General features: G+C 64.8%; 45 protein-coding genes and 3 pseudogenes (2 of these 48 only partly in view). 15 read left to right on the top strand and 33 right to left on the bottom strand.

What is annotated here, in order from left to right; all coding sequences use genetic code 11:
• Nucleotides 1-6, bottom strand: the start of a protein-coding gene (locus ACSQ3Z_RS11030) for an MFS transporter (protein ID WP_436171298.1). It extends 1,134 nt beyond the left edge of the window; the window shows 6 of its 1,140 coding nt (coding positions 1-6); its start codon is at nt 4-6; its stop codon lies off the left edge, out of view.
• Between the two features lie 433 nt (nt 7-439).
• Here ACSQ3Z_RS11030 and ACSQ3Z_RS11035 point away from each other — a divergent pair, with 433 nt between their 5' ends.
• Genes ACSQ3Z_RS11035 through ACSQ3Z_RS11065 form a run of 7 tightly spaced genes read left to right on the top strand, consistent with a single transcriptional unit; the run spans nt 440 to nt 7,588 of the window.
• Nucleotides 440-790: a RidA family protein gene (locus tag ACSQ3Z_RS11035; protein ID WP_436171299.1), complete on the top strand. Its 351-nt coding sequence runs from the start codon at nt 440-442 to the stop codon at nt 788-790.
• Nucleotides 791-822: 32 nt separating this feature from the next.
• Complete coding sequence (gene hydA, locus ACSQ3Z_RS11040) at nt 823-2,253, top strand: dihydropyrimidinase (RefSeq protein ID WP_436171300.1); 1,431 nt, start codon at nt 823-825, stop codon at nt 2,251-2,253.
• Nucleotides 2,238-3,152: a nitrilase-related carbon-nitrogen hydrolase gene (locus tag ACSQ3Z_RS11045; protein WP_436171301.1), complete on the top strand. Its 915-nt coding sequence runs from the start codon at nt 2,238-2,240 to the stop codon at nt 3,150-3,152. Before hydA ends, ACSQ3Z_RS11045 begins: the two co-directional genes overlap by 16 nt.
• Before the next feature lie 38 nt (nt 3,153-3,190).
• A complete protein-coding gene (locus tag ACSQ3Z_RS11050) occupies nt 3,191-4,489 on the top strand; it encodes a Coenzyme F420 hydrogenase/dehydrogenase, beta subunit C-terminal domain (RefSeq protein ID WP_436171302.1) in 1,299 nt (432 codons plus the stop codon).
• On the top strand, nt 4,486-5,649 hold the full coding sequence (locus ACSQ3Z_RS11055; RefSeq protein WP_436171303.1) for an NAD(P)/FAD-dependent oxidoreductase: 1,164 nt from the start codon (nt 4,486-4,488) through the stop codon (nt 5,647-5,649). The genes ACSQ3Z_RS11050 and ACSQ3Z_RS11055 overlap by 4 nt, the downstream gene beginning before the upstream one ends.
• Entirely contained in the window at nt 5,646-6,926 is a 1,281-nt protein-coding gene (locus ACSQ3Z_RS11060) for a Zn-dependent hydrolase (RefSeq protein ID WP_436171304.1), read from the top strand. The genes ACSQ3Z_RS11055 and ACSQ3Z_RS11060 overlap by 4 nt, the downstream gene beginning before the upstream one ends.
• On the top strand, nt 6,923-7,588 hold the full coding sequence (locus ACSQ3Z_RS11065; RefSeq protein ID WP_436171305.1) for a cysteine hydrolase family protein: 666 nt from the start codon (nt 6,923-6,925) through the stop codon (nt 7,586-7,588). Before ACSQ3Z_RS11060 ends, ACSQ3Z_RS11065 begins: the two co-directional genes overlap by 4 nt.
• Here ACSQ3Z_RS11065 and ACSQ3Z_RS11070 read toward each other — a convergent pair.
• From ACSQ3Z_RS11070 to ACSQ3Z_RS11090, 5 genes are all read right to left on the bottom strand, one after another.
• Entirely contained in the window at nt 7,573-9,063 is a 1,491-nt protein-coding gene (locus tag ACSQ3Z_RS11070) for an N-acyl-D-amino-acid deacylase family protein (RefSeq protein ID WP_436171306.1), read from the bottom strand. The two genes, ACSQ3Z_RS11065 and ACSQ3Z_RS11070, sit on opposite strands and share 16 nt — an antisense overlap.
• 20 nt (nt 9,064-9,083) lie before the next feature.
• Nucleotides 9,084-10,625, bottom strand: a complete 1,542-nt coding sequence (locus ACSQ3Z_RS11075; RefSeq protein WP_436171307.1) for a trimethylamine methyltransferase family protein — start codon at nt 10,623-10,625, stop codon at nt 9,084-9,086.
• 20 nt (nt 10,626-10,645) lie between these two features.
• Nucleotides 10,646-11,617, bottom strand: a complete 972-nt coding sequence (locus tag ACSQ3Z_RS11080; protein WP_436171308.1) for a D-2-hydroxyacid dehydrogenase — start codon at nt 11,615-11,617, stop codon at nt 10,646-10,648.
• A gap of 11 nt (nt 11,618-11,628) precedes the next feature.
• A complete protein-coding gene (locus tag ACSQ3Z_RS11085; RefSeq protein ID WP_436171309.1) occupies nt 11,629-12,537 on the bottom strand; it encodes a dihydrodipicolinate synthase family protein in 909 nt (302 codons plus the stop codon).
• A 64-nt stretch (nt 12,538-12,601) separates the two neighbouring features.
• The gene (locus ACSQ3Z_RS11090) at nt 12,602-14,020 is read right to left on the bottom strand and encodes an MmgE/PrpD family protein (protein WP_436171310.1); all 1,419 of its coding nucleotides are present in this window, start codon (nt 14,018-14,020) and stop codon (nt 12,602-12,604) included.
• A 218-nt stretch (nt 14,021-14,238) separates the two neighbouring features.
• Here ACSQ3Z_RS11090 and ACSQ3Z_RS11095 point away from each other — a divergent pair, with 218 nt between their 5' ends.
• From ACSQ3Z_RS11095 to ACSQ3Z_RS11105, 3 genes are all read left to right on the top strand, one after another.
• On the top strand, nt 14,239-15,126 hold the full coding sequence (locus ACSQ3Z_RS11095; RefSeq protein WP_436171311.1) for a LysR substrate-binding domain-containing protein: 888 nt from the start codon (nt 14,239-14,241) through the stop codon (nt 15,124-15,126).
• A 193-nt stretch (nt 15,127-15,319) separates the two neighbouring features.
• Complete coding sequence (locus ACSQ3Z_RS11100; protein WP_436171312.1) at nt 15,320-16,975, top strand: ABC transporter substrate-binding protein; 1,656 nt, start codon at nt 15,320-15,322, stop codon at nt 16,973-16,975.
• 221 nt (nt 16,976-17,196) lie between these two features.
• Nucleotides 17,197-19,617: a GcvT family protein gene (locus tag ACSQ3Z_RS11105; protein ID WP_436171313.1), complete on the top strand. Its 2,421-nt coding sequence runs from the start codon at nt 17,197-17,199 to the stop codon at nt 19,615-19,617.
• Between the two features lie 45 nt (nt 19,618-19,662).
• On the opposite strand, the gene ACSQ3Z_RS11110 is transcribed toward ACSQ3Z_RS11105, so the two are convergent.
• The 3 genes and pseudogenes from ACSQ3Z_RS11110 to ACSQ3Z_RS11120 all read right to left on the bottom strand — a co-directional run.
• Nucleotides 19,663-20,568, bottom strand: coding sequence for an allantoinase PuuE (locus ACSQ3Z_RS11110; RefSeq protein ID WP_436171314.1), 906 nt, complete (start codon nt 20,566-20,568; stop codon nt 19,663-19,665).
• A gap of 32 nt (nt 20,569-20,600) precedes the next feature.
• Nucleotides 20,601-21,668, bottom strand: a complete 1,068-nt coding sequence (locus ACSQ3Z_RS11115; RefSeq protein WP_436171315.1) for a pyridoxal phosphate-dependent aminotransferase — start codon at nt 21,666-21,668, stop codon at nt 20,601-20,603.
• A gap of 198 nt (nt 21,669-21,866) precedes the next feature.
• Nucleotides 21,867-22,631 (bottom strand): annotated as a pseudogene (locus tag ACSQ3Z_RS11120) (aldo/keto reductase); the annotation flags it as partial.
• A gap of 120 nt (nt 22,632-22,751) precedes the next feature.
• Here ACSQ3Z_RS11120 and ACSQ3Z_RS11125 point away from each other — a divergent pair.
• Nucleotides 22,752-23,504 carry a hypothetical protein gene (locus ACSQ3Z_RS11125; protein WP_436171316.1) on the top strand — a complete coding sequence of 251 codons (753 nt, stop codon included), beginning with the start codon at nt 22,752-22,754 and terminating at the stop codon, nt 23,502-23,504.
• Here the strand turns inward: ACSQ3Z_RS11125 and ACSQ3Z_RS11130 are convergent.
• Both ACSQ3Z_RS11130 and ACSQ3Z_RS11135 read right to left on the bottom strand, forming a co-directional pair.
• A complete protein-coding gene (locus tag ACSQ3Z_RS11130; protein WP_436171317.1) occupies nt 23,476-23,715 on the bottom strand; it encodes an RNA-binding protein in 240 nt (79 codons plus the stop codon). The two genes, ACSQ3Z_RS11125 and ACSQ3Z_RS11130, sit on opposite strands and share 29 nt — an antisense overlap.
• Nucleotides 23,699-23,971: a hypothetical protein gene (locus tag ACSQ3Z_RS11135; RefSeq protein WP_436171318.1), complete on the bottom strand. Its 273-nt coding sequence runs from the start codon at nt 23,969-23,971 to the stop codon at nt 23,699-23,701. The genes ACSQ3Z_RS11130 and ACSQ3Z_RS11135 overlap by 17 nt, the downstream gene beginning before the upstream one ends.
• 169 nt (nt 23,972-24,140) lie before the next feature.
• Here ACSQ3Z_RS11135 and ACSQ3Z_RS11140 point away from each other — a divergent pair, with 169 nt between their 5' ends.
• Complete coding sequence (locus ACSQ3Z_RS11140) at nt 24,141-25,634, top strand: aldehyde dehydrogenase family protein (RefSeq protein ID WP_436171898.1); 1,494 nt, start codon at nt 24,141-24,143, stop codon at nt 25,632-25,634.
• Nucleotides 25,635-25,657: 23 nt separating this feature from the next.
• Here ACSQ3Z_RS11140 and ACSQ3Z_RS11145 read toward each other — a convergent pair whose 3' ends face one another.
• From ACSQ3Z_RS11145 to ACSQ3Z_RS11185, 9 genes are all read right to left on the bottom strand, one after another.
• Nucleotides 25,658-26,995, bottom strand: a complete 1,338-nt coding sequence (locus ACSQ3Z_RS11145) for a PAS domain S-box protein (protein ID WP_436171319.1) — start codon at nt 26,993-26,995, stop codon at nt 25,658-25,660.
• A gap of 319 nt (nt 26,996-27,314) precedes the next feature.
• A complete protein-coding gene (locus tag ACSQ3Z_RS11150) occupies nt 27,315-28,646 on the bottom strand; it encodes an HlyD family type I secretion periplasmic adaptor subunit (protein WP_436171320.1) in 1,332 nt (443 codons plus the stop codon).
• 14 nt (nt 28,647-28,660) lie between these two features.
• Entirely contained in the window at nt 28,661-30,391 is a 1,731-nt protein-coding gene (locus ACSQ3Z_RS11155) for a type I secretion system permease/ATPase (RefSeq protein ID WP_436171899.1), read from the bottom strand.
• Between the two features lie 74 nt (nt 30,392-30,465).
• Entirely contained in the window at nt 30,466-35,643 is a 5,178-nt protein-coding gene (locus ACSQ3Z_RS11160; protein WP_436171321.1) for a DUF5801 repeats-in-toxin domain-containing protein, read from the bottom strand.
• Between the two features lie 474 nt (nt 35,644-36,117).
• A complete protein-coding gene (locus ACSQ3Z_RS11165; RefSeq protein ID WP_436171322.1) occupies nt 36,118-39,840 on the bottom strand; it encodes a DUF5801 repeats-in-toxin domain-containing protein in 3,723 nt (1,240 codons plus the stop codon).
• 293 nt (nt 39,841-40,133) lie between these two features.
• The gene (locus tag ACSQ3Z_RS11170) at nt 40,134-40,673 is read right to left on the bottom strand and encodes a cation transporter (RefSeq protein ID WP_436171323.1); all 540 of its coding nucleotides are present in this window, start codon (nt 40,671-40,673) and stop codon (nt 40,134-40,136) included.
• Nucleotides 40,674-40,896: 223 nt separating this feature from the next.
• Complete coding sequence (locus ACSQ3Z_RS11175) at nt 40,897-41,400, bottom strand: LuxR C-terminal-related transcriptional regulator (RefSeq protein ID WP_436171324.1); 504 nt, start codon at nt 41,398-41,400, stop codon at nt 40,897-40,899.
• A gap of 380 nt (nt 41,401-41,780) precedes the next feature.
• Complete coding sequence (locus ACSQ3Z_RS11180) at nt 41,781-42,389, bottom strand: NAD(P)-dependent oxidoreductase (RefSeq protein WP_436171325.1); 609 nt, start codon at nt 42,387-42,389, stop codon at nt 41,781-41,783.
• Nucleotides 42,390-42,423: 34 nt separating this feature from the next.
• Complete coding sequence (locus tag ACSQ3Z_RS11185; RefSeq protein ID WP_436171326.1) at nt 42,424-43,062, bottom strand: DsbA family protein; 639 nt, start codon at nt 43,060-43,062, stop codon at nt 42,424-42,426.
• 109 nt (nt 43,063-43,171) lie between these two features.
• Between ACSQ3Z_RS11185 and ACSQ3Z_RS11190 the strand changes: the two genes are divergently transcribed.
• The gene (locus tag ACSQ3Z_RS11190) at nt 43,172-44,092 is read left to right on the top strand and encodes a LysR substrate-binding domain-containing protein (protein ID WP_436171327.1); all 921 of its coding nucleotides are present in this window, start codon (nt 43,172-43,174) and stop codon (nt 44,090-44,092) included.
• 67 nt (nt 44,093-44,159) lie between these two features.
• Nucleotides 44,160-44,429, top strand: a complete 270-nt coding sequence (locus ACSQ3Z_RS11195; protein ID WP_436171328.1) for a hypothetical protein — start codon at nt 44,160-44,162, stop codon at nt 44,427-44,429.
• A 51-nt stretch (nt 44,430-44,480) separates the two neighbouring features.
• Here the strand turns inward: ACSQ3Z_RS11195 and ACSQ3Z_RS11200 are convergent.
• A pseudogene (locus tag ACSQ3Z_RS11200) lies at nt 44,481-44,675 on the bottom strand (helix-turn-helix domain-containing protein); the annotation flags it as partial.
• Here ACSQ3Z_RS11200 and ACSQ3Z_RS11205 point away from each other — a divergent pair.
• Nucleotides 44,672-45,499: pseudogene (locus tag ACSQ3Z_RS11205) on the top strand (DJ-1/PfpI family protein); the annotation flags it as partial. The pseudogenes ACSQ3Z_RS11200 and ACSQ3Z_RS11205 overlap by 4 nt on opposite strands.
• Before the next feature lie 6 nt (nt 45,500-45,505).
• Here the strand turns inward: ACSQ3Z_RS11205 and ACSQ3Z_RS11210 are convergent.
• The 12 genes from ACSQ3Z_RS11210 to ACSQ3Z_RS11265 all read right to left on the bottom strand — a co-directional run.
• Nucleotides 45,506-46,594, bottom strand: coding sequence for a Gfo/Idh/MocA family protein (locus ACSQ3Z_RS11210; protein ID WP_436171329.1), 1,089 nt, complete (start codon nt 46,592-46,594; stop codon nt 45,506-45,508).
• Nucleotides 46,595-46,672: 78 nt separating this feature from the next.
• On the bottom strand, nt 46,673-47,437 hold the full coding sequence (locus tag ACSQ3Z_RS11215) for an ATP-binding cassette domain-containing protein (RefSeq protein ID WP_436171330.1): 765 nt from the start codon (nt 47,435-47,437) through the stop codon (nt 46,673-46,675).
• Nucleotides 47,434-48,438 (bottom strand): ABC transporter permease, encoded by a 1,005-nt coding sequence (locus ACSQ3Z_RS11220; RefSeq protein WP_436171331.1) that lies wholly within the window; start codon nt 48,436-48,438, stop codon nt 47,434-47,436. The genes ACSQ3Z_RS11215 and ACSQ3Z_RS11220 overlap by 4 nt, the downstream gene beginning before the upstream one ends.
• Nucleotides 48,435-49,424, bottom strand: coding sequence for a sugar ABC transporter substrate-binding protein (locus ACSQ3Z_RS11225; protein ID WP_436171332.1), 990 nt, complete (start codon nt 49,422-49,424; stop codon nt 48,435-48,437). Before ACSQ3Z_RS11225 ends, ACSQ3Z_RS11220 begins: the two co-directional genes overlap by 4 nt.
• A gap of 397 nt (nt 49,425-49,821) precedes the next feature.
• Nucleotides 49,822-50,907, bottom strand: a complete 1,086-nt coding sequence (locus ACSQ3Z_RS11230) for an ABC transporter ATP-binding protein (protein WP_436171333.1) — start codon at nt 50,905-50,907, stop codon at nt 49,822-49,824.
• Nucleotides 50,900-51,937, bottom strand: a complete 1,038-nt coding sequence (locus ACSQ3Z_RS11235) for an ROK family protein (protein ID WP_436171334.1) — start codon at nt 51,935-51,937, stop codon at nt 50,900-50,902. The genes ACSQ3Z_RS11230 and ACSQ3Z_RS11235 overlap by 8 nt, the downstream gene beginning before the upstream one ends.
• Nucleotides 51,937-52,659, bottom strand: a complete 723-nt coding sequence (locus ACSQ3Z_RS11240; RefSeq protein WP_436171335.1) for a ribulose-phosphate 3-epimerase — start codon at nt 52,657-52,659, stop codon at nt 51,937-51,939. The genes ACSQ3Z_RS11235 and ACSQ3Z_RS11240 overlap by 1 nt, the downstream gene beginning before the upstream one ends.
• Entirely contained in the window at nt 52,656-53,489 is an 834-nt protein-coding gene (locus tag ACSQ3Z_RS11245; RefSeq protein WP_436171336.1) for an alpha/beta fold hydrolase, read from the bottom strand. The genes ACSQ3Z_RS11240 and ACSQ3Z_RS11245 overlap by 4 nt, the downstream gene beginning before the upstream one ends.
• Entirely contained in the window at nt 53,489-54,307 is an 819-nt protein-coding gene (locus ACSQ3Z_RS11250) for a sugar phosphate isomerase/epimerase family protein (RefSeq protein WP_436171337.1), read from the bottom strand. The genes ACSQ3Z_RS11245 and ACSQ3Z_RS11250 overlap by 1 nt, the downstream gene beginning before the upstream one ends.
• Nucleotides 54,307-55,383 carry a Gfo/Idh/MocA family protein gene (locus ACSQ3Z_RS11255; protein WP_436171338.1) on the bottom strand — a complete coding sequence of 359 codons (1,077 nt, stop codon included), beginning with the start codon at nt 55,381-55,383 and terminating at the stop codon, nt 54,307-54,309. Before ACSQ3Z_RS11255 ends, ACSQ3Z_RS11250 begins: the two co-directional genes overlap by 1 nt.
• A 4-nt stretch (nt 55,384-55,387) precedes the next feature.
• Nucleotides 55,388-56,209: a sugar phosphate isomerase/epimerase family protein gene (locus tag ACSQ3Z_RS11260; RefSeq protein WP_436171339.1), complete on the bottom strand. Its 822-nt coding sequence runs from the start codon at nt 56,207-56,209 to the stop codon at nt 55,388-55,390.
• Nucleotides 56,210-56,213: 4 nt separating this feature from the next.
• Nucleotides 56,214-56,613: the final stretch of a carbohydrate ABC transporter permease gene (locus ACSQ3Z_RS11265; RefSeq protein WP_436171340.1), read on the bottom strand. 437 nt of this gene lie beyond the right edge of the window; 400 of the gene's 837 nt are visible here — the last part of the coding sequence; the start codon falls outside the window, past its right edge; it ends in the stop codon at nt 56,214-56,216.

Consider the following 56,613-nt stretch of genomic DNA (forward strand, 5'->3'; position numbering starts at 1 on the left):
CAGCATGGCGCTGCCTATGCAGGCGAGACACACGCTGGCCATGATCGGCAGCATGGCGCGGGAGCGCTCGGCGTTCCGCCACAAGCGCATCGCGGATTGAGCAATCGATCCCATGAATGCCGCTGTCGGTCGGTTACGATGCGCGCCGGCGACCGGAGACGGGCCGGACAATCGGCGCGGCCCAGATAATCGGCGCGGCATTGTCATGCATTGCGGCGGCTCCCCCCTTGGCGATGCCGCTGATCCGCGGCTGGTTGCAGAAGCTATACCCCGCCAAGCGCACCACAAACGAAGATTGACACGGCTATGACCATAATTTTTTTGGCCATCCTTGTCGCCGAAAGCCGCATCTTGCCGCTTCCCAGGCTTTACAGTCGTTTTGTCCACTCCGTACCATAGTCAACTGCCATGATCGAAAGCCGCCAAGGGAGGAAACTGCATGACCATCGAACGTCTTGAGAACGGCCAACGCTTCTGCCGGGTGCTGCGCCACAACGGCACCGTCTATGTCGCCGGCCTGACGGCGGACGACCTTTCCGGCGACACCACCGCGCAGACGACGCAAATCCTGGCCAAGATCGACGCCCTTCTGGCCAAGGCCGGCAGCGACAAGAGCAAGCTTCTCAGCGCCCAGATCTGGCTGCGCGACATCGCCGATTTCGAGATGATGAATTCGGCATGGGACGCCTGGATCGACAGGAGCGCCATGCCGGTGCGCGCGACGGTGGAGGCGCGCCTTGCCGGCGACCAGTATCGCGTTGAGATCATGGTCACGGCGGCCGTCGGCTGAGGGGCCTGTCCGCGAAGGGGGCGGCAAAACCAATGCATGAGCTGGTGATCAAAGACGGACGCGTTGCCCTCGACGACGATTGGGCCGAATGCGACATCGGCATCGACGACGGCCGCATCGCCGCTATCGGAGTTGGTCTGTCCGGCAAGTCGTTGCTGGACGCCAGCGGCCGCTGGGTCATGCCCGGCGGCATCGACGCCCACTGCCATCTCGACCAGCCGATCTGGGGCGGCGCGGGCAATGCCGACGACTTCGAGTCCGGCACCATCTCGGCGGCGTTCGGCGGCACGACCTGCATTGTCCCGTTCGGCATGCCGGGTCCGGACATGACCACGATTGGCGCCGTGGATCGCGCCCTCGACCGTGCCGCGGGACGCGCTGTAATCGACTACGGGCTGCACGCGGTCGTGACCATGGGCACGGGTTCCGATGTCGAGGAACAGCTTGCGCAGCTCGCCGGGCGCGGCATCGCCTCGGTCAAGCTGTTCATGACCTATCAGGGCTTCGCGGTCGACGACGATCTCTTCTTCAAGATACTGGACGCCGCCCGTGGCCTTGGCTGGATCGTTATGGTCCATGCCGAGAACGATGCGGCCATCCGGCGTACGCGCCAGCGCCTCATTGATCTTGACCGCACCGACATTCGTTACCACGTCGTTGCCCACAGCGAGACCATGGAGCGCGAAGCGACCCATCGCGCGCTGGCCTTCGCCGAAATGACCGGCGCGCGCATGACCATCGTCCATGTCTCCTCATGGCAGTCGGCCGAGGAGATCGCGCGGGCGCGGACGCGCGGCGTCGATGTAATCGCCGAGACCTGCCCGCAATATCTGTTCGTCGGCGCCGCCGACCTCGACCGTCCGGCGATCGACGCCGCGCGTTTCGTCTTTTCGCCGCCGCCGCGCTCGCCGCGCAGCCAGGAGCATCTGTGGCGGGAGTTGATCGATGGCGGTATCGATCTCTGGTCCTCCGACCATTCCCCCTATTTTTTCGCCGACAAGATCGGCAGGGCCGAGACGCCCGGCTTCACCACGACGCTGAGCGGCATTCCCGGCATCGAAACGCGCCTGCCGCTGCTGTTCTCGGAAGGGTTGCTCACCGGCCGACTGACGCTTGCCCGCTATCTCGATCTCACCTCGCGCAATGCCGCGTCGATCTATGGTCTTGCCGACCGCAAAGGCAGGATCGCTGTCGGCCTCGACGCGGATCTGGCGCTGTGGGACTCCACGGCGCGCTGGACGCTCGACCACGCGGCCCTGCATTCCCGCGTCGACTTCACGCCTTACGAGGGCAAAAGCGTGACCGGTAAGCCGACCACTGTCCTGGTGCGCGGCATGCCGGTTGTCGCCGACGGCTTGCTTCGGGCACAGCCGGGTTTTGGCCGCTTCGTGGCGAGGAAAGCCGCGGACCCGGCTCAATCTGGAAAACCTGTCGAGGAGACGACGCCATGGCTAGATGCCTGACGATAGCGGTCTGCCAGACCGGCCCCATCCAGCGCAGCGCCTCGCGCGCCGAGACGGTCGGCCGCCTCGTCCATCTGCTGGAGAAGGCGGCTGCCGCCGGCGCGGAGATCGCTGTCTTCCCGGAGATGGCGCTGACGACGTTCTTTCCGCGCTGGCGCATCGATGATACCGCCGAGATCGAGTCCTTTTTCGAACGGTCGATGCCCGGACCGGAAACGCAACGTCTCTACGATGCGGCTGCTCGCCTCAAGGTCGGTTTCGCACTCGGCTACTCAGAACTCGTGCAGGAGGACGGCCGCACGCGCCGTTTCAACACCATGGACCTAGTCGGTCCGGACGGCGCCTTCGTCGGCCGCTACCGCAAGATGCATGTGCCGGGCTCAGCCGAGCCGGAAGCGGGTACGACGACCCATCTGGAGCGGCGCTATTTCGAACCGGGCAATCTCGGCTTTCCGGTTTTCGACTATCGTGGCGTCCGCGTCGGCATGGCGATCTGCAACGACCGCCGCTGGCCCGAAACCTACCGGATGCTGTGCCTCAACGGCGCTGAAATGGTGCTGCTCGGCTACAACACGCCGCTGCTGCTCGACGAGGCGCCGGCGCTGGCGCATCTGCGCATGTTCCACAACCATCTGCCGATGCAGGCCGGCGCCTACCAGAACACGCTCTGGGTCGCGGCTGCCGCCAAGGCGGGGCTCGAGGACGGCCAGGCGCTGATCGGCGGCTCTTGCATCATCGCGCCGACAGGCGAGATCGCCGCACAGGCGCTTTCGCTCGACGACGAAGTCATCGTCCATCGCGCCGATCTCGACCTGATCACGACTTGTCGGAAGGTGAATTTCGACTTCGCGCTTTATCGTCGGCCTGACCAGTATCGCCGCATCGCGGAACAGGTCTGACATTGGTGGGCCTCAGTCAAGCCGGTCGAACACAAGGCATGGAGCCGCCTCCGGCCAATCCCTTGTCGTTGAGCGAGATCGTCGAGAACGGGCTGTGCATCGGCTGCGGACTTTGCCGATCGCTTGTCGGTCCCGGCGCGATCGAGATGGTCATGACACCGGAGGGGCGCGAGCGGCCAGTGGCTCGGCACGCGCTCGACATGTCGACGCTGACGCGGATCAACGCCGTCTGCCCGGGAACACGGATCGCGGGTCCGCTGGCGGCGCAGGCAAACAATGCCAAGTTGATGGACGCCGTCTGGGGTCCAGCCGAGCGACTTGTGCTCGGCCATGCCGACGATCCGGCGGTGCGGTTTCGCGGCTCGGGCGGCGGGGTGTTGACGGCGCTCGGCCAATTCCTGCTCAACTCCGGCCGCGTCAAATTCATCCTGCATGTCGCGGCATCGCGGTCGGCTCCGATGCGCAGCGAGCGGCGGTTGAGTTTCGACGCCGCCTCGGTGCTCGAAAGCGCCGGCTCGCGCTACGGGCCTGCGGCGCCCCTGGTGGATTTCAGCGAAATCCTCGACCGTGGCGAGGCCTTCGCGCTGATCGCCAAGCCTTGCGACGTCACCGCCGTGCGCAATCTGGCGCGGCTCGATCCGCGTGTTGACGAATTGATGCGCTACGCGCTGGCCTTCGTCTGCGGCGGCGCTTCCGACCTGTCGAAGTCGGAGCAGGTGCTGCAGCGCTTTGGGTTGCGCGAAGACGAGCTTGCGCTGTTCCGCTACCGCGGGCATGGCAACCCCGGCCTCAACCGGATCGAAGCGAAGGATGGCCGCGTCTTCGAGATCAGCTACCGGCAGCTGTGGGAAGACGAGGACAAGTGGATGATCCAGCCGCGCTGCAAGATTTGCCCCGACGCGATCGGTCAGGTGGCGGATATCGCCGTCTCGGACGCCTGGCTGAATGGCGGGCCGGCGGTTGAGGATGAACCGCTCAACGGCATCATCGTGCGCACCAGGCGCGGGCTGGAACTGTTCGATGCGGCCGTTGCCGCCGGCGCGCTGACGATCACTCGCGAGACCAGCTTTGCAGAGCTCGGCGAACTGCAATCGCATCAGGTGCGCAAGCGCCGCGCGGTGTGGGCGCGGCTGAAGGGCATGGCGATCGCAGGCAAGCCGGTGCCTGTGGTGACTGATCTCGCCTTGGAGGACTGTGCCCGGCAGAATGCGCTGGCCGACAATCTCGCCGAGGGCCGCGGCGCTCGCGACCGGGCCCGGCGCGGCCGCCTCGGCGAACCGCCTGCCGTATCGCGTGGCGAAGTCGGTGCAGCCATGTTGAAGGAAGGTTTTTTATGAGCGCCGCCGAGCAAACCGAGGTCATTATCGTTGGCGGCGGCATTGCCGGCGCCGGTGCCGCCTTCGAGATTTCGCGCACCAGGAAGCTGGTGCTGCTCGAACGGGAAAGCCATTGCGGCTACCACACCACCGGCCGCTCGGCGGCGAGTTTCACCGAAAACTACGGCAACAGCGTCATCCGCCGGATCGTCCTGGCAAGCCGGGCATTCCTGGCCGAGCCACCGGCCGGCTTCTGCGACTATCCGCTGCTCAGCAAGCGCGGCATGATCACGGTGGCGCGCAGCGATCAGCTCGACCTTCTGCGCCAGGAACTGGAGGCGGCGCAGGCGCTGGTTCCCTCGATCGTCGCGATGACGCCGGCCGAGGCGATCGCGCGCGTGCCGGTGCTGCGCGCAGACTATCTCGCCGGCGCCTACATCGAACCGCATTCGATGGACATCGACGTCAACGGCCTGCACCAGGGCTATCTGCGCGGCGCCCGCTCGCGCGGCGCAAAGGTTGTCACCGATGCCGGCGTCCGGGCGATAGGCCGGCAAGGCGGCCAATGGCGGGTCGAGACCCAAGCGGGAACGTTCGTCGCGCCGCGGATCGTCAATGCCGCCGGCGCCTGGGGCGACGAGATCGCGGCGATGGCAGGCGTGCGGCCGATCGGCTTGCAGCCCAAGCGCCGCACCGCCTTCAACATCCCGGCACCCGACGGCGTCAGCATCACCGACTGGCCGCTGGTCAATGATGTCGGCGCCGAATTCTACTTCAAGCCGGATGCTGGCCAGTTGCTGGTCTCGCCCGCCGACGCGACGGCCTCAGTGCCGATGGATGCCTATCCGGAGGAGATCGACGTCGCGATCGGCGCCGAGCGCCTCGGCCAGGCGACGACGATCGAGGTGCAGCGCGTGTCGTGTTCATGGGCGGGGCTCCGATCTTTCGTCGCCGACGGCTCGCCGGTGGTCGGGCCCGATGACGAGGTCCCGGATTTCGTGTGGCTGGTCGGGCAGGGCGGCTACGGCATCAAGACCTCGCCCGCCCTGTCGCGCGTCTGCGCCAGCCTGATGGCGGGTGACGGCCTTCCCGACGATGTCGCCAGGCAAGGCGTCGCGCTGGCCGATCTGACGCCGCACCGGCTGCGGAGTACGGACCTTCGGCAGGCCTCCGCCTCATGACCCGTGCCAGTCTGACGGCAGGCGGCAGGCTGGCCGGGCAGGTGCTGGACAGGCTGGCAGAAGCCACGGCCGACGCACCGGGCATAACCCGCGTCGCCTATGGTCCCGGCGAGCGGCTTGCCCACGCAATGGTTCGCGAGGAAGGCGAAAAGCTGGGCGCGGCGGCGCGCGTCGATGCCGCCGGCAATCTCTATCTGACGCTGAAGGGCCGCAACCCCGACCTGCCGCCGGTCGTCATCGGCTCGCATCTCGACAGCGTACCGCATGGCGGCAATTTCGATGGCGCCGCCGGCGTCGTCGCGGGGCTGGCGGTGATGGCTGAGTTCGTCGGCCAGAAGATGCAGCCCTCGCGTGATCTGATCCTGCTGGCGACCCGTGCCGAGGAGGCGGTTTGGTTCCCGCTGTCCTATCCCGGCAGCGAGGCGGCGCTGGGTCTGCTGCAGCCGGAGGCGCTGGAAGCGCGGCGGTCAGACAGCGGCCGGACCCTCGCCGACCACATGCAAGAGGAAGGCTTCGATCCCGACGCTGTCCGGCGCGGTGTTGCCGGCATCGACGCGGCACGCATCGCGGCCTTCGTCGAAGTCCATATCGAGCAGGGCCCGCGCCTGGCCGCCGCCGGCGTGCCGGTCGGCATTGTCACCGGGATCGCTGGCGGCTTTCGCTATGTCAACGCGAGATGCCTCGGCGCTTATGGCCATTCCGGCGCCGAGCCGCGCTTTGCCCGCCATGACAGCGTGCTGGGCTTCGCCGATCTCGTCGCAGGTCTCGAAGCGGAATGGGATGCGCTCGAGCGCGAAGGCCATGAGGCCACCATCACCTTCGGACGGGTGGAATCCGACCCCAGCCAGCATGGCGGCAGCCGCGTGCTGGGCGAACTTCGCTTCACGCTCGACGTGCGCAGCGCCGACGCCACCGTGCTGGAGCGGATCGAGGTACGGCTTCAAGCGCTCTTCGCCGAAGTCGGCGCCCGGCGCGGCGTCACCTTCGAGGCCGGACCGCGCTTCACCTGGGAACCGGCGACCATGTCGCCGGCACTCATCGCTGGGCTCGACCGCGCTGCCCAGGACATCCAGATGCGCGTGCCGCATGTGCCAAGCGGCGCGGGGCACGACGCGGCCACCTTTGCCGGCGCCGGCGTTCCGACCGCCATGCTTTTCGTGCGCAACGAGAACGGCAGCCACAACCCGCATGAAGCGATGGACATCGCCGATCTCGACCAGGCGATCCGTCTGCTTTTCCGTTTCGTCACCGACTTCGGCAACTTGGATCAGCCATGAACCTCGCCGCGACCGCCTTGCTCGTCATCGACCTGCAGAACGAATACCGCCCCGGTGCAGCCTGGCCGGTCGTCGGCTATGACGCCGTGCTCGACAATGCCGCCCGCCTGATCGCCGCCGCGCGCGCGGCCGGCGTGCCGGTCATCCACGCTCAAGCCTGGGTGAAGCCGGAGGAACGCAGCGGCTATGCCAGGCAGGAAGAAATCCTGACCGAGGAATTTCGTTCGGCCGTCGCCGGCAGCAATGGCGCCGATATCTGCGCCGAGGTGGCGGCGTTGCCGGACGACATCGTCATCCACAAGCACTGGCCAAGCGTCTTCCGCAGGACCGATCTCACTCAACGCCTCGCCGAACTCAAGGTCGAAAACCTGATGGTCGCCGGCGTTTTGACCGACAGCTGCGTGACCGAGAGTGTGTTCGATGCGGTCTATCAGGGTTTTCGGGTCTGGCTGGTCAAGGATGCCTGCGGCAGCATGACCGAGGCGATGCACCGCACCGGCATGCTCGACATCGCCAATCGTCTTTACGGCGGCGGCATCCTGCGTATGCCCGAGGCGCTGAAGGCGCTGGGCGGCCGGACCTTCGGCGGCTGGCGTTGCACCAGGCCGGTGGAATTCGCCTACACGCTGGAAACAGTCGATCGGCTTTACGAAGCGCTGTGATGGGTTCCACAGCTGCATCCGCCTTTGACGACTTTCGTTGAGGCGGAGGGCTTGAGGACCGCGCCCGGCAGCGCGCCAGTCGCCTTGCCGTCGCGCCATACGGATACGCCGTTGACGAAGACATGCTCGATGCCGGTGGCGGCTTGGCGCGGCTCCTCGAAGGTTGCACGGTCGATGACCGTTTCCGGGTCGAAGATCGTCAGATCGGCGAAATTGCCCACCGCCAGCATACCGCGTCGGTCGATTCCGAATTCGCAAGCGGGCAAACCAGTCATGCGATGCACGGCCTCCTCCAGGCTGAACAGGCCGACATCGCGGGCATAATGGCCGAGCACGCGCGGAAACGTGCCCCACAGGCGCGGATGCGGGTGGATGTCATGCGGCAGGCCGTCCGAGCCGATCATGGTGCGCGGATGCGCGATGATGGTGCGCACGTCGGTCTCGTCGAGCTGGAAATAGACGGCGCCCGCCGGCAGCAACCGCTGGCCGGCCTCGCGTTCCGTGCACTTCCATTCCCGCGCGATGTCGGCAATTTCGCGCCTGGCCATCTCGGGATGCGGGTCGGACCAGGTGATGAGGATCTTCAGCCCGGTGTCGCAGCGCTCCAGCCTGAGCACGGTCGAGCTCGCTGCATAGGGATAGACATCCATGCCGATGTCCATCGTCTCCCGCGCGCGGTCGATGCGCTGTAGCGAGGGCCGGCTCTTGCCGAAATTGGCGCGGCCTGTGCATTGGTGGTGCGAGATGACCAGCTTGCCGCCGGCATGGTCGGCGATGTCGATGGCTTCCTCGATCGCCTCGTCCATGGTCTCGAAATAGTTGCGCGTATGCGTCACATAAGGCCCGCCGAGGCTTGCCGCCGTCGCGGCCAGCGCCTTGACCTCTTCGGTCGAGGAGTTGACCGCCGGCGGATAGTCGAGGCCGGTGCTGAGCCCGAAGGCACCCTCGTTCATCGCCTGTGCCACGGCTTCCTGCATCAGCGCCGTCTCCGCGTCATTGGCGGGACGGTCCGTGACGGGCATGACGCGCTGGCGCAAGGTCGTGTGGCCGACGAGCAAGGCCGCATTGGTGGCGATGCCGCGCTGTCGAAGCTCGGCGACGTAGTCGGCAAAACGGTCGAAGCGGAAATTCTCCTGTCCGCCGACCAGAGTGAACGGCGGCGGCGGCGCACGGTCCAGGAGCAGCGGGGCAAGGCTTATCCCGCAATTGCCAGCGATCACCGTCGTCACGCCCTGGCTGATCTTCGGGTCCATGCCGTGCGGCGCCAGCAACGCGCCGTCATCATGGGTGTGCACGTCGATGAAGCCCGGCGCGACGATCTTGCCCGCGGCGTCGATCTCCCGCGCACCGCGCGCGTCGCCCAGTTCGCCGATAGCGGCGATCCTGTCGGCGGCAATGGCAATGTCGGCCACAAAACGTCCTGAACCATCGCCTGAAATCAACGTCGCGTGGCGGATGACGAGATCGTATGGCATCAGGGCTTTTTTCCTCTTTGTCAGCCTTCCGGATTGGCGGTGATCTCCTCGCGGCGGCGCGCGACATAGGCGTCGAGCTCCTCGCGGATCGCGGCGTCCATGACCGGCTCCTCGTAGTCATGCAGCGCTTGCTGCCAGAGTTCCGTCGCCCGTTCGAGCGCGTCCTTGCCGCCCGCTTCCTGCCAGGCGCCATGGTTCTGCCAGTTGGACAGCATCGGCTGGTAGAAGGCGGTCGTGTAGCGCGACATGGTGTGCTCGGCGCCGAAGAAATGGCCGCCGGCCGGCACGGATTTGATCGCCTCGAAGCCGAGATCGTCCTCCTGGAACGGCAACGGCCGCAGGAACTCCATCATGTTCTGCAGGATCTCGACATCGAGGACGAGCTTTTCATAGGACGCCGTCAGCCCGCCCTCCAGCCAGCCCGCCGCGTGGTAGATCAGGTTCGCGCCGCCGAGCACCGCGCCCCATGTCGCCATCTCGGTCTCATAGGCGGCCTGCAAATCGACCACGTTCGAGGCATTCGCATTGGAGGTGCGGTAGGGCAAATTGTAGCGCCGCGCCAACTGGCCGGCGATGATGTTGGCCTTGGCGTTCTCCGGCGTGCCGAAGGCTGGCGCGCCCGACTTCATATCGACATTGGAGGTGAAGGCACCGTACATCACCGGCGTGCCCGGATTGACGAGCTGTGTCAGCACCACGCCGAACAGCGCTTCGGCATTCTGCTGGCAAAGTGCTGCCGCTAAGGTCACCGGCGTCATCGCGCCCATCAGGGTGAAGGGCGTGACGGTCACCGGCTGTCCGTGCTCGGCCATCGCGATCAGGCCCTCCGCCATGGCGTCGTCGAACAGGCGCGGCGAGTTGATCGATATGATCGTCGTCACCCCCGGCGACGCCCGCATCTCCTGGACGCTGATGCCGCGCGCGATCGCCATCATGTTGATGCCGTCCATGGCCCTGGCGCGGCCGATCGCCGTGCAGTGGAAGGAGAGGTCGCTGAGCGTCAAATTGGCATGGTAGGTGTCGAGATGGCGCGAATTGGCCGGCAGTTCCATCGGCGCCACCACCTGGTTGCCGATGATGTGGATGGCGTTGAAGTGGTGCGCCAGCCGGATGAAGTTCTGATAGTCGGGCAAATTGCCCTGGCGGCGGCCGTTGATGCGGTCATGGACATTGGGCGGACCGGCGACCAGCCCGAACACCAGTGAACTGCCGCCGAGATGCACCTGCTTTGCCGGGTTGCGGCTGGTCAGCGTGAAGGATGATGGAACCGCCCGCAGCGCCTCGGTCACCAGGCTCTCGTCGATCCTGATGGTCGTGTCCTCGCGGTCGACGATGGCGCCGGCTGCGGCGAACAGGTCCATCACCCGCTCGCTCATGACACGGATGCCGAGTTCCGACAGGATGCGCATCGAGGTGTCGTGCAGCCGCTCCAGCCGCTCCTCGTCGAGGAGCTGCATCGGTGGATAGGGGTTCTCCACATGTTGCCAAGGCAGTTGCGCGATGCCGCTGCCGCCGCGTTCCAGCCGCGACCTGCGGCCCCCGCCGCGCCTGTCCTGTGTCATAGGCTGCCTTCCCTCTCGGCTCAGTAGCCGCGTTCCGGGTTCACGACGTTCTCCAGCGGCACGCCGCTGCGGTAGCGCGCCAGATTGTCGGCGAACATGCGCACCGACTTGACGTCCCAACCGTCATAGACCGCCGCGCAATGCGGGGTGACGGCGACATTGTCGTAGCCCCACAAAGGATGGTCGGCGGGCAGCGGCTCGGTCGCAAAGACGTCCAGCGCGGCGCCCTTGATCCGCTTGCCGTCAAGGACTTCGAGCAGCGCGGCCTCGTCGACCACGCCGCCGCGCGAGATATCGATGAGCACGGCGGAGGGTTTCATCGCGGCGAAGGCCGCCTTGCCGAGCAGGCCGCGCGTGCTGGGCAGAAGCGGCACGCAGCAGACAATGAAATCGGCGCGCCCAAGCAATGCAAGCAATGCGTCCGGCCCATGTACCTCGTCGAGACAATCCATGGGTTTTGGACGCGCGCGAATGCCCAGCGTGCGCATGCCCATCGCCTGTGCGCGGCCCGCGACGGCCGTGCCCGTCTTGCCAAGGCCGATGATGAGAACCGTCTTGCCTTCGATCGGCTCGACGCGGCCTCCGCCGCCCCAGAGATGCGCCTGCTGACGTCGTTCGAAGCCGCGCAGGTCGAGCGAGAAGGACAGCATGGCGCCGAGCGCATATTCCGCCAGCATGCCGGCGGCGACGCCGGCGGAATTGGTGACGGTCAGCCGTTTCGGATCCCAGGACCCGAGGTGATCCGTGCCGGAGCCGCCGATCGATACCCATTTCACGGTCGGGCTTTCGGTAAGGGCCTGGCGCGGATATCGCGGCGTGCCGTCGAAGCGGATGGAATAGACAACTTCCGCCGCCACGCGTTCGATCATCTCGGGAAGCGCCCCGTAGCTGTCGCAGGCATGGACCGCGAGATCCGGGTGCGTCTCCTTGAGCACGGCAAGTGCTGCTTCCGGGCGGTCGGTGTGCAGGATGACGGACGGGCGAGGGGACATGATGCCGGGTCTCAGCTCCGGCCGATATGGTTGGCCGAAGGACCGAGCGCGGCGAGCAGTTTCTCGCCGCTTTCCAGCGTCGCATTCTCATGCGGCGCGCGCAGGTTCAGCCAGCGCCTGTCGCCGGACCGAACGGCAAGCACTGCCTTCATCGCCGGGATCAATCCGGCATCCTGGATCACCTTTCGGAACGCCTTGATCGCCGCATCCGCCTCGGCAGAATCCTTGCCGGCGCGCGCCGCATCGTAGACCGCCCGGATCGCCGCCGCATTGAGGTTGACCGTCGCCGAGATGCAGCCGGCCGCACCGCTGGCCAGTCCCTTGGTCAGCTGCGCTTCCGAACTCGGGAACACCGCGACCTCGGGTGCCGCGGCGATCACCGCCGCCGTGTTGTTCCAGTCGCCGGCGCTGTCCTTGTAGGCCACGACGGTGTCGGGAAACGCCTCGCTCAGCCGGGCGGTCAAAGCGGGGCTTACCGGCACGCCCGAATTCTGCGGGATGTGGTAGAGGATCATCCGCATCGCCGGGTTCGCCACCTTCTCGATCAGTTCGCTGTAATAGCGGGCCTGGCCGCTGTCGCCGGCGGCGATGTAGAAGAACGACGGCAGCACCATCACCCCGGCGCAGCCGAGCCCGACCGCATGCGCCGACAGCTCGACCGTTTCGGGCAGCGCCGTGACACCGGTGCCGGGCATCAGCCGGGTGGGCGAAATGCCGGCCTCTACCAGCCATTCCAGCGCCTGCATGCGTTCGCGCGACGCAACCGAGAGCGCCTCGCCCGTGGTACCGAACGGCGACAGGAAATGCGCGCCCTGGTCCAGCACCCATTTGGCGTGGGACACCCAGAGGTCGCGCGCGATGCTGCCGTCGTCTTCGAACGGCGTCAGGATCGGTGCGATGGTTCCTTGCAGGCGGGTCATTGATATCCTCTATGCGTGATGGTGTTCGGTGCGGTGTCTGACCACCGCCGCTGCCGCCCGGGCACTACCACGCCGGCCGCTGATGCATCTTGGTGATCACCGGAGGATCGTAGAGCAATACCGAGAGGTCGGAGAAGCGGCTGTCCGGGTCGCTGAGCGACAGCACCGCGTCGCGGATCGCGCCGGCGCGGCCCTGTCCGAGCACAGGTGCCGCGAATTCCATGTATTTGGCCTCGATTTCCGCATCCGTCAGCGGCGCTTCCGGTCCGCCGCGTGCATGGACGTCGCCAGACATCAGAACCCGCCCGTCGGTCGTGGTGATGACGACATCGGCCCAGCGGCCTGCCGGGAAGCGCGCACTGTGGCGTTCCGATTCCGAGACCGTGATGCGGCTTAGCATGTCCGCCACGGCAGCATTCTCGAGCCCGCCGCCGGAAATGTGCTCCAGCCCGATGCGGCCATGCATGATGAACGTCGCGACGGCGAAGCGCAGGCTGTACTGCGCCTTCGACGTCGTGTCCGGCATGCCGTCGAACAGCGTTGCCGCATAGTGGAAGCTATTGACCTGAATGTGCTTGATGTCGGCCGGCGACAGATGGTGCGCATGGGTGAGCCCACGCGTCGCGTCGATGGCCGCATGCGCCCAGCGGCAGATCGGGTAAGGCTTCACATACTGGTGCAGCACCTGCCAGAAGGCGCCGAGATCCTGCCAGTGCGCCGCGACCTCGGGCGCCTCGACCGTGATCGCCGGCGCGCCGGTAAAGCCGCGCTCGGCCAGCACGGCGGCCGACAGCCCGGTCAAGGCGCCGACGCCGGAGCCGTCATGCAGCATCGTCGGGGTGGCGATCTCGCGCATCATCTGGCTGCGCGGGCCGTGGTATTCGGCAATGCCGAGCGCCTGGCGGAGCTGCTCGTCGCTCAGCCGCCGCAGGCGCGCGGCCACGGCGGCCACACCGAGCGCGTTCCATGCGCCTGAGGTGTGGTAGTCCGAAACGGTCGCATGCAAGGCGATGCCGGCCCGGCCGGCGACTTCGTAGCCGACGATCAGGGCCGCCAGCGCCTCCGGTCCGCTAAGGTCGGGACGGGACTCCGCAAGCGCTGCCAGCGCCGGCACCACCACCACGCCGATATGACCCTTGGTCGGGCTGTATCCGTCATGACCGTCGAGATTGTCGATCTGCGTCGCTGCCGCATAGGCCGCGCCCGCGATGCTGACGCGGCGGCCGTCAAAAAGCATGCGCGCCGAATGCTGTGGGTCGCTCGAGCCGTAGAGCAGGGTGGCCGCATCGCGGGCGATCCTGCCCGCTTCCATCGGGCCAGCCGCAATCGCAATTCCGATCGTGTCCAGCAGCAGGTAGCGCGCCTGTTCCAGCACCGCTGTCGGGAAAACCGAAGCTGGCCGCCGCAACACGAAGTCGGCCAGGCGAACGGCAATTTCGGCACTCGCGTCAGGCCCTTCGCGCCGATGGGGCGACACTGCCACTGGCTCCACTCCCTCTGTCGTCACGACATCATTAATTTGGGTCCATCGTGCTTTCACGCAATTAGTTTGGCGGCTTTGGCCAAAAATATCTACGTCTCGTCGCCTGCGCGCGATTGAACGGCGGCCCGTCCGTGGGATACCTATCCCCCGTGGGATACCTATCCCCGTGGGATACCTCCCACGTCGGATACCTCCCACGTACATCGCAGGAGTTTGAGATGAAGCCGCCGCCCCCCTTGAACTATATCCGCTCCTTCGAGAGTTCGGCCCGTCATCTCAGCTTCACCCTGGCTGCCAAGGAACTTGGCTACACGCAGGCCGCTGTCAGCACGCATGTCCGTTCGCTCGAGCATTATATCGGCCGGCAGCTGTTCATACGCTACCCGCGCAGCCTCAAGCTGACCGAGATGGGCGAGGCGTTCCTGCCGACGCTGCGCCAGGCGCTGGATCAGATCGACCAGGCGACGGAGGCGATCGTGACCTCGTCGCGCAACCGCACCGTGGTCGTGTCCTGCCCGATGAGCCTGGCGGAGAACTGGCTGGCCGGCTGCATGGCCGCCTTTCGCAAGAAGCATCCCGAAATCGAGATCGTGCTGCACGGCACGATCTGGGAGGATCTCAGCGAACAGATCGCCGACATAACCATTTCCACGCGGCGTTTCGACGATCGTCCGCCGGCGGGCATCCCGCTCTGGAACGACGATCTGGTTCTGCTCTGCGCGCCGGCACTGCTGGATGGCGAGCACGCGCTGAAGGCGCCGCAGGACATCCTCAAGGTGGACTGGATCTTCGTGCACGGCCGCCAGGAATACTGGCAGGTCGTCACGTCAGCGCTTGGCGTCGACATGGAGGATTACGACAAGGGCCTGACCACGAACGCCTCCAACATCGCGCTCGAACTGGCCGCCATGGGGGCAGGGCTCGTCGCCACCCAGCGCTCGCTTGCCCATGCCTATCTGCGGCGCGGGCTGCTCGTCGAACCGTTCCCGATCCGGCCGCCGAGCCCGTGGAATTATTACCTCACCGAGAACCTGCTTTCGAAGGGAACCATCGCGCGCACGGTGCGGGAATGGATCCTTTCGCGCGCCCAGGAGGACAGTGCCTGAAGGCATCGATTGCTGTGGATCGCTTCCGCACGAAAAATTCTGAGACGTCAATGGCATTGTTTTATTAGGCCTCAATAGCCGGTTTTCTGCGGTTTGCTCGGGGTCGAGCCCTTCCGGGATTTTTGCATCGCCTCTAACATCCTCCACGCAATGGGGAATGTAACGGGCGGAAAGCCCAAACCGGAGAATCACAATGACGATTTTCAAGAGCAACGGTGACCGCGTCCCGGCTGTCATCGAAAGCTACGCGGACGAAGTCAGAAGCGGCAGGATGGATCGCCGCGAATTTCTCGCCATGGCGAGCGCGATGGGCGCCTCCACGGCGCTTGCATACTCGATGGCCGGCATCGCTCCCGCCCGGGCTGCTGCCGAGGAGCCGGGCAAGAAGGGCGGCATCCTGAAGATGCAGATGATCATCAAGGACATGAAGGACCCGCGCCTGTGGGACTGGTCGGAAATGGCCAATGTTATGCGCCAGTGCAACGACTACATGATCCGCTACACCACCGACTTCACCTTCGAGGGCCATCTGATCGAGAGCTGGGAGGTCAGTGACGATGCCACCGAGTACACGCTGCATGTGCGCAAGGGCGTGAAGTGGTCGAACGGCGACGAGCTCAATGCCGACGACATCGTCCACAACATCGAGCGCTGGTGCGATAAGGCGGCCGAGGGCAACTCGATGGCCGGCCGCATGGGCACGCTGATCGACCCCGCCACCAAGAAGGCCATTGCCGGCGCCATCACCAAGGTCGACGACCATACGGTGAAGCTGAAATGCAGCCAGTCCGACGTCACCATCATCCCGGGCATGGCGGACTATCCGGCGATCATCGTCCACCGCAATTTCGACAAGGACGGCGCGGACATGACGAAGACGCCTGGCACCGGCCCGTATGAGCTCATCTCGTACAAGGTCGGCGAGTCGGCTTCGGTCAGGCGGCGCAAGGACTTCACCTGGTTCGGCGGCGAGACCTATCTCGACGGTGTCGACTGGACCGATTACGGGTCGGACGCTTCGAACCCCGCCATCGGCAGCGCCTTCGAGGCCGGCGAGATCGACTGCAACTACCAGACGGTCGGCGGCACCGTAGACCTCTATGACAGCATAGGCCTGGTCAAGGAATCCGTCGTCACCGCCGGCACGATCGTGCTGCGCACCAATGTGACCAGCAAACCCTATGACGACAAACGGGTGCGCAACGCCATCCAGCTCGCCGTCGACAACGAGACCATACTGAAGCTCGGCTACAGCGGCCTGGGCCAGGTCGCCGAAAACCACCATGTCTGCCCGATCCATCCGGAATATTACGAACTGCCGAAAGTGCCGCGCGATCTCGCCAAGGCCAAGGCGCTGATGACCGAGGCCGGCCAGATGGATCATGAGTTCGAACTCATCTCCTACGATGCCGACTACGTGAAGGACCCGGCCGATGTCGTCGCCGCGCAGATGCGTGAGGCCGGCATCAAGGTGAAGCGAACGATCATTCCGGGAACGTCCTTCTGGAACGACTGGACGAAATATCCGTGGTCGACCACCGAGTGGGGCATGCGTCCGCTCGGCGTGCAGGTGCTGGCGCTTGCCTATCGCAGCGGCGAAGCCTGGAACGAGTCCGGCTATGCCAATCCCGACTTCGACAAGAAGCTCAATGCAGCACTGGCCGTCGCCGATCCGGCCAAGCGCAAGGAACTGATGAAGGACGTCGAGTTCATCCTCCAGGACTCGGGCGTTCTCGTGCAGTCGTTCTGGCGTTCGCTCTACCGTCACCACGCCGCCTATGTGAAGAACCTCAAGATGCATCAGACGTTCGAACTGCAGCTGGATAAGGTCTGGCTCGACAAGGCGTAGGCCGGCCATCGCGACAGAAATCCAGGGGCGTGGCCTCGACGCCCCTGGGTTTCGCCGGACGCCACCGGACTGTTCGCGCTCGGCACCGGCGGCTGGACCTGCTAGCATTTTCCTTGGGGAGCAAATTCGACGGCAACAACCGCCCAGTCGACCAAGGCAACACAATCGGCAAGGCGCTGGTCAAAGCGCCGGAATACAGAACAAAGGGAAGAATTCGGGATATGCGTACTCATGCACAAGCCGTCGTCATTGGCGGCGGCCTGATCGGCTGCTCGATCCTCTATCATCTCGCCAAGTTCGGCTGGTCCGACGTCGTCCTGCTGGAGCGCGACGAGCTGACGTCCGGCTCCACCTGGCATGCGGCGGCCAACATTCACGGCCTGCATGATTCCACCAACATCAGCCGCCTGCAGCACTACACCATGGCGCTCTACAAGGAGCTGGAGACCGAGACCGGCCAGGGCTGCGGCATCTTCCAGCCGGGTTCGCTCTATCTCGCCCAGACCGAAGCGCGCGAGCACCAGCTGCGGCTGCAGGAAGCCAAGGCGCGGCGCTACAAGATGAATTTCTACGAGGTCGACCGGAACGAGGCCGAGCGGCTGCACCCGCTGGTCAATTTCGACGGCATACGCTGCATCATGTACGAGCCCGAAGGCGGCAATGTCGACCCGTCGGGTGTGACGGCTGCCTATGCGGCCGGCGCGCGCCAGCGTGGGGCCGAGATCCATCGCTTCACACCGATCACCGCCACCGAGGCGCAGCCGGACGGCAGCTGGATCGTGCGCACGCCGAAGGGCGATATCCGCACGCAATGGGTGATCAACGCCGCCGGCCTGTGGGGCCGCGAGGTCGCCGCCATGGCCGGCCTGCAACTGCCGCTGATCCCCACCGAACACCAGTATTTCGTCACCGAGACCATTCCGGAAATCGCCGCCATGGGCCGCCGGCTGCCCTCGGTCGCCGACCGCGACGGCGAATATTATCTGCGTCAGGAAGGGCTCGGCCTGCTCATCGGCGCCTACGAGCGCAACATGAAGTTCTGGGCCGAAGAGGGAACGCCGCTCGACTTCGGCCATGAACTGTTTCCCGACGATCTCGACCGCATCGAGGACAATATGGTGCGCGCCATTGCCCGTGTTCCGGCGGCCGGCACGGCAGGCGTCAAGCGCGTCATCAACGGCCCGATGATCTGGTCGCCCGACAGCGCCGTGCTGTTCGGCCCGGTGCCGGAATTGCAGAACTACTTCTGCTGCAACGGCATCATTCCGGGGTTCTCGCAGTCGGGCGGCATGGGCAAGCTGGCGGCCGAGTGGATGATCGAGGGCGAGCCCTCGCTCGACATGTTCGCCTGGGACATGGCGCGCTTCGGCCACTGGGCCGGCAAGGCCTTCACCAAGGCCCGCGTGCAGGACCAGTACAGCCACCGCTTCAAGATCCATTTCCCCAACGAGGAACGCGCCGCCGGGCGGCCGGTCCGCACCCGCCCGGCCTACGACATGCAGAAGCAGATGGGTGCCGTCTTCGGCCTCAATTTCGGCTGGGAGCACCCGCTCTGGTTCGCCGCCGAGGGCGAGCCGCGCGAGGAGACGATCGGCTTCACCCGCCAGAACTGGTGGGAACCGGTCGGGCGCGAGGCGCGCATGCTGCGCGAACATGCGGGCATCATCGACGTGTCGAATTTTGCCAAATACGAGGTCAAGGGATCCGGCGCGGAGGCCTGGCTCAACGCGCTGTTCGCCAACCGCATGCCGACGGAAATCGGCCGCTCCTGCCTGACGCCGCTGATCGGCAAGCGCGGCGGCATTGCCGGCGACTTCACCGTGACGAAGCTCGCCGATGACGAGTTCAGGGTGTTCGGTTCAGGCATGGCCGAACGCTTCCATCAAAGGTTCTTCAAGGCTGTCCCCTTGCCGGAAGGCACCATTTTCCGGTCGCGCACCGAGGAGCTGGCCGGCTTCAACGTCGCCGGCCCGAAGTCGCGCGAATTGCTGCAGCGGCTGACCAATGCCGATCTGTCGACGGAAGCGTTTCCGTTCATGCGCTCGCGCCAGATCACGGTCGGCGGCGTCGACGTGGTGGCGCTGCGGGTTTCGTTCACCGGCGACCTGGGCTGGGAGCTCTATTGCCCGGCCGCCAGCCAGGTCGAGCTCTACGGCGCGCTGCTCAAGGCCGGCAGCGAAATCGGTGCCGGGCCGGTCGGCTCGCGCGCGCTGATGTCGCTGCGCGTCGAAAAGGGCTATGGCAGCTGGAGCCGCGAATACTCGCCAGAATACTGGCCGCAGGAGGTCAAGTTCGACCGGCTTGTCAAAATGGACAAGGGTGAATTCCTCAACCGCGACGCCTACGCCGCCATCGCCGACAGGCCGGCGCGCGACGAGCTGATCATGCTGTCGATCGACGCCAAAGATGCCGATGCGACCGGCGGCGAGCCGATCTTCCTGCCCGACGGCACCCCGATCGGCCAGGTCTCCTCAGGCGCCTATGGCTATTTCGTCGAGCAGTCGCTGGCGCTTGGCTATGTCAAGGCCGGCTCGGCCAAGGCGGGCGATGCCGTCACGGTTGCCATACTCGGCAGGCCGCACGACGCGGTGCTCTTGAGTGAGCCGCCCTTCGACCCCGAAGGCAAGCGGCTGCGGGCATAGCCGACGCTCCAAGGCCGTTCGGCGGTCTACACCGCCGCGCGATCCTCAGCCGCCGAACCGGTCCAGCCAATGCTGGGCAAGGTCGCAACGGCGGCAGATCCAGATGTCGGGGTTGGCCTTGATCTTGTCGAGGAAGCGGGCCAGTCCGACCATGCGGCCCGGCCGTGCCGCCAGCCGGCAGTGCAGCGACACCGTCATCATGCGCGGTGTCGTCTGGCCCTCCGCCAGAAGCCAGTCGACCGCATCGCCGACATATTCGAAGAACTGGCTGCCGGTCTCGAGGCCCGAGCCGCGCGAGAAGCGGCTGTCATTGTTGTCGAAGCTGTGCGGGACGACCAGATGCCGCTTGGAACCGACCTCGACGAAATAGGGCAGGTCGTCATTGTAGTCGTCGCAATCGAACAGGAAGCCGCCGTGCTCCACCACCAGCCGGCGCGTGTTGAGGCTGGGCCGGCCGGTGTACCAGCCGAGCGGGCGGATGCCGGTGATCCGCTGCACGGTGTCGACCGTCATCGCGATATGCTGGCGCTCCTCTGCTTTGCTCAGCGGTGCGTAGTCGATCCAGCGCCAGCCATGGCAGACGATGTCGCTGCCGAGTGCGGCGATCGCCTTGCCTGCGTCCGGATTGAGTTCCAGCGCCCGCCCGACCACGTAGAAGGTCGGGACGATGTCCTTGTCCTGGAACAGCGACAGCAGCCGCCAGACACCGACGCGTGAGCCGTATTCGTAGAGCGATTCCATGTTGCGGTTGCGCAGGCCCGGCACCGCAGGCGACACGGCAAGGTCGGACAGGATCGCCTCGGAGACACCGTCGCCTTCGCCGATGCTGTATTCGGCGCCTTCCTCATAGTTGACGACGATGTTGAGCGCCAATTTGGCGCCGCCGGGCCACGCGGCCGAAGGTGGCTTGTCGCCATAGCCGACGAAGTCGCGGACGGGCAAATACGGCATCTCAACTCTCCCCTCGGACGCGGTTGCCAAAGCTATCCATTGCGCATGTCGGTCAGGATGCGCAGCGCCCGGTCCATCATCTCTTGCGGACCGACCGTCGCGCGCAGGCAGTCCGTGAGGCCGTAACCGCCGAGGCTGCGCACGATGAGATCGGCGCCGCGCAAGGCTTTGTCGGCGGCCTCCGCGGCTTCTGCGTCTGCGAAGCGGATCAGCACGAAATTCGTCCGGCTTTCCGGAACATCGTATCCGGCGGCCCTCAGATCATCTGCGAACCGGTCGCGAATCCCGGCCGTGCGGTCCACCGTTTCGCGCATATAGGCCTGGTCCTCGACCGCCGCGACCGCCATTGCGAGGCTCGGCGTGGTGACCTGGTTCGAGTTCTGCATCTTGCGCACTTCGGCCGCCACCGAAGGTGGAAACAGCCCCCAGCCGACGCGCGCGCCGGCCAGGCCATAAGCCTTGGAAAGCGTGCGCAGCACGACGGTGTCGCCGCGCCCGACAAGCGCAAAGACCGGCCGCGGATCCTGGTCGTCGAACTCGCCATAGGCCTGGTCGATCACCAGCAGCACGTTGCCGCGCAAGGCGGCGCGCAGGCGCAGCAGTTCGGAATTGCGGATGCGGGTGCCGGTCGGATTGCCGGGATTGCAGACGAAAACGATCCGCGTCGCCGGCGTAACAGTGGCGAGAATGCTGTCGACCGAGACGGCGAAGTCCTGTTCCGCCGCCTTGACATAGGCCGCATCGGTGCGCGCCGCGGCGGACGCCGCGAAATTATAGGCGTAGGAGGTGCCGAGCACTTCGTCGCCCGGTTCCGCGAACGCCGCGATGGTGCAGCTGATCAGGTCCATCGAACCGGCGCCGCACAGGATCAGCTCGCGCTCGACCCCATAGGCTTGCGCGATCGCCTCGCGCAGCGCCGTCCAGTCCGGGTCGGGATAGAGATGGCTGCGGGCAACAGCGTCCTGGCCGGCGGCGATCGCCCTGGGGCTGGGCGGAAAGGCGCTCTCGTTCTGGGCAAGGGTTGGCCGGTCGTAGCCGCCGAAATTCGCCAGCGCGAAGGCCGACATGGCCTCGATATGAGCGGCAGCCTTCAGAGGCATGGTGCGGCCATGGCAATTTTGCTGTCGGTCATCTCGTGAACTACCCCTGCCGGACTGGCTCATCGGGCAGGCTACAATCCGCCGGCGCGTTCACAAGCAAAAACTAGCCGCGCAATGGCTCCGAAATTCTGGCCCTTGTGGAGGGCCGGGCGCTATGGCGCAGATCCGGCGAGCCAAGTACCCGACCCGCGCTGGCTCTCACCAGCGCTGATGCACATGGGGCCTGATGTCCTGGTCGTAGATGGTCCGAACCTTGTCCATGACCTCGCCGGACAGCGGCGGCAATGCCGCGGCCTCGGCGTTGGAGCGGGCCTGGGCATGATTGCGCGCGCCGGGAATGACCACCGTGACCGCGTCGAACATCAAGATCCAGCGCAGCGCGAATTTGGCCATCGTCGTGTCGTCGGAAACCAGCGGCCGGATGCGCTCCACCGCTGCCAGCCCGACCTCATACGACACGCCCGAGAAGGTCTCGCCGACATCGAAGGCCTCGCCATTGCGGTTGAATTTTCGATGGTCGCTGTCCTCGAATTTGGTGTCGGGCTTGAACTTTCCCGACAGCAGCCCGCTCGCCAGCGGCACGCGGGCGATGATCGCCACATCGTTTTTCTTCGCCAGGTCGAAGAACAATTCCGCCGGCCGCTGGCGGAAGGCGTTGAAGATGATCTGCACGCTGGCGACGCCCGGATACTGCATCGCCTTCAGCGCCTCCTCGACGCGCTCGACGCTGACGCCGTAATTGCGGATCTTGCCTTGCTCGACGAGACGGTCGAGGCGCTCGAACACTTCCGGATGGCAATAGAGGTCGGTCAGCGGGCAATGCAGCTGCACCAGGTCGAGCGTGTCCGCCTCGAGATAGCTGAGGCTGCGGTCGACCCAGTCCGTCAGGTTTTCCTGGGTGAAGCCTTCGACCGTCTGTGCGGGCAGTGGCCCGGAGATAGTTCCTCGCTTGACAACTACTATCCAGGTCCGATTGAACCCGACCATGTGTTTTTGGAGATATCTAAATTCGGACAGAATGAAGCGCCGATCATCATCATTGATGAGTATGATCGAATTAACAATGAGACCTGTCGCGTCCTTATGACGGACCTCATCAAGGCACTCGCCCGAGCGCCAAATAATCCGACTCTCATACTTGTTGGCGTGGCTGACAACATCCTCCAGCTGGTGAGGGATCACGGTTCTATCCACCGGAACCTAGTTCAAATTCCGATGGATAGAATGACGAGCGACGAAATCAAGGACGTTATCTCCACGCGAATTCGCCGCCTCAGAATGAAGATTACGGACGACGCTCTTTGGCGTGTCGCGTACTTCTCAGCTGGGCTTCCCTTCTACGCGCATTCACTAGGCAAATATGCCGCCTTACGTGCCGTAGAGGTGGAGAAGATCCAAATTGATGAGGGCCCGGTGCTTTCGTCGCTTGTCGATTGCATCGCTGATGTGGACTACACGATCGCGGAATCCTACACGCGCGCCACCGAGAAGATTTATCGGAAGGGCAACATATTTGCGCAAGTTCTGGCGGCGTGTGCGCTCACCGAGAACAATGATCTTGGCCAGTTCACCGCTGCGGCGGTTGAGGGACCGCTTAGCGAAATCATGGGGGAGCCGTATGAGGTTTCCGCGTTCTCGTTTCACCTAAATCAGATGACCAATCCTGAACGCGGTAGCGTGCTTAGAAAGACCGGAGCGCGCCGCACGTTTCAGTACCATTTTGCAGAACCCGCGATGCAGCCTTTCATCATCATGAAAAGCCTGCAGGACGGCGTGCTTCGTAAGGAAGTTTTTGAACGGTTCTACGTCAAGCGTCAGAAGTCTTTCGCCATCTAGCCTTGGCGGCCTCCCGCGCGACTTCGGCACGTCGTTCTGGCGTCATATTTGCAACACGCTTCTTACCGCCTTTTGCGCCAAGAATTTTGGCTGCCTTGGCACCGTGGTCCTGCACATCGTCGGCTTCCTCGCCGGTGGCAATGCGCATGACGCGGACGGCGTTGCCGATCACGTCGGCGGGTCGCTTTTGGCCTTTAGGTCCGGCGGGCATCGTTCTTTTTCATCCATTCCTCGACCATCTCTCTATCATCAGCTTCTAGCTGATCGAGGTCATCGGTCGATAGTTCTCTTACGGCAGTCCGCTCAACCACAAGCACAGGAAGACTTTCAAATTCGGGCGAATAGCCTCGGGCGCGATACTCATCTTCGGTTACCCGCTCGCCCATCCCTTCGCTGCTGATCCATGCGGAATTAGGTTCGCCGCCAGCGCCGAGCCTTCGATGAATTCCAACAAACTCTTTCCGCATGACGTGGCCTGCTTGCTTTGCGCTAAGCATATAAGGGTTGTGGGCCGGATGCGACAGGCGAGGGCCGAAATTTCAAACTGAGACACTACCCGACGCTCCCAGCGATTGCCTTTGTTTGAATGACGGTCTTCATTTAGGCTGAGCCCACGCGAGAATCGGAATGAGCACGATGACGGTGTCGGCCAGAGATTTATCCTTGCGCATCCCCATCGACGGCCGGCATCGCCGGATGCTGATCGACGGCAAATGGTGCGATGCCGCAAGCGGCCGCACCTTCGAGACGCGCAATCCCGCCACCGGCGCGGTGATCGGCACCGTGCCGCAAGCCGATTCCAAAGATGTCGACCTGGCGGTCGCCGCCGCCCGCCGCGCCTTCGAGGGGCCGTGGAGCCGGTTCAAGCCCTATGAGCGCCAGCTTCTGCTTTTGAAGATCGCCGACCTCATGGAGCGCCATTGGGACGAGATCGCGCTTTCCGACACCACGGACATGGGCATGCCCATCACCCGCACGCTCGCCAACCGGAACCGCGTGCTCGGCATGCTGCGCTTCTATGCCGGCATGGCCACCTCCATCCACGGCCGCACGATCGACAATTCGCTGCCGGGCGACATCGTCTCTTACACGCGCAAGGAGCCGGTCGGCGTCGTCGGCGCTATCATTCCCTGGAACGCGCCCACCGCCGCCTCGATATGGAAGATCGGCCCGGCGTTGGCCACCGGCTGTACCATCGTGCTCAAGCCCTCGGAAGAGGCGCCGCTGACGCCGCTTTTGATTGCCGACCTGATGCTGGAAGCAGGCGTGCCGGACGGCGTCGTCAACATCGTCACCGGCACGGGTGCGGAGGCCGGCGCGCCTCTGGCCGCCCATATGGATGTCGACAAGCTGGTCTTCACCGGCTCCACCGCCACCGGCCAGAACATCCTGCGCGCCTCGGCCTCCAACATGAAGCGCGTTTCGCTCGAGCTTGGCGGCAAGTCGCCGGTGATCGTCTGCGCCGACGCCGACATCGAACGTGCCGTGCCGGTCGCGGCGATGTCGGTCTTTGCCAATTCCGGCCAGATCTGCATCGCCGGCTCAAGGCTGTTCGTCGAACGGCCGATCTATGAGGACTTCGTCGAACGGGTCGCTGCCTATGCCGCAAAGCTCAGGATCGGCGACGGCGCCGATCCGGCGACCGAGATCGGACCGCTGATCTCGCTCCGGCAGCTCGAACGCGTCACCGGCTTCATCGAGGACGGCACGCGCCAGGGCGCCAGGCTGCTGACCGGCGGCACGCGCGTCACCGAAGGGGTACTTGGCTCGGGCAACTTCATCACCCCGGGCGTCTTCTCCGGTGTCACCGACGACATGCGCATCGCCAGGGAAGAGATCTTTGGCCCGGTCATCTCGGCGCTGCCGTTCGACACGCTGGACGAGGCGGTGCGGCGCGGCAACGACACGCCCTACGGGCTCGCGGCCGGCGTGTTCACGCGCGATGTCGGCAAGGCGCATCAGCTGGCCAACCGCCTGCGCGCCGGCTCGGTCTGGGTCAACACCTACCACGCGCTCGACCCGGCGGTGCCGTTCGGCGGCTACAAGATGAGCGGCTACGGCCGCGAGGGCGGGGCCGAGCACCTCGACGAATATCTGAACACCAAGGGCGTCTGGATCAGGACCGACTGAGTGGCCGCTGCGGCGAGGGTGCCTCAATAGGCGGCGGCGAAGGACGTCTCCACCGACGACATCGGTGCCTCGATCGACCAGACGACGCCCTCTCTGTCGAATTCCAGGCTGCTTGTGCCCCTCAGTGCCTGCGGCGCGACGCGCTTGAGGACGACCGAGCCGAAACCCTGGCGCGCCATGCCGTCCACGACCGGCCCGCCCAGCTCACGCCACACCAGGCGCAATATGCCGGCGCCGCCGGCTGCTTCTATCACCTGCCATGCGATTTCGACCCGTCCCCCCTGGTGCGACAGGGCGCCATGCTTTGCCGAATTGGTGGCAAGCTCGTGAAAGGCGATGCCAAGATACTGCACCGCGTTCGGCTCGAGCACGATCAGCGGTCCGCTCACCGAGACCCGGTCCTGCGCCGCGAAGGGTTTGATCTGGGCTCCGACAAGTTCGGCAACCGTGGCGCCGCGCCATTCGGCGTTGACGAGAAGGTCGTGGGATTCCGAAAGCGCCATGATGCGCTCGCGCACCTGGTCGAGAAAAGCCTGCGGCGTGCTGGTCTTCTTGGTGGTTTCGCGGATCATCGAGATGATGACCGAATACTGGTTCTTCACCCGATGGTTGACTTCGCGCATGAGCAGCCGGATGCGCCGCTCGCTCTCCTTGGTGGAACTGATGTCGCGCGCGATCTTGGAGGCGCCGACGATGCGGCCGATGCCGTCGCGGATCGGCGAAACGGTAAGCGATACCGGAACGCGCGAGCCGTCCTTGCGCTGGCGGACCGTTTCGTAGGACGGCACACGCTCGCCGGAGCGTATGCGGCTGATGATCGAGACTTCCTCCTCAAGATGGTCGGACGGAATGAGCATCGTCACCGGCCTGCCGATCGCCTCGGCGGGCGTGTAGCCGAACAGGCGTTCCGCCGCGTCGTTCCAGCTGGTGATGATGCCGTTGATGTCCTTCGAGACGATCGCATCCATCGACGATTCGACGATCGCGGCAAGGCGCGTCCGGGCCTCGTCGGCCTGCGACTGCATGCGCAGGTCGACGAGCGTGTTCATGGCGCCTACGACATTGCCCTTATCATCGCGCAGCAGAACCGGGTGCGCCCTGAACGGTATCAGCTCGCCGTCAGGCCGTTCGGCGATCGCCTGGCCCCAATGGACATCGCGCTCCTCGAGCAGGGCGATCGCCATCGGGCATTCGCTGTGCTCCATGATGCGGCCATCGAGATGACGAAGCTTCCAGGACCCGCACCATCGGTCCTTGCCGAGGACCGGGCGATGCCCCCAGAGCCCAGCCGCCGCTTCATTGAAGAAGGTGATGTGGCCCTGCTTGTCGGTCGTATAGACAGCGACGGGCAACCCCTGCATCAGCTCGGCAGAGTTCCCCGGAAGCCCATCTGCCCGCTGGATGAAATTCAAGTTCGGTCTCACTGTTCGAACAACAGCCTGCCAGCCCTGACGGACCACCAGCAAAAGCTAAAATGCGCGTCGCGCGTTTCGGTTCCGGAATGGCGCTTTACTTTGGCGCTGCTCGGGAAGGGCGGAACGCGAACAGCCTGCATCCGTGTCGTCGCGGCCCGATGGCGCCGTGATCGGTCCACGCGCAGCTTGGCGATTTCGGCGGTCAGAGATTAGCCGGGACCGGTCTTCATCTAGTCAAATAAAGAATTCGCTGGGCGGCCTACGGCTATTTTTCCCGCATCGCTCGGCGGAAGTTCTGGGTGATCGGCTCGGCGAGGTAAGAAAGCACAGTGCGAGCACCCGTCCGGATCATCGTCTCGCTCGACATGCCGGGCAACAGCTTGCGGCCCTCCAGCTTGGCGAGTTCGCTCTTGTCGATCAACACGGTCGCGGCGAAATACGGGGCCCCGCTGCGCTCCTCCACCATGCGGTCAGCCGACACGATCTCCACGACGCCGTCCAGTGGCGGCAGGTCGTAGCGGGCGAAGGCCGGGAAGCTGATGCGCGCAGCCTGTCCGGGGGCGATCGTCTCGACATCCTCTGGTCTGACCATGGCCTCGACCACAAGTTGTTGTCCAAGCGGCACGACTGTCATCAATGTCTCACCGGGTTTCACGACACCGCCCGCCGTGTGGACCTTCAGGTCCATGACGATGCCGTCAACTGGTGCGACGACATCGGTACGGGTAAGGACGTCCCTGGCGGAACGCTCCTGCTGTCTGAGGTCAAACAACTCTGCCTCGACCTTGCTCAACTCCTCAACGGCCTCATTCAGCCGCACTGTGTTGAGGTTCAAGATCTGCATGTCAATCTCGGCTATGGCGCTTCTGGCACGAGCGATTGCCGCTACGTTGGTGCCGCGCTCTCCCTCGATCTCCCGCTGTTGTCGGCTGAGCAACAGGTACCGCTCGCGGGTGGTCAGCCCCTTCTTGAGCAGACCCTTAAGGTCTTTGGTTTCACCCTCGATCGCCTCGATCTGCTTGTCCTCGGTGACGATGAGCTCCTCCAGTCCCGTTATCTCTTCCTCGGTCTGGTGACGGCGCTGGCCGAGAATCTCCCGCTCGTCCCTCAAGTTGTGGTGCTTCGCCGCGAACACGTCACGCTGTGCGGCCACCGCGTCCTTTGCGGCGGCGGCGGGGTTTGCAAGCAACGCCGGATCGAATTCGATCCCGTCCTTGCCGTCACGCTCAGCCCTGAGACGCGCGGTCAGCGCGTCACGCATCGCTATCCGGTTCTGGATCAGGTCAAGCTGCGCCTTTGCCTGTGTGCTGTCGAGCCGGATGAGGACCGCGCCCGCCTTGACGATATCACCGTTGGCGGCGTTCAACTCCGCGATGATGCCGCCCTCGAGGTGCTGGATGAGCTTGCGGTCGCCGGCGACCTTGATGACGCCCGGTGCGACTGCGGCGCTGTCCAACGGTGCCAGCGCCGCCCAACCCCCGGCCACACCGAAGAACAGGAACATGATCGCGAACCCGGTGCGCGTCACGCCCGTGAGACGCAGGGGTAGCGGTTCCAGTACGGATGGTGGCGGCACGGGTAACGGCACGAGGTTCATGTCTGTTCTCGTTGTCATGCTTGGTTCGCCACTCTGGTTGGCAGCTGAGTCACCTTGCGGATGCGCGCGGCGAGTTCGTTGAAGACATAGTCACGTGGACCGTAGAGCTCTTGTTGGCCCCGGTTGAGGACCAATATCTTGTCTACCTTTTCCATCATGTTCGGTCGGTGCGCGATCAGGACGACGGTCGTGCCCGCCGCCTTGACCGTGCCAAGGGCGGCGATCAATGCGTCCTCACCCTCGCGGTCGAGGTTGGAATTGGGCTCGTCCAGGATAAGGAGCGCCGGGTCGCCGTAGAGCGCCCGCGCCAACCCGATGCGTTGGCGCTGCCCGGCTGACAGCACTGCGCCGGATTCGCCGATCTCGGTGGCGTAACCCTTTGGCAGTCCTTTGATCAGTCCGTGAACTCCCGCCAGCTGCGCGGCTTTGACCGCGTTGTTGAAGACCGCCGGGGTGAGCTTCGCGAAGCGGCAGATGTTTTCGGCGACGGTACCGGCGAAGAGCTCGATGTCCTGCGGCAAGTAACCGACATAGTGACCACGGTCCTCCGCCGCCCATTGGGCAACGTCCATGCCGTCCAGCAACGCACGCCCCCCGGATGGACGCCAGGCACCGGCCAGTATTCGCGCCAGGCTCGTCTTGCCGGCCGCGCTCGGACCGATCAACGCCATCGCTTCACCCGGCTCGAGATGGAAGTTGATCCCTTTCAGGATATGCTCGCCACCCTGTCGGGCAAGCACGATGTTGTCGGCCTCAAACCTGCCTTTCGGTCGTGGCAGTGGCAGAACCAGTGCGGCCTCCGGGTGCTGTCCGGCGACCGCGGCGAGACGCCGGTAAGCGGCACGCGCTCCGACCGTCGCCTTCCATGTGCCGATCGCTTGCTCGACCGGGGACAACGCGCGACCCATCAGGATTGAGGCGGAGATCATGATGCCGGCCGAAGCCTCGTTCCGAAGCACCAGATACGCACCAAGGCCCAGTATGGCCATTTGCAGGGCCAGCCGGTGACAACGCGCGATGGCCGCGATGACGCCGCCACGGTTGGCAGCAAGAACTTGTCCCTTGTTTGCCTCGTCCTGCTGCGCCTTCCAGCTCTCCAGCAGTGGCTTCAACATGCCCATCGCCTGTACGACCTCGGCATTGCGGATTGTCGCCTCGGCCTGCCCGTATGCACGCGACTGTGCGCTTGTGGCTTCGGTCAACGGCTTGCGTGTGAGGTATTCGTTGAGCAACGCCAACGCAAACAGCACGATCCCGCCGACCAGCGCCAGCCAGCCCAGCCAAGGGTGCATGAGGAAAATGGCGGCGAAAAACAGCGGTGCCCACGGCGCGTCGAGGATCGGGAAGATGCTCGGGCTGGTGAAGAAATTCCGCACTTGATCCAGGTCGCGCAGCGGGCGGGCGTTGGCCTGACCGGGCGCTGAGGCGGCATATTCTACCGAAGCGGTCAGGAGAACTGGCCCCAGGCGCGCGTTCATCCACGATCCGACGGTAGCCAGAAGACGCCCGCGCACCACCTCCAGCCCCGCCATTGCCGCGAGTGCCCCTGCCGCCATCAGAGACAGCATCACCAGCGTCTCCAGGCTGTGGCTGGACAACACGCGGTGGTAGACCTGGAGCATATAAAGCGCCCCGGTCAGCATCAGCACGTTGATGCCGGCGCTGAACCAGATAAGCGGCCGGATGGCGCGTCTGGCTTCTTTCATCACCACTTGCAGGGCAGGGGGCTGTTGGCTTGTTTTCATCATTTGGATGTCATCTCGTGCAGCAGATCGCTGGTAGTAGTACGGGGGCAGCGTTGGCTGCCCCCGTTCAAGCGTCAGGCGACGTCAACAAGTATGTGCTGCACCGCTGTCTGGTCGGCGTCCGAGTCCTCCACCTGGAAGGCGAAGTCGAGATGGGCTTCCGGTGTCTCGGTCACGGTCGTGGTGAAGCCGATGTCGGTGATCTTCAGCACGTCGTTGTCGGCGCCGTCGAAGTTCACCAGACTGGTGGTCGCATTGCTGCCGCCGCCAGCGCCGGTCGTCCTGTTCAGGTCGATTGCAGTGTTGTCGCCAGTGATCCCGTTGCCCGACTGCATGATCTGGACACCCCGCAGCAGGTAGTCTTCGCCGGCTGCGTTGTAGTCGTTCTGCTCGATGATCACGAGGCCGTCATTGTTGTCGAGCGGGAACTCGCTGGCGTACGGGTCCGGGACCTGGCCCTTCTTGAAGATGTCGTCGTTCGACACGTACACGGCCCGCGTGATCGTGGCGTTGTCGTCCGCGGTGCCGGCGATGTTGTCGGCACCGTTCTTGTCGATCAGGTCGAGGATCAGCATCAGGTCCTCCCTGTTGCCGATGCCGTCGAACTTGATGGCCATGTTGCCGGCGGTCGCCGTCGGGGTGGTCGCCTCGCTCGCGATACCGACGTTGTTGTTGAAGAACCGCAAGGTGAGCAGTTCGCCTTTCTGGATCGTGTCACCGGCGACACCGTTGGTGGTCTGGGTCGCAGACACCCAGTCCTCGAAGTTGTTGCTGACCATGTCGTGGGTGCCGGGTGTCGGCAGTGAGTTGAACGTGGTGTCGCTGGAAGACCCTTCACCGTCGTTTGTCAACGAGAACGTCTTGTTCTTGTTGTTGAGCGAGTTGGAGGTGAACTGCACGTAGAAGTCTTCGTCATCCGGCGTGTTCACGTCATCCGCCTGCAACTTCTCCAGCACGATCTGCGGGTGGCCCGAATTGCTCGTGGGCTCCTTGGACAGGAGTTCACTGGTGTGGATAAAGTCGAAGCTGAAGCCTTCGAGCGGGTCGGTCAGGGTGATGGTATAGGTGTCGGCAGCCTTGTCGAAGACGAGGGTGCCGCCCGCAGTGCCCGCCTGGAGCCCGGCCGCCGGGTCCTTGTCGTAGGTGAAGCTGAAGTTGAACGTCGCCGAGGTGGGATCCTCCGACGCGAGCGTCACCTCCGGGGTGAGGATATTGCCTCCTCCGCCGCCGACGATCGTGCCGCTGAGTCCGATCTGGACGCCGGCAAGCGCTAAATTCTGGTCGACAAAGTCAGAACCGCCGGCTGTGTAGAACGCGGCCGTGTGGGCATCCGAGCCGAGGTTGTAGCCGAAGGCTCCGGTGGCCGACGCGCCGGGCGTGTTGGCCAGGGTCTCGGGGGTCCCGGAACCGTTGCCGGCGTCCTGGTCACCGTCGAACGGCACCGGGATCGTCGGAGCGTCGTCCTTGAAGACGAGGCTTTTGCCGATGTCGGCACTGTCCGAGGCCTGATCGCCGTCACCATCGGTAATGGTCGCCGTCAAGGTGACGAGATCATCGGACGCCAACGTTATTTGCTCATCCGGCCCGCTGTCGGGGGAGTGTGTGACGGCACGCGCCTGATCGAGTGTCACGGTACCGTCAGCAGCCACGCTGATCGTGAACATCAGTAGGTTGCTGGCGTTGCGGCCCTCGACAACGCTGCCGTTGACGACCAGGTTGACCACTTCGCCGGTGACGGAGTCGATCAGGCCGGAAGGACCGGCGACCGCGCTGAGTGCGTAGGTGATCGTACCGGAACTTGCCGCGCCGTCAGCACCGGGATCCGACGTGAAGGTGCCCGCGAAGCTCGCCGAAGCGTCGGTGCCAAAGTCGGACTCGTCAACCGTGAGTGTCGGCTTTGTGCCGTCTGCCACGATGCTCGGCCCGTCGTCCTCGAAGGTGAAGGCATCACCGATATTGGCTGTCGCATCGGCGGTGTCGCCGTCACCATCGGTGGCGGTGGCGGTCAGCGTCACCAGGTCGGCGGCTGCCAGTGCCGCCGCCGAGGCGCCGCTCTCCACCGGATCGCTCGCATCGTCATGGACGACCGAGCGGTTCTGGGTCAGCGTCACCGCGCCGGTGGCGTCGACGCTGATCAGGAAGGCGACGGTGGCGGTGGCGTTCGCCAGATAGCCTTCGACCTCGCCGCTGGCGTTGAGGCGCAGCAGGATGTCGTCGCCGCTGATCGTGTCGTCGAGGCCGCTGTCGACACCCGCGCTCTTGACGCCGAGCGCATAGGTGATGGCATCGGCGTCCTGGACATCGTCGTCGTCGGCATCCTTGAAGCCGTCGGTGCCGAAGGCGGCGCTGAAGATGGTGGAGAAGTCGGTCGATGCGGTGTCGGGAATGTCGGTGTCGTCGGTGGTCAGCGTCGGCACGGTGCCTTCCGCCGTCACTGACGGCCCATCGTCCTCGAAGGTGAAGGCATCACCGATATCGGCTGTGGCATCGGCGGTGTCGCCGTCACCATCGGTGGCGGTGGCGGTCAGCGTCACCAGGTCGGCCGCGGCCAGTGCCGCCGCCGAGCCGCCGGTCTCCACCGGATCGCTCGCATCGTCATGGACGACCGAGCGGTTCTGGGTCAGCGTCACCGCGCCGGTGGCGTCGACGCTGATCAGGAAGGCGACGGTGGCGGTGGCGTTCGCCAGATAGCCTTCGACCTCGCCGCTGGCGTTGAGGCGCAGCAGGATGTCGTCGCCGCTGATCGTGTCGTCGAGGCCGCTGTCGACACCCGCGCTCTTGACGCCGAGCGCATAGGTGATGGCATCGGCGTCCTGGACATCGTCGTCGTCGGCATCCTTGAAGCCGTCGGTGCCGAAGGCGGCGCTGAAGATGGTGGAGAAGTCGGTCGATGCGGTGTCGGGAATGTCGGTGTCGTCGGTGGTCAGCGTCGGCACGGTGCCTTCCGCCGTCACTGACGGCCCATCGTCCTCGAAGGTGAAGGCATCACCGATATCGGCTGTGGCATCGGCGGTGTCGCCGTCACCATCGGTGGCGGTGGCGGTCAGCGTCACCAGGTCGGCCGCGGCCAGTGCCGCCGCCGAGCCGCCGGTCTCCACCGGATCGCTCGCATCGTCATGGACGACCGAGCGGTTCTGGGCCAGCGTCACCGCGCCGGTGGCGTCGACGCTGATCAGGAAGGCGACGGTGGCGGTGGCGTTCGCCAGATAGCCTTCGACCTCGCCGCTGGCGTTGAGGCGCAGCAGGATGTCGTCGCCGCTGATCGTGTCGTCGAGGCCGCTGTCGACGCCGTCGCTCTTGACGCCGAGCGCATAGGTGATGGCATCGGTGTCCTGGACGTCGTCGTCGTCGGCATCCTTGAAGCCGTCGGTGCCGAAGGCGGCGCTGAAGATGGTTGAGAAGTCGGTCGATGCGGTGTCGGGAATGTCGGTGTCGTCGGTGGTCAGCGTCGGCACGGTGCCTTCCGCCGTCACTGACGGCCCGTCGTCCTCGAAGGTGAAGGCCGTGCCGATATTGGCCGTCGCATCGTCGGTGTCGCCGTCACCGTCGGTGGCGGTGGCGGTCAGCGTCACCAGGTCGGCCGCGGCCAGTGCCGCCGCCGAGCCGCCGCTCTCCACCGGATCGGTCGCATTGTCATGGACGATCGAGCGGTTCTGGGCCAGCGTCACCGCGCCGGTGTTCGCGTCGACGCTGATCAGGAAGGCGATGGTGGTGGTGGCGTTCTCCAGATAGCCTTCGACCTCGCCGCTGGCGTTGAGGCGCAGCAGGATGTTGTCGCCGCTGATGGTGTCGTCGAGGCCGCTGTCGACGCCCGCGCTCTTGACGCCGAGCGCATAGGTGATGGCATCGGCGTCCTGGACATCGTCGTCGTCGGCATCCTTGAAGCCGTCGGCGCCGAAGGCGGCGCTGAAGATGGTGGAGAAGTCGGTCGATGCGGTGTCGGGAATCTCGGTGTCGTCGGTGGTCAGCGTCGGCACGGTGCCTTCCGCCGTCACGGACGGCCCGTCGTCGTCAAAGTTGATGAAGGAGCCGACCTCTTCGTTGTGGGCGTTGGTGGTTTGCCCCGTGAAATGGAACTCGGTGATGTCGAGCCCTTCGTTTGAATCGACCGATGAAACCTGCAGCCGATCCATTGGGCTGCTGGTGGTGATATCGACGGTGGTGACGTTGTCGAGCTCGGTGATGGTGACGATGCCGGTGCCGAGCCCGCTGACGGTAACGTTGCCGCTCCCCGTGGCATAGGTGCCATTGGTGGTGATGATGGACGCAAACCCCGATGTACCCGTCAACTTGACGCTGGTGATGTTCACGGAGCTGGTCGCGGTACCATCGAAGAAGTCCGAGCCTTGCTCGTTGCCCGTATTGTTGAAGGCGGCGATGCTGACGTCCACCCGATCAGTTGGACTGGAAGGCGTGATCTGGTTGATCGTGAACCCGGCCTGCGTGATAGTCTCGATATGGCTGCCGTACTGGATTTCCGCGGCATCGCCTGCGGCCAGGGTGCCGCCGGTCACAAAATCGACCTGCAGCGTTTCGTTCGGATTGATGCTCTGGTTGTTGATGCCAAAGCCTTGCGTGCTCACGTTGGCGGTGCCACCGTTCAAACCTATCACCAGCAGCTGCTTGGAAGCGTCAGCGGCCGAATTGATCAGGTAGAAATCATGATTGCCGGGCGCGGCGGCCGAGCCTGCGAAATTGGTCACGCTGGTGCCCGTGACCGAGGTGAACACCTTATTGGTCAGATCGATTTGGTCGTCGGCGTTGGCCGCATTCGGATGGAGCAACGGCACATACTGGACCGTGTACAGGTCCGCATTGGTGGCGCTGGTGCTGATCAGCGCAAACGAGTAGGCGAGCGGCCCGGTCTCAGCGGGCTCGGCGGCGGGGTCGGAAGTACCAATGACGCCGATCACGACGTTTGCATCGGTTGGGTCCTGGAACAGCCAGACATAATTGCCATCGACCGTCTGAATGCCGCTGTTGACGCCGACGGTGGTGGAAAACGGGGTTCCGGTGGCGTTCTGGGCGAGAACGACCGAGGTGATGGTTTCCCCAGCGCTCGCCGTGGCCTGCACGAAGTCGGTCTGGAAGGCGACCTCCGGTGAGGTCAGCCCGCCCGCATCGTCGAGACTTAGGAGGTATAGCAGCGTGGGGTCGGTGAGGTGCGGCGGGTCCAACGGGTTAACATCGTCGTCCTGAAGCCCGGTGGTCTCGTCGATGATGATGTCTTGGGTCAAGATGTCGAGTGCCATGGAGAGTCTCCCTGGTTTGAAACGCGTCAAGAAAAAGGGGTCCAGCCCCCTACTGCCGGATGGCACCTGTCCGAGTGCATCCGGTCGCGAAATGCAGCCCTCGACTTCATTGTGCCGCCGATGGAAAGGACGCGTCCATTCTCGGTTCGATAGTGTTAGGGTGAATACCCACACCTGATCGAACGATATACATCCTTCGATAGATCAAGCCGGGACAGGCGCTTGTCGGTCGACGCGCTGGAAAGAAGTGAAGATCGGACTTTGGAAAGATCCGACGCTTGAACAAAGGCTTAGGCAGTAGCGCGGTTGGGCTTGTGCGGCCGCCGCTCTGGTTTTCCGGTCCGCCGCCGGCGCTTGCCAGCGCCGTCAGCCTCGCCATCCGGCCGGTTGGTTTTCATCATTTGTGATATTCTCGCGCAACAGTTCAGGGGTGGCAGTACGGGGGCAGCATTGGCTGCCCCCGTTGGTCAAGTGTCAGGCGACGTCAACGAGTATGTGCTGCACCGCTGCCTGGTCGGCGTCCGCGTCCTCCACCTGGAAGGCGAAGTCGAGGTTGGCATCCGGAGCCTGGGTCACGGTCGTGGTGAAGCCGATGTCCGTGATCTTCAGCACGTCGTTATCGGCGCCGTCGAAGTTCACCAGGGGGGTCGCAAAGCTGCCGCCGCCAGCGCCGGTCGTCCTGTTCAGGTCGATCGCAGTGTTGTTGCCGGCGATCCCGTTGCCCGACTGCATGATCTGGACACCCTGCAGCACGTAGTCTTCGCCGGCTGCGTTGTAGTCGTTCTGCTCGACGATCACGAGGCCGTCATTGTTGTCGAGCGGGAACTCGCTGGCGTACGGGTCCGGGACCTGGCCCTTCTTGAAGATGTCGGCGTTCGACACGTACACGGCCCGCGTGATCGTGGCGTTGTCGTCCGCATTGCCGGCGATGTTGTCGGCACCGTTCTTGTCGATCAGGTCGAGGATCAGCATCAGGTCCTCGCTGTTGCCGATGCCGTCGAACTTGATGGCCATGGCGCCGGCCGTCTGGTTCGGGGTGATGTCCTCGGTGGCGATACCGGGGCTGTGGTCGAAGAACCGCAGCGTCAGCAACTCGCCTTTCTGGATGGTGTCACCGGCAACCCCGTTCGTGGTCCGGGTGGCAGACACCCAATCCTCGTGGTTGTTGGTGACCAGATCGCCGGGGTTCCATGCGGTGTCGGCGGGTGTCGAAGCGTCACTGTCGCCGGTCGTGTTAAGACCGAACTTGATGTTGTTGGTGGTCGAGTTCGCCGTGAACTGCACGAAGAAGTCCCGGTCGGTCGCTTCGGGTGTGCTGTCCGCCTCGAAGAGCTTCTCCACCACGATGTTCGGGTGACCGGTGTTGCTCGTCGGCTCCTTGGACAAGAGCTCACTGGTGTGGAGAACGTCGAAGCTGAAGCCTTCGAGCGGGTCGGTCAGGGTGATGGTGTAAGTGTCGTTAGCCTTGTCGAAGACGAGGGTGCCGCCCGCCGTGCCCGCCTGGACGCCAGCCGCTGGATCCTGGTCATAGGTGAAGCTGAAGTCGAACGTCGCGGAGGTGGCACTCTCCGATTGAAGCGTCACCTCCGGGGTGAGGACATTGCCTCCGCCGCCGCCGACGATCGTGCCGCTCAGTCCGATCTGGACGCCGGCGAGTACTGGATCTTGGTCGACAAAGTCGGAACCGCCGCCCGTGTAGAACGCGTCGGGGTGAGCATCCGCGCCGATGTCGTACCCGAAGGCCCCACTGGCCGAGGCGCCGGCCGCGTTGGCCAGAGTCTCGTGCTGGACACCTGCGGTGCCGGGGTCGCCGTCGAAGGGCACCGTGACCGCCGGCCCGTCGTCCTCGAAGTTGAAGGCATCGCCGATGTCGACCGTAGTGGGGGCGCTGTCGCCGTCGCCATCGGTGGCGGTTGCCGCCAGCGTCACCAGATTGGCCGCCATTGTCGCAGGCGTGTCGGCCTCGTCGGGATCGCTCGGATCGCCATGGACGACCCCTCGCGATTGATCGAGCGTCACGTTGCCATCGGCATCGACCGAGATGCGGAACACCTCATCCGTCCCGGCACGGCCAACAATGTCGTCGCCTTCCAGGTTGAGAAGCACCTCCAGGCCGCTTTGCGTGTCGAACAGACCGCTGGCGACATCTGTGCCACCGCCGAAAACGCCGAGCGCGTAGGTCAGTCCACCGCCGGCGTCCGCCGGTCCATCGTTTCCGAAGGCAGCCGTGAACAGAACCGAGAAGTCCCCCGAGTCGCTGGTGGTATCCGACTCGTCGACCGTCAGTTCCGGTATCGGTACGATGGACCGCACGATACTCGGCCCATCGTCCCGGATCTGCACCTTGTTGCCGATGGCGATGCCGGCGCTGCTGTTGCTGTCGCCGTCGCCGTCTGTGGCGGTGACCACCGCCAGCAGCGCGCTGTCGAGCATCGTCTCCACATCGTCGGGATTGCCGGCGTCCTGATGCGCGATGGCGACATATTGCGCGACGCTGAGGATACCGCCCTGGCTGATCGAGATGGCGATGGCGATAGGGTCGCCAGTTGTGCTGCCGTCGTTGCCGACGTCAACCCGGCCGACGACGAGGCCACCCTCGACATTGAGCAGGATATTGTGTCCGTCGAGCGAGTCGAAGCCGGAATCGGCATTCGCGCCGCTGACGCCGAGCGAAAGTGTCTGGGTGCCCGCTCCGTCGGCGCCGAAGCTCGAATTGGGTGTGACCACCGCCGAGGCGCTGGCCGCCCAGCCGAGGGCCGTGCCGAGCGCCGCGAAAGCGGCGGGCAAGGCTGCAGCCTGGTCGTCGGAACCGGCGTCGACGCCCGCCGTCTCGTCATGCAGAACCGTGGCAGCGGTCTCGGTCAAACCCGCCGTCGGCCCGTCATCGTCGAAGTTGATGAAGGAGCCGACCTCTTCGGTGTGGGCGTTGGTGTTTTGCGTCGTGAAATGGACCTCGGTGATGTCGAGCCCTTCATTCGCATCGACCGCCTCCACATGCAGCCGATCCATCGGGCTGCTGGTGGTGAAATCGACGGTGGTGACGTTATCGAGCCCGGTGATGGTGACGATGTTCCCGGTTCCGCTGAGCCCGGTGACGGTGACGTTGCCGCTTGCCGTGGCATAGGTGCCATCGACGGTGATGGTGGACAACCCTGACGCGCCCGTCAACGTGAGGCTGGTGATGTTCACGGGGTTGGTCGGACTGCCGTCGAAGAAGCCCGAGCCTTGCTCGTCGCCCTGAACGTCAAAAGCGCTGATCTTGATGTCCACCCGCCCACTCGGAGTGGACGGCGTGAGCTGGTTGATTATGAAGCCAGCCTGCGTGACGTTGTTGAGATGGCTGCCGTACGCGATGTCCGCGCCATCACCTGCGCTGGGCGTACCGCCGGTCACAAAATCGACCTGCAGCACTTCACGTCCTCGAGGTTGATTCTGCCCATCGGTGTCCGGATTGATGCTCTGGTTATCGACGCCAAATCCCTGCTGACTGACATTGCACTCGCTGTTGACCAGCGCGCTGTTGGGGTCGGCTTGGCTCGACCGCACGAGCCCCGTCACCAGCAACTGCTTGGAAGCGTCATCGGGCGAACTGAGCAGGTTGAATTCATTGCTGCCGGGATGGGCATTCTCACCGGTAAAACTGACCACGCTGGTCCCCGTGACCGAGGCGAACACCTTATTGGTCAGATCGATGCGGTCGTCCGCGCTGGTCGCGTCCGGATGGAACAACGGCACATACTGGACCGTGTACAGGTCCGCATTGGTGGCGCTGGTGCTGAGCAGCCCAAGCGAGAAGGCGAGCGGACCGGTCTCGGCCGGCTCGGCGAGCGGGTCGGCGGTGCCAATGACGCCGATCACGACGTTCGCATGGGTTGGGTCCTGGAACAGCCAGACATAGTTGCCATCGACCGTCCGGATGCCGCTGTTCACGCCGACGGTGGTGGAAAACGGGGTTCCGGTGGCGCTCTGGCTGAGCACGACCGAGGAGATGGTTTCCCCTTCGCTCGCCGAGGCCTGCACGAAATTGGTCTGGAAGGCGACCGCCGGTGAGGACAGCCCGCCCGCGCCGTCGCGACTTAGGAGGTATAGCAGCGTGGGGTCGGTGAGGTGCGGCAGAACGGACGGGTTAACATCATCGTCCTGAAGACCGGTGGTCTCGTCGATGATGATTTCTTGGGTCACTATGTCGAGTGCCATGGATTTTCTCCCTGGTTTGAAACGCATCAACACTAGGGATCCGGCCCCCCAGATCCCGGAATGCAACACCCCGAGTGCATCCGGTCGCGTCCTGAAACGCGGCCCTCGACTTCATTGTGCTGCCGATGGAAAGGACGCGTCCATTCTCGAATCGATAGTGTTATGGCTAATGCCCGTACCTGATCGAACGATATACATCCTTCGATAAATCAAGCCGTCGCCGGCGTCAGGGGTCGATGCAATCAGGTGGCGGCACGCTTCTGACCTTAGGTCCGGTTGGCGTGTGTTTCTGCCTACTCGGCAGGCGACAAGACGCGGCCGGTGATCAGTTCGGTGAGCGATTGCTTGATGACGGTGACGGCGCCGTGTAACGCCAGAGCGGCCATGATGCCCGCGACAACAATGTCAGGCCAGCCGGAGCCGGTTCCGAAGACGCCAGCGGCAGCAAGCAGGACGGCGAGGTTGCCTAGAACGTCGTTGCGGGTGCAAATCCATGCGGAACGCATGTTCGCGTCACCAGCCCTGTAGGCCCATAGCAGACCGAATGATGCGGCATTCGCCAGCAAGGCGACAGTGCCCACGGTGCCCATTGTGAAGGCTCCCGGCAAGGTGCCCTGAACAATGTTCCAGATGGCAATGCCAATGACCCAGGCCGCGAACAAGCCCATCGTCGCGCCCTTGATCAGCGCGGCGCTCGCGCGATAGCGAAGCGCCATGCCGACCACAAAAAGGCTGACAGCGTAGTTGCCAGCGTCGCCAAGAAAATCGAGCGCGTCGGCCTGAAGTGAGGCAGAGCCAGCAGCTACGCCAGCGCCGATCTCGACGGCAAACATTGCAGCATTGATCGCCAATACAAGCCAGAGCGCACGCCTATAGCCGGCATCGGCTTTTGCTTGGCTTCGTCATGATGATGCCCGCAACACGCTGCGCCCATGTTCAACGCTCCTGCCTTCCGCTAAGCATATAGGGCATGGCCTTGGTAGGCGACAAGCGCGGCTTCAAGTTTCAAACTGAGACACTGCCCGGTGCTGACATCATGTCGGTGCCGGTTGCAAGTCAGTTGAGGCTGGTGTGGTCCGTTCCCGGACGGTCGGCGCCTTTGCCGTGCGCCACCCAGGCCAGTTCCGCCCTCCCGCCGAGGTTGAGCTTGGCGTAGACATGATGCAGATGCATCTTCACCGTGCCTTCGGACACATTCAGCTGCTGCGCGATGGTCTTGTTGCGCAGTCCGCGCGAGACAAGGTCGGCAATTTCCGTCTCGCGCCCGGTCAGCCTGGATGCGAGCTGCTGCTGAGATTTCGACATCAGCAGCTGCTGAACGATCTTGTTGTCGATCCACTTCTTGCCTGCCGCCACCGCATTCACGCATTCGACGAGATAGCGATGGCTGATGCCGTCCAGCAACAGGCCGTCGACGTCGAGCGCCTGTATCTCCTTGATGTCGAATCGGCTGTTTGGCTGCAGGATGAAAATGATGCCGAGAGCATCCTGGCTGGCTCTCAGCCGCGACGAAAGAGCGGCCGTCTGCGGATCCGCGATATCGAGGCCGATGACGACCATATCAGGCCGATGACGCTCCACTTGCGGGAGAACGTCGATAGCACGGTGGGACTCGGCGACGACACTGTGTCCGGCCTTCCGCAGAACCCACTCCAGACCGGCGAGATACACCCCCCGCGGGTCCGCAATAACCAAAGTCGACATGCGAACACCGTCCGTAAAAAACGCAACGAACTTATCTAAATATGCCCGAAAGCAGGAAACCAGACCTTTAGAAGATTGTCAAGAAATCACTAATATAACCATGGCTATACTGAAACCTATGAGCGTGCCGGGTCAGGCAATCGTCTCGCACGCTCATGTATTGCGGGCGCCGCCAAGGCTGTCGTGGCAGCGCCAGCCTGCTTGTTTCCGGCCGGATGCGAGGCCGGCTCCGCCCGTCAGTAGCCGACCGTGAAGCGCTGCCTGATATGCCTGGGCGTCTCGATCTCGTTGGTCATGACGATGGCGTAGTCCTCGAAGGAGATGCTGCTGCCGTTCTCGGACGCCAGCAGGCTGTCCTTGCCGAGACGGAACTGGCCGGTGCGCTCGCCCGCGGTGAAAAGCGCCGACGGCGAGAGAAAGGTCCAGTCGAGATCGTCGATCGCCCTGAGCGTGTCGAGGAAGTCGGCGCCTTTCTGGGCTTCGGCCTTGTAGATGGCCGGGAATTCGGGCGTGTCGACCAGGCGCTTGCCGGGGGCGACCTCGAGGCTGCCGGCGCCGCCGACGACGAGGTAGCGCTTGACGCCGGAAGCGCGCACCGCCGCGATCAGCCCGTCGGCGTCGCTGGCCAGGAAATGCACCGAGCTTACCACGGCGTCATGGCCCTTGATCAGGGTGGCGAGGCCGTCACCGTCGAAGACATCGCCCTTCGTGGCGGTCACGCCGGGAAGCGCGGCGATCTTTTCCGGGTTGCGGGCGATAGCGGTGACGGTGTGGCCGCGGTCGGAGAGTTCCTTCAGGATGCGCGAGCCGGCCTGGCCGGACGCGCCGATGAGGGCGATCTTCATGGGGAATTTCCTTTCTGCTTGGGGAGGAGGAGGATCAGGCCGCCTGGATATGGGCGATGAGATTGTCGTAGCTGCCGAACAGCGCATTCGCGCCGATCAGGCGCGGCGCTCCGTTGCGGATGACGGCGAGCGAGGGAACGCCATTAGCGTGCAATCGCTGAAAAATCGCGCGGCCACGGCCGACCAGCTCGCGATGCGCCGCCAGGAGCGCCTCGGCCGGCGCTTTGAGCATCTGGGCTGCATCGGCCATGCCTGCGCCGGTCAGCACGTCCGTCACGCCATCCACCGTCACGATGTCGCGGCCGTCGACATAGCGGGCATGCTGGATAGCCTTCAGCGCCGGGAGCCGTCGGCGCGGGTCTTCGAGGCCGGCTGCGGTGATGGCAAGCGTGGCGGCGCTCGAGTCGAGCAGGGTGCCGCGAACATTCAGCACCTTGTCGAGATAGGCTTGCGTAAAACGCTGGCCGCTCTGCCGTTCGATGCGCTGGTCGTTGTCCCAGGCATGGGCGGCGAAGCCCGCATCCATCGGCCGTGCGCCCGTGCCGGAGAAGAGCCCGGTCGGGAGAAGGTCGAGCGTAATGCCGCTCGCTGCCAGCCGGTCCAGCATCGGCGTCGCGCCATAGCACCAGCCGCAGAGCGGATCGAAAAGATAGGTCACCGTAGCATCGGTCATAACAGGCTGGTCCGGGTGTCTTTGTCTCGGACCTAGATGGCAGTTCGCCGGGTTGCGAAAAACATCGATCAATCATACAAACTGTCTGATCAAATCAGACAATCGACCGATGACCGACCTTCTGAACCTCAACCGGCTCGTCTACTTCACCACCGTGGTGGAAACCGGCTCGTTCACCGCCGCGGCCGATCGGCTCGATGTCGCCAAGGCGGTGGTCAGCCATCAGGTCGGCAAGCTCGAGCAGGAACTGGGTGCGACGCTGCTGCGGCGCACGACGCGGCGCGTCACACCGACGGAGGAGGGGCGTCTGTTCTACGACCGGGCGGCGATCATTCTGCGCGAGGCCGAGGCAGCCTATGGCGACATCTCGCAAAGCGCGGCGAAGCCGACCGGGATGCTCAGGCTGACCGCGCCGCTCGATTATGGCGAGATGGTGGTGGCGCCGACCATCGCCACCTACCTGAGGAAGTATCCCAGGATGCGTGTCGAGACGATCTTCGACGACGCGGTGAGCAATCTCGTCGACGAAGAGATCGATCTCGGCATCCGCGTCGGCTGGCTCGCCGATTCCTCCAACCTGGCGCGGCGGCTGGGGACCTTGCAGCAATTCGTCGTGGCAAGCCCGGACCTCGCCGCCCGGCTGCCGGCGGATACCGGCCCCAGGCTGGCGAAGTCGCTGCCCTGGGTCGGCAACGCCCAATTGCGCGGCATCGGCCAATGGCTGTTTTCGAAAGACGGCGAGACGGTGCTGGCCGAGCTCAATCCGGTCGTCAGCTGCGACAAGACCCCCGGTGTGAAGGCATGCGTGCTGGCCGGTATCGGCCTCGGCATCTTTCCGGACTACAGCGTCAGCGACGACATTGCCGGGGGAAGGCTGGTTCGGGTGTTCGCCGACTGGACCTTGCCGACCGGCGGCATCCATGCCGTCTTCCCGCCGGCGCGCTTCAGGCCGGCCAAGGTGCGCGCCTTCGTCGATATGCTGGTGGCGGCCGAGAAGAAGCGTGCACGCGGCTCTGTTCTGGCTCGCTAAGGGAACCTTTGCTCAGCTGGCGATTTTGGAGATATGATGGAATCCCAACGGCCAGGAGGCATAGTCGATGACGACGAAACGTTTTGCGATCTGCGCTCTCGTTCTCGGGGTAGCCTGCGGCATTTCCGGCGCGGCATACGCTGGAAGTCGCGAGCATCGGCCACAGCCCGAACCCTACGTTCCCGCCGATGGCGATATCATCGACATCCTGTTCGGCGGCCCGCGCTACTATGACAAGCAGCTGGTCACGACAGGCGGCGAACCCTGCTCCTACCAAAGGGTAGGACCCGACGCGAATGCGCTGAACAAGATCAACGATCACCATTGCGGGAAGTAGCTGCCGCGGAAGCCTAGGCGACACCGTTCTCTCGTCAGGACCCGGCAGGCGTCAGCTTCTGGTCGCGGCACGCCTGAGTGCCTGCGGTGGCTGGCCGAAGGCTCTCAGGAAGGCATGGCGCATGCGCCCCGGGTCGCCGAAGCCGCTGGCCTCGGCGATGCGATCGAGAGGCGTGTGACTGGTCTCGACCGCCAATCGCGCACTCTCCAGCCGCAACCGTTCAACGGCCTTGGCAGGGGTGACTGTTCCCGGCGCTCCAGATCGAGCCAGATGCGACCGTGGCCGAGTTCGACGCACAGCATCCCGAAGGCGCCGATTACGTCATCGTTCCCGCCATGATGCGGGACGACGATGCCGATGTGCTGAAGTGGATCAGAAGCCAGGCGGCCAAGGGCGCCACCGTCATCGCCGGGGCCAAGGTGGTCGGGGCAAGCGGGCTGCTCGATGGCAAAAGGGCGACCACGCATTGGTATTCGCTGAACGAGCTTCGGGAAAAACATCCGACGATCCACTATGTCGCCGACCGGCGCTTCGTCGTCGATCAGGGCCTGGCGACGACGACCGGGATCACCGCGTCGATGCCGATGATGCTGACCCTGATCGAGGCCATCGCCGGGCGGGAGAAGGCCGAAGCCGTTGGCCGTGATCTCGGCCTCGCGCATTGGGATGCGCGGCATGCCAGCGCCCCCTTCACATTCACCCGTCCCTTCGCGCTGACGGCGATCGGCAACACGCTCGCCGTCCTCAGTCACGAGCAGCTCGGCATCGAACTGACCCTGGATATGGACGAGGTGTCTCTGGCGCTGGTCGCGGACGCCTGGTCGCGAACCTATCGCTCCCGCGCGGTGACGTTTGCCGCAAAGGACGGTGCGATCGTCAGCCGCAACGGCCTTCGTATCCTGCCCGACCAGGTCGCAGCGAACTGGCCCGGCGAACGCCTGGTTCCTTCTATGGTCGATCCGCGGCCGGCGAAGGCTCTCGACCAGGCGCTTCGCGATATTTCTGCCCGCTACGGCGCAAGCACGACGGACTTCGTTGCCATGCAGCTCGAATATCCCGAACAACCGTAGATGGCTTCAGGCGCGTCCGCCGGTCGCCTTCATCCGCTCGATGATCGCCGCCATTAGCGCGAGATCACGGCGCGAGTCGGCGAGGTCGGTCTGCGGCTTGGTGCCGTCCGTGATGTGGCGGTGGAAGGTCTCGAGTTCGTTGGCAAAGGCGTCGCCATAGAGCGGTCCAAAAGTCTTCGTCACCGGGCCGAGCGGGCCGGCTTCCATCACTTCCAGCCGCGTCGGCAGGCTGCGGATGTAGGGCGTGTCGTAGATGATACGCACCCGTCTGGTGTTCGAACGCACCTCGATCATAGCGTCGAACAGGCCGAGATCGTCGACCACCGCATCGTACAGGCAGGCGAAATGGCCATAGTCGAAGGTCACGCTGGTGTTCGCGCCGCCATTGGTGCGGTGCGCGGCGATCACGCCGGCCGGCTCGCCGAGCAGTCCGCGCATCGCCGAAATATGGTGCGAGGAAAGCGCCGTCAGCCCACGATAGGCACGCACGAGGTCGGCGGGCGCTTCGGCGCCCACCACCTCGCGGATCAGCGCATCGCGTTCTTTCGCGCCGCGCGCCAGCAGCGCCGGGTCGATGTCGTTGGGATAGAGGATGTTCTGGCTCTTCTTCAGGAAGTGCCGGCCCTCGGAGATCAGGTCGAAGATGCGGACATGGGTGATGTCGGCGTGGGCAGGCAATTCATCCTTGGCCGCCAGATAAGCCGGCGCGTAGCGGCGCATATAGCCGACGAAAATGGTCTTTGCGTAATTCGTCGTCAGCGCCAGCAGCTCGTCGATCTCGCGCACCGTCAGGCAGGCGGGTTTCTCCAGCAGGATGTGCTTGTTGGCCGCGATCGCGGCGCGCACGAAGCGGCTGTGCGTGTCGTCGGACGACAGCACGAAGACCGCGTCGATGTCGGGCGAATTGATCAGCGCTTCCGCCGTATCGAAGGCCTTTGCCGTCGGATACTCGGACGTGCACAGCGCCACCAGGCTCGGCGAGACGTCATGGACGCCCGCTATCACCCAGCGGTCGCGCTGGTCCGCCAATACAGGCAGATGGATCGACTGCGCGACCTCGCCTAGACCCACAAGTCCGACACGGATTGGTGCCACTCGCAAAACTCCCTTGCATTTCAAGCCTGGGGCCGGCCGAGACGGCCAGCCATTGATTTCATCATCGTCGGTCGCCGCTCACGCCGCGCCGGTGACCAGCGCGACAAGCTCATTGCCTGATGTCTCCGAGGCACGCACCGTCGCCGCCATCTTGCCCGCCCGCATCACCCAGATCTGGTCGGACAGGCGCCGCACCTGATCGAAATTATGGCTGACCAGGATGACGCTGACGCCTTGCTCGCGCAGCCGCCGGATCAGCGCCTCGACATTCGCCGTCTCCTGCACGCCGAGCGCCGCCGTCGGCTCGTCCATCACGACAAGCTTGGCGCCGGAGCCGGCGGCGCGGCATATCGAGATCGCCTGCCTTTGCCCGCCGGACAGGCGCCTTACGCGCTGGTTGACCGAAGGCATGTTGATCGACAGGCGTGACAGCATGGCGCGCGCCTGCGTCTTCATCGCCTTGCGGTCGAGCAGCGCGAAGGGGCCGATGCGGCGCACGATCTCGCGGTTGAGGAACAGGTTCTGCGCCACCGTCAGTTCGTCGATCAGCGCCAGGTTCTGGTGCACCGTCTCGATTCCAGACTTGCGCGCCTCGTCGGGATTGCCGAACGGCTTCGGCTTGCCGTCGAAGAAGATCTCTCCGCCGTCCGGCACGTGCACGCCGACCAGGCAGCGGATCAGCGTCGACTTGCCGGCGCCATTGTCGCCGATCACCGCCGTGACCTCGCCGCGGCGAGCCTGGAAGGCGACGTCGGTGAAGGCGCGGATGCCGCCGAAATGCTTGCTCAGCCCTTCGCAGGCGAGGATCGCTTCCGAGGAGAGGATGTGATGGACGGCGCTCATTTCTGGTACCGCATGATCAGCGCCGCCAGCACCACGATGGCACCCACGGCGAGCGGTTGGTAGAAGGCTGAGACGCTGAGCAGGGTCAGGCCGTTGACGAGAGCGGTGAGCATCAGCGCGCCGATCGCCGGCCCGAGGATGCTGGCGCGGCCGCCGAACAGGCTGACACCGCCCAGCACCACGGCTGCCACCGAATTCAAGAGCAGGCTGGTGTTGATCAGCGGCTCGGCCGAGCCGATGCGCGCCACCAGCAGAATTGCGGCGATGCCGGCGCAGAAACCCGAAATCGTATAGGCGGCGATCTTGACCCGGTTGGTGCGGATGCCGAGCGCGTTGGCGCTCTCGGTCTGGCCGCCGGTGGCTAGGAGATGCACGCCGAAGCGGGTGTGGTAGAGCGCGATATGCGCGACGATGACGGCCACGATCGCCACCCAGACCGGATAGCCGAACGGTCCGAAATGACCCGATGCCAGGCGCAGCAGGAAGGTCGAGCCGACCATGGTCGGTTCGCCGCCCGACAGGATGAGGCCGAGGCCGGTGATGCCCGACAGCGTGCCGAGCGTCACCACGAAGTCGGGAATGCGCCCGGCGGTGATCAGCAGGCCGTTGAGAAAGCCCACCGCGCTGGTGGCAAGGACGGCGAGCACGCAGGCGAGGAAAATGCCATAGCCGGCGGCGTTGACCAGGCCGAGGATGATGGCGCCGAGCATGACGGCTGCCGCCAGCGACAGATCGATGCCGGAGGTCGCCACGACGAAGGTCTGGCCGATCGACAGCACGACCAGGATCGCCGCCGCCAAGAGCAGCGCCTGCAGATTGGCGACGCTGAGAAAGACCGGCTGGGCAATGCCGAACACGATGACGAGGCCGACCAGGCCGACGACCGATGCCCAGTCGGCCCAGAAGGAAGGATCAAGGAGGAGAGCCGACAGGGAGGGGCGGCTCTCCTCCGCCGCGCCCGCCGTCACTCGAGCGGGCGCGTTTTGTTCAGGAGTGATCACTTCAACATCTCGCGGAAGGGATCGGGATAGTCGCCGCCGGGGGCCGGGAAGTTCTTCAGCGAGGCCTCGGCATTGGCCTTGTTGATCAAGAGCACCGGCGCCGGCACGTTGGCGGGCAGCTCCTTGCCCATCGCCGCCGCCTTGCAGGCTTCCACGCCCATGGCGCCGACCACGTACGGATATTGCGCGACGGTGGCGGAGAGTTCGCCCGCGGCAACCGATTTCAGCGCATCGACGATGCCGTCGAGCCCGATCACCTTGACGTCCTTGCCCGATGTCTGAACGGCGCGCTCGACGCCGAGCGCCATGATGTCGTTGGCGGCGAAGAAGCCGGCAAGATCCGGGTGCGCCGCCAGGATGTCGGTGGCTGCGGTCAGCGCCTTCTCGCGATCCCAGTCGGCGCTTACCATAACCACAACTTCGAGCTTGCCTTCGACGGCCTGCTTGAAGCCCTTGATGCGGGCGTTGCTACCGACGTCGCCGACGATGCCCGCCACCAGGGCGACCTTGGAGCCGTTCGGAACCAGCTTCAGCATTTCTTCGCCGGCCAGCGCGCCGGCGGCGACGTTGTCGGTGCCGATGTAGGTGGAGATGGCAAAGCCGGCAGCCTTGGCCTGCTCGGCGTCGATGGTGCTGTCGATGTTGACGATCGGCTTCTTCTTCTGCGCGACCGGCACCAGCGCCTGCACCAGGTTGGAGACGCTGATCGGGTTGACCAGATAGCAATCGAAATCCTGCATGGCCATGGCGGTCAGCCGGTCGGCCTGCCCGGTCGCGTCGCCCATATTGGCGGCCGCCTGCACGGTGACGCCGACGCCGTCTGCCTTGGCCTGCTCCTCGATGCCCTTCTGCATGTATTGGAAGAACGGGTTGTCGAGACCTTTGACGATGGCCGCGACCTTCGCCGCGTCCTCGGCATGGGCTGGTATCGCCAGTGTCGTTGCAAGCAGGCCCGCGCCGAGCGTCAGGCAATTGAACATGCGCATGTGTCTTCCTCCTCCGGATTTCTGTTTGTCGGCTCGTTTTTCTGCGAACGGCATGCCTGACAGGACGCAAGCGACCCCGACGCCTGCGTTGGAAAAATGATGACCGGTTGATGCGCGGGTTGCGACCCCGGTTCGGGTCTCTTCTGTGTCAGGCATTGCTCCTCCCAGAGCGCTGGCCGATGCCTTGCCAGCATTTCCGCATGTTTTAGAAAAATTTGACACGCGTCAAGAATTAAAGTGGTGTGCAGTGCGTTTTGATGTGCTGCGGTGCAGCAGGAAGGGCGAGGAAGAACGCAGCGATGAAGAACAAGCGCTTGCGATCCTTCACGCCCCTCTGTCCGGCAGCACAGAGGGGGCGCTGTCCCGCCAACGTCTCATAATTGTCGGGGAACTCAACTCAAGCCAGCGGCGCCAGCGCTGGGCCATCCATCCGGAACAGATGACAAGCCGATGGCGCGATATCGAGCGCGATTGGGCTGTGGAGCGGCGTGGTGTCGCCGCCTTCGGCTTGCACCACCAGCGTGATGTCAGGCGCCACCTCGACATGGAAAATGGTCAGGCTGCCGAGCCGCTCCGCGAGCGCCGCCTGACCCTTGAATGGCCCGTCCGGCGAGACCTTGAGGTGCTCCGGCCGCATGCCGAGCAGCAGCTCGTCGCCGGCTTTGACCGCGCCCGCCTCGACCGGCACGGTCAGCGACTGGCCGCCCGGCAAGGTCACCGTGACGCCTTCGGCTCCAACCGACGCCACCTTCAGCTTCAACAGGTTCATCTTCGGCGAGCCGATGAAGCCGGCGACGAAGATGTTGGCCGGCCGGTTGTAGAGTTCGAGCGGCGAGCCGACCTGCTCGATCGAGCCGCCGTTCAGCACCACGATCTTGTCGGCCATGGTCATGGCCTCGATCTGGTCGTGGGTGACATAGATCATCGTTGCGTTGAACTGCTCATGCAGCCGCATCAGCTCCAGCCGCATGCTGACGCGCAGCGCTGCGTCGAGGTTGGACAGCGGCTCGTCGAACAGGAACACTTTGGGATTGCGCACAATGGCGCGGCCGATGGCGACGCGCTGGCGCTGGCCGCCCGACAGCGCCTTCGGCCGTCGGTCGAGAAGGTGCGCAAGCTGCAGCACCTCGGCTGCCTCCTTCACCTTGCGCTCCCGCTCCTGAACGGGAACGCCGGCGATCTTCAGCGCGAAGCCCATATTCTCGGCCACGCTCATATGCGGATAGAGCGCGTAGGACTGGAACACCATGGCCAGCCCGCGCTCGGAAGGGTCGATGTCGTTGGCGCGCACGCCATCGATCAGCAGGTCGCCGTGGCTGATCTTTTCCAAGCCGGCGATCATGCGCAGCAGCGTGGACTTGCCGCAGCCGGACGGGCCGACGAAGACCACGAATTCACGGTCCTCGACGTCGAGGTCGATGCCCTTGATGATCTCGACAGATCCATAGGATTTGCGCGCGCCGCGCAGCTTCAGCTCAGCCATGGCTTGCCTCCCTGGCGCCGGCTTGGTCGCCGGCGCCGTTCTTCGTCTCGTCGTCCTGGACCATCGCCAGCGCAGTGCCCGGCTCGCCCTCCCACAGGATCAGGCTTGCCGCGCCGACCAGCCCGGCGCGGTCGCCGAGCTCGGCCTGAACGATCGGCACGTCGCGATAGGCTTGCATGGCCCGTGTCTCGACGGTGGTTCTGATCAGCGGCGCCAGGAGGTCGAAGCCGTTGGCGAGACCGCCACCCATGACGATCAGATCGGGCGAATAGAGATGCAGCAGATTGGTGAAGCCGATGCCCAGCCACTTCGCCTCGGCCTCGACCAGGTCGAGTGCGGCGGTATCGCCGGCCCGCGCGGCCTCGACGACATGCCTGGCCGAAACGTCGCCGTCATTGGAAAGGCGCCTGAGCAGCGAGCCGTCGCCGCGCGCGGTGAGCTTCGTGGCGCGCCGCCCGAGCGCCGTTCCCGAAGCGACCGCCTCGAAGCAGCCGACGGCGCCGCAGAAGCAGCGCTCGCCTTCGCCGGTAATCGTCATGTGGCCGATCTCGGCCGCCAGGCCGCGCCGTCCGTGATAGATATGGCCATCGGCCACCACACCGCCGCCGATGCCGGTCGACACGGTGACGAAGACCAGCGATCCGGAACCGCGGCCGGCGCCGAAGCGCCATTCGCCGAGGGCTGCCGCGTTGGCGTCATTCTCCAGTCGCACCGGCAGGCCGAATTGCCGGCTGAGAATGTCGATCAGCGGCACGTTGTGCCAGCCGGCCAGAGTCGGCGGCCCGATGACGATCCCCGCCTTGGGATCGAGCGGCCCCGGCGCGCACATGCCGATGCCGACCACCTTTGCCTGCGGATGCTCCGCCAGCAGGGTTCCGGCGAGCGTAATGATCTGGCCGATCACCGCCTCCGATCCCGCGCCCGCCATCGTCGGCGCCGAAACACGGGCGATGACGTCGCCGCTGCGCTCGACCAGCGCGCCGCGCAGCTCCGTGCCGCCGAGATCGAAGGCAAGCGCAAGCGTGCTCATCAGGCGGCGACCTTCAGTCCGTGCAGCCAGGCCATACGCTGCGCGAGATCCGGGTCGCCGAAGGCCAGCGAGCCAAGAACCACCGTCTCGGCGCCGGCGGCACGCAGCAGTGGCACCGTCTCGTGGCGGATGCCGCCGTCGGCGGCGAGCACGATGTCCGCCTCGCGGCCGGCCTTCCTCATCAGCGTGCGTGCCTCGATCAGGCGTGGGCAGGCCTGGTCGGACAGGCTCTGGCCCTTGACGCCGATCGAGGTGCCGAGAAGCGTCACGAATGCCACTTCGGGCAGGAAGGGCGCAACAGCGCTGACAGGCGTTTCCAGCCTGAGCACGACGCCGGCCTCGGCGCCAAGCTCTTGCGCCAATTTCACCGCGCGCAGGCCGGCCTCGCCGTTTTCGGCGTGCACGCTGATCAGGTCGGCGCCAGCCTCGATGAACTGGCGCGTCTGCTCCTCGACGATCTCGGCCTCGACCATCAGATGCACATGGACAGGCTTCGCGGTCAGCTTGGCGATCCGCGCCACCAGGTCGGGGAAGAACAGGAAGCCCGGCGTGAAGCGGGCGTCGGCGACATCGATATGGTGGAGGTCGACATAGGCGTCGATGCGCTTCAGGTCGCGCTCCATATTGGCGAGATCGGCCGACCAGAGCGAGAACTCGCCGATCAGCCTGTTGCGCGGCAAGGCAGCTATTGCCGAGGGGCCGGAAAGGGGCTTGGTGGTCATGACGGAATGAGGCTCCGGAAGTTGGCGTGGGCGTGAAGGAAGGCCGTGATCTCAGCGTGCAGTTCGGCGAAATGCCGGGCGCTGTCGCGCGCCTTGGGCGCGATATCGGCAAAGGTGGCATTGGGAATGGCGGCCGCCAGCGTATAGGCGGCGGACAGCGGGTGCACGGCGTCCATCGCGTTGCCGATGACCAAAGCCGGAATGTCGAGGGCCTCGGCATCCCTAGCCGAAACGCCAGGTCCGTCGGCGGCGATGTCGACAAGCACTTGCGCGAACGCCATGGCGTCCGGCCGGTCGAAATAACCGAACAGCGATGCAAGATTGTCGGGCGCCTCGCGATAGAGCCGCACGGCGGTCTCGGATTGCGCGAAGAGCGCCCGCGCTTTATCGGCTCCATGATTGAGGATGAGGCCAGCGACCTCGGCGATCGGCCGCATGTTGGCCGGTGCCTTGCCGAAGGTCCAGGCGGGCCGCACCAGGACAAGCCCTGCGACGCGGTCGGGATGGCGGCAGGCGAGGCGGAGCGCGATTCCCGCGCCCATCGAGACGCCGCCGGCGACGAAACGCTCGAGGCCGGCCTGGTCGGCCGCGGCGAGCACATCGTCCGCGAACATCTGGAAGGAGAATGGCCGGCGGCTTCCGAGAGCCGAGCCGCCATGCCCGCGGCATTCGAGCGTGAGGCGCCGCAGGCCGACGCCGGCGGGGAAGGACTGTGCGACCTGCGCCTCGCCGCCGCCAAGACCATGCTGGAAGACGACCGCCAGCCCGTCGCCCGCGTCGGAAACCCGCAGCGTGGCGTCATCGCGGAGCAGGGTCGTCGGGCGCACCATCACAGCAGCCCTCTCAGGAAGCGAGCAACGTCGGGCGCCTCGTTGGCGGAAAGCCCATGCGTCACCAACGGACCATCAAAGCCTGTCGCCTTGAGCCGGGCGACGAAATCGGCGAAGTCGACGACACCTTGCCCGGCCGTGGCGAAGCGACCGTCGGCGAAACGGTCCTTGGCGTGCGCCATGGCGACATAGCCGGCCGTGGTTTCGATGGCGGCGGTGACGATGGCGCGGGCCTGCGCAGCATCCGCCTGCTCGAACAGGTTGGCCGGATCGAGCACGACGCGCAGCCGCTTCGAGCCCATTTCGGCAATCAGGCGCATGGCGTCTCCGGCCGAGGTGACGATGTTGGCCTGTTCCGGTTCGATGCCGAGATCGACGCCATGGCGTTCGGCGAGTTGCAATGCATTTTCCATTTCGCGCGCCATATCGGCCCATGCCGAGGGATCGGCGTTGTCGGGGTGGTGCGCCCACTGGTCGTCACGGTTGCGGGTTCCCGTGCACAGCGTGACGAGCGGCGTGGACAGCTTGGCGGCGGCTTCGATCACAACCGCCAACCTGCGCAGGCCGTCGTCGCGAACAACCTTGTCCGGATGCGCCATGTTGTAGGTGCCGGACAGCGCCACCAAGGCGACGCCGGAAGTATTGGCGGCGGCCTCAATCGCGCGGACGGAAGCGTCCGGAACCGCATCCGGCATCGACGGCAGCCCGGCGCAGGCCAGGTTGAACTGGGTGACGGCAAATCCCGCATCGCGCACCGCGGCCAGCACGCCGGCCGGTTCGCTGCCAGGAAAGGTCTTGGCGAACACCCCGATTTGCATCAGACCGCTCCCGTGACGCTGGCGATCTCGACGCGCTCGCCGCTTTCGACCGAGCGGGCGATCGCCACCATGGCCCGGATCGAGGCAAGGCCGTCATCGACGTTGGCGCCACGCATCGGTTTGCCGTCAAGGACCGTCTCGGCGAGGCCTTCGAGCTGGCGCCGGAAGAAATGGCCGTCGGCGCCGAGCGGCTTGCGCGAGGTCGCGTCCTTCTCGTGGAAGATGTCGACCTCGCTGGCGCGGAAATACCAGGGATTGAAGGTCTTCGCGATCACCGAGCCGTTCTCGCCATAGAGCTGAAAACCCTCGTGCCAGTCCATGCGAACAGCCACGGTGAGATCGAGATGGCCGAGCGCGCCATTGGCAAATTCGGTTTCGACGAACCAGCAATAGGCGCCGAAGCGTTCGTTGAGGCGGGCGCGTACGGCCGTGATCTCGCCGCACAGGAAGCGCGCCGTGTCGACCAGATGCGAGCCATGCGCCAGCATGAAATACTGCCTGAGGTCCGCCTTCGGATTGCCGACCGGCTTCCTTGCCAGCTTGCTGGTGACGGGCAGCGGCTGCACCGCGTCGGTGTTGGTGTAGCGATGGGTGGAATCGCAGTACCAGGCCTTCAGCGCCAGGATATCGCCCATCTCGTCGCGGACGAAATCGCGCGCTGCTTCCAGCGCCGGGTCGAAGCGCTTCATGTGGCCGACCTGCAGCGCCTTGCCGGAGCGCTTGACGGCGTCGGCGAGTTTCTGGCCCTCTTCGACCGAGACGCCGATCGGCTTTTCGCACAGAACGTGCTTGCCGGCCTCCAGCGCCTTGATCGACATCGGCACGTGATAGGCATCCGAGGTGGCGACGATCACCGCTTCCAGCTGTGGGTCGGCCAGCATCGCGTCGTAGTCGCCATACATTTTTTCCGGCTCATAGGTCGCGCCCATGCGTGCGAGCAGGTCGGGAGCGGCGTCGCAGATCGCGTAGAGATCGGCATTGCTGGCCTTCACGCAGGATTCCAGATGGGCGAATTGCGCGATCGGCCCGCAGCCGAGCACACCGACACGAAGGCGACGGTCTTGCTTGCGGATCATCGTCTCAGGCTCCGTAGCCGCGCATGGTCTGGCGGTTGGTCTTGACAGCTATGGCCGGATCGGCGGCCGCGGTTTCGGATTCCTCTTCCAGCACCAGCCAGCCGTTGAAGTTGGGCGCGGCACTGGCGATCTCGATCACCTTTGCCGTATCGCAGATGCCCTTGCCGAGCATCGCCCAGGTGCCGCCGGCATCGACGTCCTTCAGGTGCACATAGCGGATGCGGTCGCGATAGGTGGTCAGTGTGTCGGCCATGTCCTTGTGGCCGCGCAGTATGTGGCCCGTGTCGGGCACCCAGCCGACCAGCGACGGATCGAGCAGGCCGAAGATGCGGTCGTAGTCGGCGCGGTCGAACAGCAGTGTGTTGTGGTGCGAACTCGGATGCACCGCGACCTGGACGCCGGCCTTGCGGCCAAGTTCGCCGGCTCTGTTGTAGACCTCGGCGGCGATCGTGAACTTGTCGTCGCGCGGGCCGTCGGAGATGACGGTCGCCGAGCCCATCGAGACAAGCGCGCCCGGAAAGGCGGCGGCAAATTCGATCCAGCGCTTCGCCGTCTCGAGGTCGCCGCCGATCTCGTCCTTCAGCGTAAAACCGCTCTTCGAGCCGAAGGCGAAGGAGACCAGCGTCAGCCCGGACGCCTTCAGCGCGGTCGCGAACTCCGCCGATCTGCCGGCATAGCGGCCGATCATCGTGTCGGTGATCTCGATGCCGGCATAGCCGCCGTCGGCGATCGCCCTGAGCAGGTCGTCGGGGCCGCCGGTGAACCGGTCTCCGAGCATCTCCCAGGTAAAGGTCTGGCAACCGACTTTGAGGTCTTTCACGATCATCCTTTCATTCCTTGATGCCGCCCTGCGTCAGCCCTTCGATGATGTGGCGCTGGAAGAACAGCACCAGCACGATCAAGGGAACGGTGACGACCGCCGAAGCGGCGGCGATGTCGCCCCAGGGCACGTAATAGAGGTTGGTGAAGTTGGCGATGCCGACGGGGATCGTCTGGCGGTCGATGTTGGAGGTGAAGGCGAGCGCGAACAGGAACTCGTTCCAGGCGCTGATGAAGGCGAGCAGGCCGGTAGTTACCAGGCTGGGCAGCGACATGGGCAGGATGATGTGCCAGAGCAGGCCGGGCACGCTGACGCCGTCCATGCGCGCCGCCTCGTCGATCTCGCGCGGCAGCGTCTCGAAATAGCCGAAGAGCACCCAGGTGACCAAAGGCAGGCCGAGCGCCAGATAG

Origin of the sequence: Mesorhizobium sp. LjNodule214 (genome assembly GCF_964252735.1) — a bacterium.
In the GTDB taxonomy this organism is placed as follows: Bacteria; Pseudomonadota; Alphaproteobacteria; order Rhizobiales; family Rhizobiaceae; genus Mesorhizobium.

What these genes read in the sequence shown, in the direction of transcription:
- ACSQ3Z_RS11035 (WP_436171299.1), top strand. Translation starts at nt 440, where the DNA reads ATGACCATCGAACGTCTTGAGAACGGCCAACGCTTCTGCCGGGTGCTG.
- hydA (WP_436171300.1), top strand. Translation starts at nt 823, where the DNA reads ATGCATGAGCTGGTGATCAAAGACGGACGCGTTGCCCTCGACGACGAT.
- ACSQ3Z_RS11045 (WP_436171301.1), top strand. Translation starts at nt 2,238, where the DNA reads ATGGCTAGATGCCTGACGATAGCGGTCTGCCAGACCGGCCCCATCCAG.
- ACSQ3Z_RS11050 (WP_436171302.1), top strand. Translation starts at nt 3,191, where the DNA reads ATGGAGCCGCCTCCGGCCAATCCCTTGTCGTTGAGCGAGATCGTCGAG.
- ACSQ3Z_RS11055 (WP_436171303.1), top strand. Translation starts at nt 4,486, where the DNA reads ATGAGCGCCGCCGAGCAAACCGAGGTCATTATCGTTGGCGGCGGCATT.
- ACSQ3Z_RS11060 (WP_436171304.1), top strand. Translation starts at nt 5,646, where the DNA reads ATGACCCGTGCCAGTCTGACGGCAGGCGGCAGGCTGGCCGGGCAGGTG.
- ACSQ3Z_RS11065 (WP_436171305.1), top strand. Translation starts at nt 6,923, where the DNA reads ATGAACCTCGCCGCGACCGCCTTGCTCGTCATCGACCTGCAGAACGAA.
- ACSQ3Z_RS11070 (WP_436171306.1), bottom strand. Translation starts at nt 9,063, where the DNA reads ATGCCATACGATCTCGTCATCCGCCACGCGACGTTGATTTCAGGCGAT.
- ACSQ3Z_RS11075 (WP_436171307.1), bottom strand. Translation starts at nt 10,625, where the DNA reads ATGACACAGGACAGGCGCGGCGGGGGCCGCAGGTCGCGGCTGGAACGC.
- ACSQ3Z_RS11080 (WP_436171308.1), bottom strand. Translation starts at nt 11,617, where the DNA reads ATGTCCCCTCGCCCGTCCGTCATCCTGCACACCGACCGCCCGGAAGCA.
- ACSQ3Z_RS11085 (WP_436171309.1), bottom strand. Translation starts at nt 12,537, where the DNA reads ATGACCCGCCTGCAAGGAACCATCGCACCGATCCTGACGCCGTTCGAA.
- ACSQ3Z_RS11095 (WP_436171311.1), top strand. Translation starts at nt 14,239, where the DNA reads ATGAAGCCGCCGCCCCCCTTGAACTATATCCGCTCCTTCGAGAGTTCG.
- ACSQ3Z_RS11100 (WP_436171312.1), top strand. Translation starts at nt 15,320, where the DNA reads ATGACGATTTTCAAGAGCAACGGTGACCGCGTCCCGGCTGTCATCGAA.
- ACSQ3Z_RS11105 (WP_436171313.1), top strand. Translation starts at nt 17,197, where the DNA reads ATGCGTACTCATGCACAAGCCGTCGTCATTGGCGGCGGCCTGATCGGC.
- ACSQ3Z_RS11110 (WP_436171314.1), bottom strand. Translation starts at nt 20,568, where the DNA reads ATGCCGTATTTGCCCGTCCGCGACTTCGTCGGCTATGGCGACAAGCCA.
- ACSQ3Z_RS11115 (WP_436171315.1), bottom strand. Translation starts at nt 21,668, where the DNA reads ATGCCTCTGAAGGCTGCCGCTCATATCGAGGCCATGTCGGCCTTCGCG.
- ACSQ3Z_RS11125 (WP_436171316.1), top strand. Translation starts at nt 22,752, where the DNA reads ATGACGGACCTCATCAAGGCACTCGCCCGAGCGCCAAATAATCCGACT.
- ACSQ3Z_RS11130 (WP_436171317.1), bottom strand. Translation starts at nt 23,715, where the DNA reads ATGCCCGCCGGACCTAAAGGCCAAAAGCGACCCGCCGACGTGATCGGC.
- ACSQ3Z_RS11135 (WP_436171318.1), bottom strand. Translation starts at nt 23,971, where the DNA reads ATGCGGAAAGAGTTTGTTGGAATTCATCGAAGGCTCGGCGCTGGCGGC.
- ACSQ3Z_RS11140 (WP_436171898.1), top strand. Translation starts at nt 24,141, where the DNA reads ATGACGGTGTCGGCCAGAGATTTATCCTTGCGCATCCCCATCGACGGC.
- ACSQ3Z_RS11145 (WP_436171319.1), bottom strand. Translation starts at nt 26,995, where the DNA reads ATGCAGGGGTTGCCCGTCGCTGTCTATACGACCGACAAGCAGGGCCAC.
- ACSQ3Z_RS11150 (WP_436171320.1), bottom strand. Translation starts at nt 28,646, where the DNA reads ATGAACCTCGTGCCGTTACCCGTGCCGCCACCATCCGTACTGGAACCG.
- ACSQ3Z_RS11155 (WP_436171899.1), bottom strand. Translation starts at nt 30,391, where the DNA reads ATGAAAACAAGCCAACAGCCCCCTGCCCTGCAAGTGGTGATGAAAGAA.
- ACSQ3Z_RS11160 (WP_436171321.1), bottom strand. Translation starts at nt 35,643, where the DNA reads ATGGCACTCGACATCTTGACCCAAGACATCATCATCGACGAGACCACC.
- ACSQ3Z_RS11165 (WP_436171322.1), bottom strand. Translation starts at nt 39,840, where the DNA reads ATGGCACTCGACATAGTGACCCAAGAAATCATCATCGACGAGACCACC.
- ACSQ3Z_RS11170 (WP_436171323.1), bottom strand. Translation starts at nt 40,673, where the DNA reads ATGTTTGCCGTCGAGATCGGCGCTGGCGTAGCTGCTGGCTCTGCCTCA.
- ACSQ3Z_RS11175 (WP_436171324.1), bottom strand. Translation starts at nt 41,400, where the DNA reads ATGGTCGTCATCGGCCTCGATATCGCGGATCCGCAGACGGCCGCTCTT.
- ACSQ3Z_RS11180 (WP_436171325.1), bottom strand. Translation starts at nt 42,389, where the DNA reads ATGAAGATCGCCCTCATCGGCGCGTCCGGCCAGGCCGGCTCGCGCATC.
- ACSQ3Z_RS11185 (WP_436171326.1), bottom strand. Translation starts at nt 43,062, where the DNA reads ATGACCGATGCTACGGTGACCTATCTTTTCGATCCGCTCTGCGGCTGG.
- ACSQ3Z_RS11190 (WP_436171327.1), top strand. Translation starts at nt 43,172, where the DNA reads ATGACCGACCTTCTGAACCTCAACCGGCTCGTCTACTTCACCACCGTG.
- ACSQ3Z_RS11195 (WP_436171328.1), top strand. Translation starts at nt 44,160, where the DNA reads ATGACGACGAAACGTTTTGCGATCTGCGCTCTCGTTCTCGGGGTAGCC.
- ACSQ3Z_RS11215 (WP_436171330.1), bottom strand. Translation starts at nt 47,437, where the DNA reads ATGAGCGCCGTCCATCACATCCTCTCCTCGGAAGCGATCCTCGCCTGC.
- ACSQ3Z_RS11225 (WP_436171332.1), bottom strand. Translation starts at nt 49,424, where the DNA reads ATGCGCATGTTCAATTGCCTGACGCTCGGCGCGGGCCTGCTTGCAACG.
- ACSQ3Z_RS11230 (WP_436171333.1), bottom strand. Translation starts at nt 50,907, where the DNA reads ATGGCTGAGCTGAAGCTGCGCGGCGCGCGCAAATCCTATGGATCTGTC.
- ACSQ3Z_RS11235 (WP_436171334.1), bottom strand. Translation starts at nt 51,937, where the DNA reads ATGAGCACGCTTGCGCTTGCCTTCGATCTCGGCGGCACGGAGCTGCGC.
- ACSQ3Z_RS11240 (WP_436171335.1), bottom strand. Translation starts at nt 52,659, where the DNA reads ATGACCACCAAGCCCCTTTCCGGCCCCTCGGCAATAGCTGCCTTGCCG.
- ACSQ3Z_RS11245 (WP_436171336.1), bottom strand. Translation starts at nt 53,489, where the DNA reads ATGGTGCGCCCGACGACCCTGCTCCGCGATGACGCCACGCTGCGGGTT.
- ACSQ3Z_RS11250 (WP_436171337.1), bottom strand. Translation starts at nt 54,307, where the DNA reads ATGCAAATCGGGGTGTTCGCCAAGACCTTTCCTGGCAGCGAACCGGCC.
- ACSQ3Z_RS11255 (WP_436171338.1), bottom strand. Translation starts at nt 55,383, where the DNA reads ATGATCCGCAAGCAAGACCGTCGCCTTCGTGTCGGTGTGCTCGGCTGC.
- ACSQ3Z_RS11260 (WP_436171339.1), bottom strand. Translation starts at nt 56,209, where the DNA reads ATGATCGTGAAAGACCTCAAAGTCGGTTGCCAGACCTTTACCTGGGAG.